Annotated in this window: 53 protein-coding genes (2 of these 53 running past the window's edge); 30 read left to right on the forward strand and 23 right to left on the reverse strand. The window is 67.2% G+C overall.

The window, feature by feature from the left end; translation table 11 throughout:
* Together MHZ35_RS02630 and MHZ35_RS02635 are read left to right on the forward strand one after the other, a co-directional pair.
* Window positions 1–781, forward strand: the 3' portion of a protein-coding gene (locus MHZ35_RS02630) for a voltage-gated chloride channel family protein (RefSeq protein ID WP_239434239.1). It extends 578 nt beyond the left edge of the window; only the last 781 of its 1359 coding nucleotides appear in the window; its start codon lies off the left edge, out of view; its stop codon occupies window positions 779–781.
* Window positions 738–1190 (forward strand): DUF190 domain-containing protein, encoded by a 453-nt coding sequence (locus MHZ35_RS02635; RefSeq protein ID WP_204200589.1) that lies wholly within the window; start codon window positions 738–740, stop codon window positions 1188–1190. Before MHZ35_RS02630 ends, MHZ35_RS02635 begins: the two co-directional genes overlap by 44 nt.
* 383 nt (window positions 1191–1573) lie before the next feature.
* Here the strand turns inward: MHZ35_RS02635 and MHZ35_RS02640 are convergent, their stop codons facing one another.
* From MHZ35_RS02640 to MHZ35_RS02685, 11 genes are all read right to left on the reverse strand, one after another.
* Complete coding sequence (locus MHZ35_RS02640; protein WP_239434241.1) at window positions 1574–3085, reverse strand: M56 family metallopeptidase; 1512 nt, start codon at window positions 3083–3085, stop codon at window positions 1574–1576.
* A complete protein-coding gene (locus tag MHZ35_RS02645) occupies window positions 3082–3450 on the reverse strand; it encodes a BlaI/MecI/CopY family transcriptional regulator (RefSeq protein WP_125961135.1) in 369 nt (122 codons plus the stop codon). Before MHZ35_RS02645 ends, MHZ35_RS02640 begins: the two co-directional genes overlap by 4 nt.
* A gap of 571 nt (window positions 3451–4021) precedes the next feature.
* Complete coding sequence (gene grxD / locus MHZ35_RS02650) at window positions 4022–4351, reverse strand: Grx4 family monothiol glutaredoxin (RefSeq protein WP_132883636.1); 330 nt, start codon at window positions 4349–4351, stop codon at window positions 4022–4024.
* Between the two features lie 5 nt (window positions 4352–4356).
* A complete protein-coding gene (locus tag MHZ35_RS02655) occupies window positions 4357–4596 on the reverse strand; it encodes a BolA/IbaG family iron-sulfur metabolism protein (protein ID WP_239434242.1) in 240 nt (79 codons plus the stop codon).
* Window positions 4597–4599: 3 nt separating this feature from the next.
* Window positions 4600–4923: a DUF1476 domain-containing protein gene (locus MHZ35_RS02660; RefSeq protein ID WP_125961138.1), complete on the reverse strand. Its 324-nt coding sequence runs from the start codon at window positions 4921–4923 to the stop codon at window positions 4600–4602.
* A gap of 171 nt (window positions 4924–5094) precedes the next feature.
* Window positions 5095–5715 (reverse strand): 3-isopropylmalate dehydratase small subunit, encoded by a 621-nt coding sequence (gene leuD / locus MHZ35_RS02665; protein ID WP_239434244.1) that lies wholly within the window; start codon window positions 5713–5715, stop codon window positions 5095–5097.
* Between the two features lie 25 nt (window positions 5716–5740).
* Entirely contained in the window at window positions 5741–5869 is a 129-nt protein-coding gene (locus MHZ35_RS17970) for a hypothetical protein (protein WP_272695567.1), read from the reverse strand.
* A complete protein-coding gene (gene leuC / locus MHZ35_RS02670) occupies window positions 5866–7308 on the reverse strand; it encodes a 3-isopropylmalate dehydratase large subunit (RefSeq protein WP_239434246.1) in 1443 nt (480 codons plus the stop codon). The genes MHZ35_RS17970 and leuC overlap by 4 nt, the downstream gene beginning before the upstream one ends.
* A 159-nt stretch (window positions 7309–7467) precedes the next feature.
* The gene (locus MHZ35_RS02675) at window positions 7468–8103 is read right to left on the reverse strand and encodes a CoA transferase subunit B (protein WP_239434247.1); all 636 of its coding nucleotides are present in this window, start codon (window positions 8101–8103) and stop codon (window positions 7468–7470) included.
* A gap of 3 nt (window positions 8104–8106) precedes the next feature.
* Window positions 8107–9261, reverse strand: coding sequence for an HAD family acid phosphatase (locus tag MHZ35_RS02680; RefSeq protein ID WP_239434248.1), 1155 nt, complete (start codon window positions 9259–9261; stop codon window positions 8107–8109).
* Window positions 9258–9965, reverse strand: coding sequence for a CoA transferase subunit A (locus MHZ35_RS02685; RefSeq protein ID WP_125961142.1), 708 nt, complete (start codon window positions 9963–9965; stop codon window positions 9258–9260). The genes MHZ35_RS02680 and MHZ35_RS02685 overlap by 4 nt, the downstream gene beginning before the upstream one ends.
* Window positions 9966–10104: 139 nt before the next feature.
* On the opposite strand from MHZ35_RS02685, the gene MHZ35_RS02690 reads away from it, so the two are divergent.
* Window positions 10105–11916 (forward strand): sensor domain-containing diguanylate cyclase, encoded by a 1812-nt coding sequence (locus tag MHZ35_RS02690; protein WP_239434249.1) that lies wholly within the window; start codon window positions 10105–10107, stop codon window positions 11914–11916.
* Between the two features lie 73 nt (window positions 11917–11989).
* Here MHZ35_RS02690 and MHZ35_RS02695 read toward each other — a convergent pair whose 3' ends face one another.
* Window positions 11990–12160: a CsbD family protein gene (locus tag MHZ35_RS02695; RefSeq protein ID WP_125961144.1), complete on the reverse strand. Its 171-nt coding sequence runs from the start codon at window positions 12158–12160 to the stop codon at window positions 11990–11992.
* 111 nt (window positions 12161–12271) lie between these two features.
* A complete protein-coding gene (thiS, locus tag MHZ35_RS02700; protein WP_274615609.1) occupies window positions 12272–13276 on the reverse strand; it encodes a sulfur carrier protein ThiS in 1005 nt (334 codons plus the stop codon).
* A 116-nt stretch (window positions 13277–13392) separates the two neighbouring features.
* Here thiS and aroQ point away from each other — a divergent pair, with 116 nt between their 5' ends.
* From aroQ to MHZ35_RS02755, 10 genes are all read left to right on the forward strand, one after another.
* Window positions 13393–13839 (forward strand): type II 3-dehydroquinate dehydratase, encoded by a 447-nt coding sequence (gene aroQ, locus MHZ35_RS02710; protein ID WP_132883643.1) that lies wholly within the window; start codon window positions 13393–13395, stop codon window positions 13837–13839.
* Between the two features lie 30 nt (window positions 13840–13869).
* Entirely contained in the window at window positions 13870–14373 is a 504-nt protein-coding gene (accB, locus tag MHZ35_RS02715) for an acetyl-CoA carboxylase biotin carboxyl carrier protein (protein ID WP_132883644.1), read from the forward strand.
* A 4-nt stretch (window positions 14374–14377) separates the two neighbouring features.
* Window positions 14378–15733 (forward strand): acetyl-CoA carboxylase biotin carboxylase subunit, encoded by a 1356-nt coding sequence (gene accC / locus MHZ35_RS02720; protein ID WP_239434250.1) that lies wholly within the window; start codon window positions 14378–14380, stop codon window positions 15731–15733.
* Between the two features lie 86 nt (window positions 15734–15819).
* Window positions 15820–16164 carry an arsenate reductase (glutaredoxin) gene (gene arsC / locus MHZ35_RS02725; protein WP_239434251.1) on the forward strand — a complete coding sequence of 115 codons (345 nt, stop codon included), beginning with the start codon at window positions 15820–15822 and terminating at the stop codon, window positions 16162–16164.
* 3 nt (window positions 16165–16167) lie between these two features.
* Entirely contained in the window at window positions 16168–17736 is a 1569-nt protein-coding gene (locus MHZ35_RS02730; protein ID WP_239434252.1) for a phospholipase D-like domain-containing protein, read from the forward strand.
* A gap of 119 nt (window positions 17737–17855) precedes the next feature.
* Window positions 17856–18206 carry a CidA/LrgA family protein gene (locus MHZ35_RS02735; protein ID WP_239434253.1) on the forward strand — a complete coding sequence of 117 codons (351 nt, stop codon included), beginning with the start codon at window positions 17856–17858 and terminating at the stop codon, window positions 18204–18206.
* Window positions 18203–18901 carry an LrgB family protein gene (locus MHZ35_RS02740; protein ID WP_239434254.1) on the forward strand — a complete coding sequence of 233 codons (699 nt, stop codon included), beginning with the start codon at window positions 18203–18205 and terminating at the stop codon, window positions 18899–18901. The genes MHZ35_RS02735 and MHZ35_RS02740 overlap by 4 nt, the downstream gene beginning before the upstream one ends.
* Window positions 18902–18971: 70 nt before the next feature.
* Complete coding sequence (locus tag MHZ35_RS02745; RefSeq protein ID WP_342453499.1) at window positions 18972–19412, forward strand: YbaN family protein; 441 nt, start codon at window positions 18972–18974, stop codon at window positions 19410–19412.
* A 212-nt stretch (window positions 19413–19624) separates the two neighbouring features.
* Complete coding sequence (locus MHZ35_RS02750; RefSeq protein ID WP_239434255.1) at window positions 19625–23035, forward strand: glycosyl hydrolase 2 galactose-binding domain-containing protein; 3411 nt, start codon at window positions 19625–19627, stop codon at window positions 23033–23035.
* Entirely contained in the window at window positions 23032–24492 is a 1461-nt protein-coding gene (locus MHZ35_RS02755) for a carboxylesterase/lipase family protein (protein ID WP_239434256.1), read from the forward strand. The genes MHZ35_RS02750 and MHZ35_RS02755 overlap by 4 nt, the downstream gene beginning before the upstream one ends.
* Here MHZ35_RS02755 and MHZ35_RS02760 read toward each other — a convergent pair.
* From MHZ35_RS02760 to MHZ35_RS02775, 4 genes are all read right to left on the reverse strand, one after another.
* Complete coding sequence (locus MHZ35_RS02760) at window positions 24489–26018, reverse strand: tryptophan halogenase family protein (RefSeq protein ID WP_239434257.1); 1530 nt, start codon at window positions 26016–26018, stop codon at window positions 24489–24491. The two genes, MHZ35_RS02755 and MHZ35_RS02760, sit on opposite strands and share 4 nt — an antisense overlap.
* 87 nt (window positions 26019–26105) lie before the next feature.
* Window positions 26106–29279 carry a TonB-dependent receptor gene (locus tag MHZ35_RS02765; RefSeq protein ID WP_239434329.1) on the reverse strand — a complete coding sequence of 1058 codons (3174 nt, stop codon included), beginning with the start codon at window positions 29277–29279 and terminating at the stop codon, window positions 26106–26108.
* A 315-nt stretch (window positions 29280–29594) separates the two neighbouring features.
* Window positions 29595–30377, reverse strand: coding sequence for a 3-keto-disaccharide hydrolase (locus tag MHZ35_RS02770; protein WP_239434258.1), 783 nt, complete (start codon window positions 30375–30377; stop codon window positions 29595–29597).
* Window positions 30374–31789, reverse strand: a complete 1416-nt coding sequence (locus MHZ35_RS02775; RefSeq protein ID WP_239434259.1) for a Gfo/Idh/MocA family protein — start codon at window positions 31787–31789, stop codon at window positions 30374–30376. Before MHZ35_RS02775 ends, MHZ35_RS02770 begins: the two co-directional genes overlap by 4 nt.
* Window positions 31790–32042: 253 nt before the next feature.
* Between MHZ35_RS02775 and MHZ35_RS02780 the strand changes: the two genes are divergently transcribed.
* Together MHZ35_RS02780 and MHZ35_RS02785 are read left to right on the forward strand one after the other, a co-directional pair.
* On the forward strand, window positions 32043–32534 hold the full coding sequence (locus MHZ35_RS02780; protein ID WP_239434260.1) for a cupin domain-containing protein: 492 nt from the start codon (window positions 32043–32045) through the stop codon (window positions 32532–32534).
* Window positions 32535–32594: 60 nt separating this feature from the next.
* Entirely contained in the window at window positions 32595–34142 is a 1548-nt protein-coding gene (locus MHZ35_RS02785) for a cation:proton antiporter (RefSeq protein ID WP_239434262.1), read from the forward strand.
* A gap of 73 nt (window positions 34143–34215) precedes the next feature.
* Here the strand turns inward: MHZ35_RS02785 and rhaT are convergent, their stop codons facing one another.
* Genes rhaT through rhmD form a run of 5 tightly spaced genes read right to left on the reverse strand, consistent with a single transcriptional unit; the run spans window position 34216 to window position 39069 of the window.
* Window positions 34216–35274: an L-rhamnose/proton symporter RhaT gene (rhaT, locus tag MHZ35_RS02790; protein ID WP_239434264.1), complete on the reverse strand. Its 1059-nt coding sequence runs from the start codon at window positions 35272–35274 to the stop codon at window positions 34216–34218.
* A complete protein-coding gene (locus MHZ35_RS02795) occupies window positions 35274–36179 on the reverse strand; it encodes an amidohydrolase family protein (protein ID WP_239434265.1) in 906 nt (301 codons plus the stop codon). The genes rhaT and MHZ35_RS02795 overlap by 1 nt, the downstream gene beginning before the upstream one ends.
* A gap of 52 nt (window positions 36180–36231) precedes the next feature.
* A complete protein-coding gene (locus MHZ35_RS02800; protein ID WP_239434266.1) occupies window positions 36232–36981 on the reverse strand; it encodes an SDR family NAD(P)-dependent oxidoreductase in 750 nt (249 codons plus the stop codon).
* Window positions 36978–37835: a fumarylacetoacetate hydrolase family protein gene (locus tag MHZ35_RS02805; protein WP_239434268.1), complete on the reverse strand. Its 858-nt coding sequence runs from the start codon at window positions 37833–37835 to the stop codon at window positions 36978–36980. Before MHZ35_RS02805 ends, MHZ35_RS02800 begins: the two co-directional genes overlap by 4 nt.
* Window positions 37836–37875: 40 nt before the next feature.
* A complete protein-coding gene (gene rhmD / locus MHZ35_RS02810; protein WP_239434330.1) occupies window positions 37876–39069 on the reverse strand; it encodes an L-rhamnonate dehydratase in 1194 nt (397 codons plus the stop codon).
* A gap of 171 nt (window positions 39070–39240) precedes the next feature.
* On the opposite strand from rhmD, the gene MHZ35_RS02815 reads away from it, so the two are divergent.
* From MHZ35_RS02815 to cobA, 12 genes are all read left to right on the forward strand, one after another.
* Window positions 39241–40059 (forward strand): IclR family transcriptional regulator, encoded by an 819-nt coding sequence (locus MHZ35_RS02815; RefSeq protein ID WP_125961165.1) that lies wholly within the window; start codon window positions 39241–39243, stop codon window positions 40057–40059.
* Between the two features lie 18 nt (window positions 40060–40077).
* Window positions 40078–40842 (forward strand): SDR family NAD(P)-dependent oxidoreductase, encoded by a 765-nt coding sequence (locus tag MHZ35_RS02820; RefSeq protein WP_239434269.1) that lies wholly within the window; start codon window positions 40078–40080, stop codon window positions 40840–40842.
* 57 nt (window positions 40843–40899) lie between these two features.
* Complete coding sequence (locus MHZ35_RS02825) at window positions 40900–41664, forward strand: (Fe-S)-binding protein (RefSeq protein ID WP_239434271.1); 765 nt, start codon at window positions 40900–40902, stop codon at window positions 41662–41664.
* Window positions 41661–43055, forward strand: coding sequence for a lactate utilization protein B (locus MHZ35_RS02830; protein ID WP_239434272.1), 1395 nt, complete (start codon window positions 41661–41663; stop codon window positions 43053–43055). The genes MHZ35_RS02825 and MHZ35_RS02830 overlap by 4 nt, the downstream gene beginning before the upstream one ends.
* Window positions 43052–43678 (forward strand): LUD domain-containing protein, encoded by a 627-nt coding sequence (locus tag MHZ35_RS02835; RefSeq protein WP_239434273.1) that lies wholly within the window; start codon window positions 43052–43054, stop codon window positions 43676–43678. The genes MHZ35_RS02830 and MHZ35_RS02835 overlap by 4 nt, the downstream gene beginning before the upstream one ends.
* A 191-nt stretch (window positions 43679–43869) precedes the next feature.
* Window positions 43870–44451, forward strand: coding sequence for an ANTAR domain-containing response regulator (locus MHZ35_RS02840; RefSeq protein ID WP_239434274.1), 582 nt, complete (start codon window positions 43870–43872; stop codon window positions 44449–44451).
* Window positions 44448–45656 (forward strand): CmpA/NrtA family ABC transporter substrate-binding protein, encoded by a 1209-nt coding sequence (locus tag MHZ35_RS02845; RefSeq protein WP_239434275.1) that lies wholly within the window; start codon window positions 44448–44450, stop codon window positions 45654–45656. The genes MHZ35_RS02840 and MHZ35_RS02845 overlap by 4 nt, the downstream gene beginning before the upstream one ends.
* Before the next feature lie 201 nt (window positions 45657–45857).
* Window positions 45858–47141, forward strand: coding sequence for a nitrate/nitrite transporter (locus tag MHZ35_RS02850; protein WP_239434276.1), 1284 nt, complete (start codon window positions 45858–45860; stop codon window positions 47139–47141).
* A gap of 45 nt (window positions 47142–47186) precedes the next feature.
* Entirely contained in the window at window positions 47187–49652 is a 2466-nt protein-coding gene (gene nirB / locus MHZ35_RS02855; protein WP_239434277.1) for a nitrite reductase large subunit NirB, read from the forward strand.
* The gene (nirD, locus tag MHZ35_RS02860; protein WP_206432213.1) at window positions 49649–49987 is read left to right on the forward strand and encodes a nitrite reductase small subunit NirD; all 339 of its coding nucleotides are present in this window, start codon (window positions 49649–49651) and stop codon (window positions 49985–49987) included. Before nirB ends, nirD begins: the two co-directional genes overlap by 4 nt.
* Window positions 49987–52581 (forward strand): molybdopterin-dependent oxidoreductase, encoded by a 2595-nt coding sequence (locus MHZ35_RS02865; protein ID WP_239434278.1) that lies wholly within the window; start codon window positions 49987–49989, stop codon window positions 52579–52581. The genes nirD and MHZ35_RS02865 overlap by 1 nt, the downstream gene beginning before the upstream one ends.
* Complete coding sequence (cobA, locus tag MHZ35_RS02870; RefSeq protein WP_274615612.1) at window positions 52574–53431, forward strand: uroporphyrinogen-III C-methyltransferase; 858 nt, start codon at window positions 52574–52576, stop codon at window positions 53429–53431. Before MHZ35_RS02865 ends, cobA begins: the two co-directional genes overlap by 8 nt.
* On the opposite strand, the gene MHZ35_RS02875 is transcribed toward cobA, so the two are convergent.
* Window positions 53428–54339, reverse strand: coding sequence for a LysR family transcriptional regulator (locus tag MHZ35_RS02875; protein WP_239434280.1), 912 nt, complete (start codon window positions 54337–54339; stop codon window positions 53428–53430). The genes cobA and MHZ35_RS02875 overlap by 4 nt on opposite strands.
* 87 nt (window positions 54340–54426) lie before the next feature.
* Between MHZ35_RS02875 and MHZ35_RS02880 the strand changes: the two genes are divergently transcribed.
* The 3 genes from MHZ35_RS02880 to MHZ35_RS02890 form a co-directional block, all read left to right on the forward strand.
* The gene (locus MHZ35_RS02880; RefSeq protein ID WP_239434281.1) at window positions 54427–55461 is read left to right on the forward strand and encodes an aldo/keto reductase; all 1035 of its coding nucleotides are present in this window, start codon (window positions 54427–54429) and stop codon (window positions 55459–55461) included.
* Window positions 55462–55472: 11 nt separating this feature from the next.
* Window positions 55473–56651 (forward strand): MFS transporter, encoded by a 1179-nt coding sequence (locus tag MHZ35_RS02885; protein ID WP_239434282.1) that lies wholly within the window; start codon window positions 55473–55475, stop codon window positions 56649–56651.
* Between the two features lie 406 nt (window positions 56652–57057).
* Window positions 57058–57166: the 5' end (the start) of a TonB-dependent receptor gene (locus MHZ35_RS02890; protein WP_239434331.1), read on the forward strand. It continues 2576 nt past the right edge of the window; 109 of the gene's 2685 nt are visible here — the first part of the coding sequence; its start codon is at window positions 57058–57060; the stop codon falls past the right edge of the window.

A 57166-nucleotide genomic window follows, 5' to 3' on the forward strand; every position in this document is an offset into this window, starting at 1 on the left:
TCGCGCGCTGGTGCCATGCCTGGTCGCGGCGCTGGTCGGTGACTGGACCTGTCTTGCCTGGGGCATTCATCACGGCGTCTACCATGTCGATGCGCTGGTGCCGGTCGACGCGCTGCTCGTCGCCAAGGCCGGTGTCGCCGGCATTGCCTTCGGTCTGACCGGGCTGACCTTTGCCGAGGCCAATCACGCGCTGGGCGGATGGTTGAAGCGCGTGATCCCCTATGGCCCACTACGACCCGTTATCGGCGGGCTGGCCGTGATTGCGCTGGTCTGGCTGCTCGGAACCCGCGACTATCGTGGCCTGGGTACGCTCGCCGCGACACCGGACAGCCTGACCATCGCCAGCTTCTTTGGTCCCGATACGCACTCGTGGAGCTGGGCGCTGAAGCTGCTCTTTACCGTCGTGACCCTGAGCGCGGGCTTCAAGGGGGGCGAGGTCACGCCGCTGTTCTTTATCGGCGCGGCGCTCGGCAATGCGCTCGCGCCGATGTTCGGAGTACCGTCGGGGCTATTCGCAGCGATCGGCTTCGTCGCGCTGTTCGCGGGCGCGGCCAACACACCGCTGGCTTGCACGTTCATGGGGATCGAGTTGTTCGGCGCGGCCTATGCGGTGCCGATCGCAGTCGCGTGCTTCGTCGCCTACCTCTGCTCAGGCCACAACGGCATCTACCTGTCGCAGCGCGTCGCTGTGCCAAAGGTACCTGCCGCACACCTCACACCCGACGCGACCCTGCGCGATGCCCGCACGCACCGCGCTTCTCGCCGGCGCACGCGCGCCTGATCCTGTTTCCTGTCGAAAGCCCGTCATGCCCAATCGTTTCACCGTCCATCACCGCGAAGTCGGGATGCTGCGCATCTATCTGAAACCGTCCGACAAGATCGGCCCGCGTCGCTTCTGGGGGGCAAAGCCGCTCTATCGCGAGCTGATTCGCACCGCGAAGGCGGACGGCATCATCAACGCCGTCGCGCAAAATACCCATTACGGCTTCAGCAATCACGAACCGATCCGGGAGAACGGCTCGGAAATTGCCGATCCGCATCTGACGATCTGTGTCGAACTGGTCGGCGATCGCGATCAGCTCGACCTCTTCTGTCGCCGGCATGGAGATCTGATCGGCGACAAGGTGATCGTCTACAAACGACTGGAGCATTGGACTATCACGCGCAAAACTGAGCTAACCAGAGCCTGATCGGCGTTCCCGTAAAGGAACGGCCAGCGAGACAGCCGGGGAGTCTGCGCCGATCGCGCGCGTCGCGACTCCCCGGTTTCCCAAAATCTGTTCCCGAATGGGTTTTCCCAAAACGGCCCGTTGAAGATGGAGAAACGGGACGCTCCACAAACGTAGGTATGTGTGACGGAGCGCCTGTCCGCCTCGATCGGCATCGAACGTTGTCACCTAACCCGTCACACGATCTATGCACCCTAATCGGTCCCGGCTCGGGGCGGAATGACACGCTAAGGACCGATCCTTAGCGTACGATTTTGACCATTTTCTCACCGGACCCCTACCGGGTCCCTGTCGCCTCCCGGTCTGCGCGCCAGCTCCGCAGACCGGTTGCTGGACCGAAAGGGTCAGTCGGCGTCTGGGTGGGCGATCTGGTGCTCCAACTCCGCAATGCTCTCGTCGATATCGGCGAGCGCTTCTCTGCGGTCATCCCCTGAAAGGCTGGGGTTGCTGGCAAGGGTGGCGCGGGTGCCGCGCAGCCCCACCAGCGCGCTGGTGAGCGCCGTGCGCTGGATCGCGGCGACGTCGATGCTGGCCGCGGTTTGAGCCGAGGCGGCCGCGGCGCTGGCCTGTGCCGCGCTTGCAGTGGCGGCCTGTACCGTGGCGTTGATGCGGTCGCTGCACACCACCATCACCGTGTGATCGCCTTGGCGACGATTGATGACATAGGCGCCGGGCTGCCCCTCGCTGCCGCAATTCTCCTGCGTCACCGGCTCGTCCATGTGGACGCCCCGGAGGGCGGTTACGACGATGGGCGCTTGCGGGGCAACGGGCGCTGCGGGCGGGGCGGGAGGCATCGGCGCACCTGGGGCGCCGGCCGGTGCAGCCGGGGCTGGCGGCGCGGCCGGGACCACCGTCTGGAGGAGGTGCGGCGCGGGAAGCTCGATGCGGGTGATGTCGATGCCGGTCGTATGGCTCACGCGGGTGCGCAGCGTCTCTGCGGCGTGAGTCCCCGAGGCGGTGAGCCCCAGTGCGCCCATCGCGATGCCGGCGATGCCAACGGAGCCTGTCACGCGACGGAACGGCGAAACGCTGCGGTGCTTGGACAACATCTTCAGTCTCCCCTTGATCTCGTTGACGGTGTGGAGGTGGCAGGCAGCCGAGACGGCGCCGCCGTGCGCGGACTTCACGATCGCGCGGCCATAGGCATAGCGGACGCCCGGGCGGGCGCGGGCGAGGACCATCGCATCGCAGGCCATCTCCTGGTCGGCACGAAAGGCACGAAAGGCGCGCCAGGCGATCGGATTGAACCAGTGGCAGGCGAGCACCGCGAGCGCGATCCAGTTCGCCAGCAGGTCGCCGCGGGCGTGGTGGCCCAGCTCATGCGCGAGCGCGAGCGTGCGCTCCTGGTCGTCGTAGCGTTCGGCGAAGTCGCGGGGGAAGGCGACGTAGCGGCGCCACACCCCGAAGGCGAGCGGGCCCGAGGCAGCGTCCGTCTCGAATACCCGCACCTTTCCTTGTGCGACGTCATAGCCGCGCCCGGAGGCGAGCACGCGCCGGCAGAACTGGGCATGGCGCACCACGTGCCAGCAGAAGAAGAAGGCAGCCCCGACGAACCAGAACAGCACGGCCAGGCCCGGCACATCGGCCATGCCCCAGCCCTGCGGCACCGCGGGGATCGTCGCCACCGGCTGCATCAGCATCAGGGTTCCCGGCGGGATCGGGGCGCCGATCGGGCTGGTCTCCACCAGTCGCAATGGCGAGGGCAGCGGCGGCAGGGCCATGCGGAGCGCGGGCAACAGCCACAGCGCATAAGCGACACTCGGGCCAAAGGCGCGGCGGGTGGGCCCGCGCAGCACCAGCACCAGCAGCATCAGCAACGTCGACGCGATCAGCGTCTCTACCGCCCATCCAATCATTGCTTGAGCTCCTTGAGTAAGGACTCGATCTCCTCGATTTCGCGGCTGCTGAGCTGATCGCGACGCGCGAGGTGCGCCACCAGGGGTGTAAGGCTGCCGCCGAACAGACGGTCGATCAGCCGCTGCGACTCACCCACGACATAGTCCTCGCGGGCGACGAGCGGTCGGTAGCGATAGCGGCGACCGTCCTCTTCGTGCGCGACGGCTTCCTTCGCGAGCAGGCGGCCGAGGAGCGTCTTCACGGTGTTCGCGCTCCAGGCGCGATCTTCCGGCACGCGTTCGACCACCTCCTGGGCGGTGAGCGGGCTCTCGTCCCACAGCACCTCCATCACGACATGTTCGGCATCACTGATCCGTTCGGGCATTACGCGACTCCTGACTACGCATGTAGTCTGCCCATTTACACCTGTAGTCAATAGGGGCGGGATCGCTCCGGCGGGTCGTGCGTTGAGGCGCTGGTGAGAGAGACGAGCCGCCGACCGCGGCGTCGGTCTTCTTTACAGACGTGCTCGCGCAGCGAGTGCCATTAACCCTCGCCTTCCGCGGATTCGCGTGGGTTCAGCGCGTCTGGCACGCCGCCTGCATGTTCTTGATCGTACCGCGCGATCGCGCGCTTCAACGGGCGAGCCGGCGCACTCCACTGGCGTCGGTTCGCCCACCCGGTACCTCTCCTGCAGGATTGAAGGAACGACTCAAGGGAACCACGCCGAGACTCGCGTCGGTGTTCGCAGCAATGCGCGCGGGTTCGAGACCTCACAGGCCGGTAAGCGTGAATGCCCCCGCGTCGACATCGGTTATTGTGGAACGGTGGGCTTCACCACGGACGCCAGGGGCCGAAAGGTGCTGCTTCGGCGGCAAGTCCGCGGTTGCGCGGACGCGGCCAAGCGCATGTGGCCACGACGCCCGCTTCCCCCTGGAAGCGGACGTCGCATCCTATTAGGCAGCGGTCGGCTGTTCGCCGCCGAAGAGCTGGGCGAGTTCGCCGCTCTCGTACATTTCCATCATGATGTCGGAGCCGCCGACGAACTCACCACGCACGTAGAGCTGCGGGATCGTCGGCCAGTCGGAATAGGCCTTGATACCCTGGCGGATGCCCTGATCCTGCAACACGTCGACGCTCTCGAACTCGACGCCAAGGTGATTGAGGATCGCGACGGCGCGGCTGGAGAAGCCGCACTGCGGGAACAGCGGGCTGCCCTTCATGAACAGGACCACGTCATTGCCCTTCACGAGCTGGTCGATCCGGGCGTTGGTGTCTTCGCTCATTTCTCTTACTCCTGTACGGGCACGCCCGTGGTCAACTGCAGGGCGTGCAGCACGCCCCCCATGCGACCACCAAGCGCGGCATAGACGGCCTGATGCTGGCGCACGCGTGGCATTCCACGAAAGCTCTCGGAGACGACGCGCGCGGCATAGTGATCGCCGTCGCCGGCGAGATCGGTGATCTCGACCACCGCATCGGGAATACCGGCGCGGATCAGCGCCTCGATGTCAGCCGCAGCCATCGCCATGGATCAGCGCGCCTCGATCAATTGGCGGCGCGCTTCGACGGTCAGCTCGTCGAGCGCCTTGCGTACGGTCGCCTCGTCGGTCGCGACGCCGGCGGCCGTCAGATCGCCGACCAGCTTGCGGATCACGTCCCCGTCACCGGCTTCCTCGAAATCGGCCTGCACGACCGCCTTGGCATAAGCATCGGTCTCTTCGGGCGTCAGCTTCATCTTCGCGGCCGCCCACTGGCCGAGCAGGCGATTGCGACGCGCGGTCACGCGGAAGGTCATTTCCTCGTCGCGTGCGAATTTGGATTCGAACGCGCGCTCGCGGTCGTCGAAGGTCGTCATGCTGGTCCCCTAATCTATTGCTCCGCAGATAGGATGCGGGCCGCGGCAAGGCAACGGGCGGGTTCACCCGCACCCCGCAGGGCCGGAATCCGGGTTCGGCGAAGCCAGGGCCGCTCTATTCGGAACCCGTGCTCCTACTTTCGCAGGAGCACCGGTTGCCAGGGTCGGAAGCTAAGCCGCAGCAGCGCGCCCTGGTGCGTTGCTCGCCGTGGCGCTCAGCCAGGGACGCGCCTGCGCCACATTGCCTTCATAGCCGGCGATCGCCTCGTCCCGCGCCAAGGTGATGCCGATCTCGTCCACGCCCTGCATCAGGCAGTCGCGGCGGAATGCGTCCATGTCGAAGGGGAAACGATCCTGGAAGGGGGTGGTGACGGTCATCGTTTCCAGGTCGACGGTGACAGGATTGTCACGCGCAACCTCGACGAGGCGGTCGATCGCCTGCTGCGGCAGCACGACGGCGACGATGCCGTTCTTGAACGCATTGCCCGAGAATATGTCGGAGAAGCTCGGCGCGATCACCGCCTTCACGCCCATGTCGCCGAGTGCCCAGGCAGCGTGTTCGCGACTGGAGCCGCAGCCGAAGTTCTCGCCCGCAATCAACACCGGCGCGCCTGCATAGCGGGGATCATCGAAGACATTGCCGGGTTCGGCGCGCACGGATTCGAACGCGCCCTGCCCGAGCCCCTCCCGCGTGGTGGTCTTCAGCCAGCGCGCCGGGATGATGATGTCGGTGTCGATGTTTTTCGCGCCCCAGGGATAGGCGCGCCCTTCGACGCGGGTAACGGGTTCCATGGTGAGCCTTCGTCCGGGCCGCGGATCAGCGCGTCGCAGCGTTGCCCGAGGGGGCGGTGCGCTTCGAGGGCGAGCGCTCGGCGCTCGCGGCATAAGCAGCGGCGAGGCCGCTCAGGATCGCGCCAGCCACCAGCGCCAACAATGCTCGCTTCATCCGTTATTCCCCATCAAGCTTCGTACATCGGTCAGGCGTCCCGTCACCGCCGCCGCCGCCGCCATCACTGGCGATACCAGATGCGTACGCGCGCCGGGCCCCTGTCGTCCCACAAAATTGCGGTTGGACGTGGAGGCACAACGCTCGCCGGCCGGTACCCGATCCGGATTCATACCGAGGCACATCGAACAGCCGGGCTCGCGCCACTCGAATCCCGCCTCGGTGAAAACCCTGTCGAGCCCCTCGGCCTCGGCCTGGCGCTTGACCAGCCCCGATCCGGAAACGACCAGCGCCTGGCGCACACCGGCTGCGATCCGACGGCCGCGCAGCACTTCGGCCGCGGCGCGCAGATCTTCGATGCGGCTGTTGGTGCAACTGCCGATAAAGATGTTCTCGACCGGGATGTCCTCCATCCGCGTGCCGGGTTCGAGGCCCATATAGTCGAGCGACTTCCTCGCCGCCGTACGCTTGGCCGGATCTGCGAAGCTGTCGGGATCGGGCACGGCACCGGTGATCGAGACCACGTCCTCCGGGCTCGTTCCCCAGGTGAGCGAGGGCGAGATGTCGGCCGCGTCGATGACGACCGTGGCGTCGTACCGGGCACCGGGATCGGTGGCGAGGCTGCGCCAATAGGCGACGGCCTGGTCCCAATCGGCACCCGCGGGGGCCATCGGCCTCCCCTGAAGATAGGCGAAGGTCTTGTCGTCCGGCGCGATCAGGCCGGAGCGTGCGCCCGCCTCGATCGACATGTTGGCGACGGTCAGGCGACCTTCGATGGACATGTCGCGGATGACGCTGCCGGTATATTCAAGAACGTAGCCGGTGCCGCCCGCGGCCCCCAAGCGGCCGACGATCGCGAGCGCCACGTCCTTGGGTCCGACGCCGAAGCCGAGCGTTCCCTCGACGCGCACTTCCATCGTCTTCGACTGTTTCAGCAGCAGCGTCTGGGTCGCGAGCACGTGCTCCACCTCGCTGGTGCCGATGCCGAAGGCGAGCGCACCGAGCGCCCCGTGCGCGGAGGTGTGGCTGTCACCGCACACCAGCGTCGTACCCGGCAGCGTGAAACCCTGTTCCGGGCCTACGACATGGACGATGCCCTGTTCGGCGGCGACCGCGTCGATGTAGCGAATGCCGAACTCGGGAGCGTTGCGTTCAAGGGCGGCAAGCTGGCTCGCACCGGCGGGGTCGGCGATCGGCAGGCGGTTGCCATCCGCGTCCACGCGCGCGGTGGTGGGCAGGTTGTGATCCGGCACCGCGAGGGTGAGATCGGGGCGGCGCACCGGGCGCCCCGCGGCCCGAAGCCCCGCGAACGCCTGCGGGCTCGTCACTTCATGGACGAGGTGGCGGTCGATGTAGATCAGGCAGGTGCCGTCGTCGCGGCGCTCCACGACGTGATCGGCCCAGATCTTTTCGTACAGGGTGAGAGGACGACTAGCCATGCGGCGCGAGTAGCGCTTTCTTGCGCGAACGCAAGGGTTTCAGCAAGGATCGTGCCGTGACGCGGTTTGTGCCTGACGGGACGGGCCAGTACCGGTAGCGCATCCTAACCAGGCCGCGAGCTTCACCGGCGACGGGTACCGCTAGGCCAGGATCCGGCGCTACCCCTCGTAGGCAGCGGTGGTCTTCGTCCGCACTTCCTCCGCGGTCACGCCAGGAGCACATTCGATCAGGCGGAACGAGCTCTGGTGGTCGGGGCGCTGGAAGACGGCCAGGTCGGTGATGATCATGTCGACCACGTTCTTGCCGGTGAGCGGCAGGGTGCAGGCCGGGATGAACTTGGGATCGCCGTTCTTGGACGTGTGCTCCATCACGACGATGATCTTCTTCACGCCGGCCACGAGGTCCATGGCACCACCCATGCCCTTGATCATCTTGCCCGGGATCATCCAGTTGGCGATGTCGCCGTCCTGGCTGACCTCCATCGCGCCCAGCACCGTCAGGTCGATGTGGCCGCCGCGGATCATCGCGAAGCTCTGGTCCGAGCCGAAATAAACCGACTGCGGCAGTTCGGAGATGGTCTGCTTGCCGGCGTTGATGAGGTCGGGATCCTCCTCCCCCGCATAGGGAAACGGACCGATGCCGAGCATGCCGTTTTCGGACTGGAGGGTGACCTCCACGCCTTCGGGGATGTGGTTGGCCACCAGCGTCGGAATGCCGATGCCGAGGTTCACGTAGAAGCCGTCTTGCAGCTCGCGGGCGGCGCGGGCGGCCATCTCGTCGCGGGTCCAGGGCATGGGCTACTCCTTGGGGGTGGCGGCGGAGACGCCGGCGGCTGCAGCGGCACCGGGATCGGTCCAGCGGCGATTGGCGGGAAACACGTCGGCGATCCCGCCCTTCAGCCCCGTGCCGTAGACGGGATTGGGGAGCATGAACCAGCCTGCACCCCAAAGTGGCTCGATCTGCACACCGTCGGCAGCCGCACGTCGGGCCGCCGGCGTCATGCCGGGCGCGGAGAAAAGGTCGCTGAAGTCGCCGAGTTGGTCGCCGACCAGCGCCACGACGCAGTGCGTCTCCGCCACCTGAGCCCGGCGCGCATCCTTGCCGCTGCCCGCGCCCTCTTCCTTGAGGAGCAGGGTTTCGCCCGGAATCGCCTTGCCGAGCCCTGCCCCTTCCAGCGCGCGCGTGGTTGCGGGTGCATTGGCGGCGGTGCGGTTGGAGATGTAGACGACTGCGACGCCCGCCCTACGCGCAGCGCTGATCGCCTCGACCGCGCCGGGCACCGGATCGACCTTGCCGGCGCCGGTCGCTTCCCAGCGGCGCCAGCGCGCGTCATCGTACGAAAGGCCCCGCGCCGCCTCATCGGCTTCGTAGCCGAGGTTGAGGAGCACGGTCTCGTCAATGTCGAGCACGATTGCCAATGGCTTGGCACCGCATTCGACAAAATGGGGGCTGGCGAGCGAGGATCCCGGGGCGAGCACCACCGACGCGACCTCGATGCCGGCCTGGCGATAGTCGGCGCTTGCGCGGACGTGCTGGGCAAGGGCGCGATAGGCCTGGGATGAAAGCGCCGCCGCCTCGCCCGAGCCATAGAGGTACTGCATGCCCGCCGGGACGGTGCCTGCGGCTGCCATGGCGGGCCGGGTGGGCGCTGTCGTCGCCTGAAGCGCGGGGGGACTACCTTCCTCCTCCGCTTGTTCGCGGCGCTTGGCTTCGCGCTTCGCCTGACGGCGCTGTTCGCGCTCCAGCTCGCGCGCCTGTTTGCGGGCAGCCTTTTCGGCGTCCTCCGCTTTCTCGTTCTCGTTCTCGTCCTCGCCGCCGCCGGGAAAGACGACGTTCTTGCCGATCACGGCGGCAGCACCGACCGGCACGGCCGCCACGCAGCCTGGCAGCAGCAGCGCGGTCGCCGAAATGCCCGCAAAGGCGAGCCGCTGCCCAGTCCGCAACATCATCATGCCGCGGGACGCTCCCGCACCGTGCGGAACTCGATCTTCTTGTCGTAGGGGGCCCCCACGATCATGCGCTTCACATAGATGCCCGGAAGATGAATGCCGTCGGGATCGAGGCTGCCGACCGGCACCACTTCCTCGACCTCGGCGACGCAGATGCGACCCGCGGTCGCCATCGGCTGGTTGAAGTTGCGCGCCGTCTTGCGAAACACGAGGTTGCCGGCCTCGTCGGCCTTCCACCCCTTGATGATCGACAGGTCGGCGCGGATGCCGCGCTCGAGGATATACTCCTCCCCGTCGAAGACCTTCACTTCCTTGCCCTCTGCCACCTGCGTGCCGACGCCGGTCTTGGTGTAGAAGCCGGGAATGCCCGCCCCGCCCGCGCGGCAGCGCTCGGCAAGCGTACCCTGGGGGCAGAACTCGACTTCGAGTTCGCCCGACAGATACTGGCGCTCGAACTCCTTGTTCTCGCCCACATAGGAGGAAATCATCTTCTTCACCTGGCGCGAGCGCAACAGCTTGCCCAGCCCCACGCCATCGATGCCGGCATTGTTGCTGGCGATCGTCAGGCCGGAGACGCCCGAAGCTTCGATCGCGTCGATCAGCCGTTCCGGAATCCCGCACAGGCCGAAGCCGCCCGCACAGATCAGCATGTCGTCGCGCAGCAGTCCGTCGAGCGCCGAGGCAGCATCGGGGTAGAGCTTGTTCATCGGCACCTCTCTTCCGTGCGGTCGATAGGTCGAGCCGGGCGGCACGGTCAAGCGCACCCGCGGAGGTGCACCAGTGGCATCGCGCCTGAACAACACGCGACGGCTTGCGCGAACCGCTTTGCCGCGCGAACCTAAGGCGTTGTTAACCTTCGGACGCCATCCCAACGCCGTGATCGCTGCTCTTCCCGCCCCCAGCATGATCGGCAGCGTCGCCCGCCTCGGGCTGGCGTCGCTGGTGCTTTCGGCGGCAAGCCTGTTGCTGACCCGATTCGACGGGAACATTGCCTTCATCTGGGGGAACACGGGGCTGGTGATCGCCGCCTTATCGCTGCGGCCGCGGGACCAGTGGCGATGGCTGCTGCCGGCGTTCGGCGTCGCCATGTTCGCCGCCACCGCCTGCTTCGGCATGGGCCTGGCTGCGGCCGCCCCGCTCCTGGCGGCGACCATGACCGAAGCGACGCTTCCGGCCTGGCTGCTGCGTCGCTGGGAGGGCCGGTTTTTCGACCGGGTTACCGGGGTTGTCATGTTCCTGCTGATCGCGGGGATCATCGGGCCTCTCATCGGCGCGGTGATCGCCGCGAGCGCGATTTCCCTGCTCACCGACGCGAGCTGGCAGCGAACGGCCATCCGGTGGTTCACGAGCCACGGCCTGGGCACCATCACCTTCACGCCGCTGATCATGCTGCTCTTGCGGGGCGACGTCGGGCGCTGGTTCCAGGCGCCACTGCGTGCGCAGATGGGTCCGTTCGCCGTGCTGGGACTGGTGGCGGCAGTGGTAACCGGGGTATTTCTCCAGGACAGCGTCCCGCTGCTGTTCCTCCCCATGCTGCCGATGCTGGCAGCCACGATGCTGTACGTGCGCATCGGTGCCGCGGGCTCGATCCTCCTGCTGGTGGGAATCGGCGGGCTGCTTTCGCTGAGCGGCCACGGGCCGGTTCACGCATTGCCGACCCCGCCGCTGAACCGCATCCTCTTCTTCCAATTCTACGTCGGGTGCGCAGCGCTGCTGGTGCTGCCCGTGGCGGCATTGATCAAGCAGCACCGCCAGGCGATCCGCGACCTCTCCCAGAGCGAAGCGCGATTCCGCCTGCTGTCGGACCGCTCGGCGGATGTCATCTTGGAGGTGGCGCCCGACGGCACGATCCTGCACGCCTCCCCATCCGTCGCGCAGGTCGCGGGACAGCCGCCGGCCTATTATCTGGGGCAGCACGGCTTCACCCTGGTACATCCCGAGGACCAGCACGTTCTGTGGCGCGCCCACCGCCAGGCGCTCGCCAACCCCGACATTGCGCACATCGCCCAGTTCCGCAGCCCACGCGAAACCGCGGAACCGACCTGGTTCGAGGCCGCGCTACGCGGCCTCGGGGGCACCGCCGGGCAGGGGCTGATCGTGATCCTGCGCGACATTTCCGCGCGCAAGGCGACCGAACTGGCACTCGAGATCGCGGCGAGTACAGATCCGCTGACCGGTCTCGTCAATCGGCGGAGTTTCCTCCAGCGGTTGCGCAATCAGATCGAGCATTGCCGGGTCGGCAGCAGCCAAGGCAGCGTCGCGCTTGTCGATCTCGATCACTTCAAGTCGGTCAACGACCGGTTCGGCCATGCGGTGGGCGATCTCGCGCTGCAGGCGTTCGCGCGCATCGCCGCCGCGACGATCGACCGGAGGCACTGTCTCGCGCGCATCGGCGGAGAGGAATTCGCCATCCTGCTCGTGGGAATCAATCCGAAGGAGGCGGAGGCGACATGCGAGCGGCTGCGCGAGGCGGTCGAGCAGTTGAAGGTGGAACTACCCAGCGGGATGCTCGAGATCGAGAGCCCGAGGATCACCGCCAGCATCGGCCTGGCCGCGGTGGATCCGGCGAGCGATCCGGCCACCATTCTCAACCGTGCCGACGAAGCGCTGTACCGCGCCAAGGCGTCAGGCCGGAACTGCGTCCAGGTCGCAGACTAGCAGGGCATGCAAAAGGCCGCCCCGGTCTCCCGGAGCGGCCCCATGCCTCCGCTCTCGCGGAACTCGTGTCGGCTCAGATGTCGTCGCCGAGGGCGCCCTTCACCTTGCCGGCGAACTGCTGCACCTTGCCCTTGCCTTCTTGCACCGCGCCTTCGTCGCGGGTGGCGGGGTTGTTGCTCTGCTGCTTCGCCTTGCCGAGCGCTTCGTTGACGTTGCCTTTGATCTTGTCGGTGAGTTCACCCATGATCGTCTCCTCTCGGTGGCCGCGGCAGCAGCGGGAAGCGCGCCGTTCAGCCATCGTAAGAAGAACGGGTGGCACGGATCGCGGTTCCACGATCCGGTATCCCGACTTGCTTTAGATCAGTCCGGCGAGCGGGCTCGACGGGTCCGCATAGCGGCGCTTGCCCATGCGACCGGCGCGATAGGCGAGCCGCCCCGCCTCCACCGCCGAGCGCATCGCCTGCGCCATCAGGATCGGGTCCTTGGCCTCTGCAATGGCGGTGTTCATGAGCACGCCGTCGCAGCCAAGCTCCATCGCGGCGGCCGCGTCCGAGGCGGTGCCGACGCCCGCGTCGACCAGCACCGGCACCTTCGCGCCCTCCACGATCAGGCGGATCGTCACCTTGTTCTGGATGCCAAGGCCGGAGCCGATCGGCGCCCCCAGCGGCATGATCGCGACGGCGCCGACATCCTCCAGCCGCTTGGCGGCGATGGGATCGTCCACGCAATAGACCATCGGCTTGAAACCTTCCTTGGCCAGGATCTCGGTCGCGCGCAGCGTCTCGACCATGTCGGGATAGAGGGTGCGCGCCTCGCCCAGCACCTCCAGCTTCACCAGCTCCCAGCCGCCGGCCTCGCGCGCAAGCCGGAGCGTGCGGATCGCGTCTTCTGCCGTGAAGCAGCCGGCGGTGTTGGGAAGATAGGTGATCTTCTTGGGGTCGATGAAGTCCGTGAGCATCGGCGCGTTGGGATCGGTGACGTTCACCCGGCGCACGGCGACCGTGACGATCTCCGCGCCCGAGGCTTCGACCGCAGCGGCATTCTGCGCCATGTCCTTGTACTTGCCGGTGCCGACGATCAGGCGCGAACGAAAGCGCTTGCCGGCGACCTCCCAGCGATCCTCGTCCACCGCCACCGCATGGTCGCCGCCGCCGACGAAGTGCACGATCTCCAGCTCGTCGCCGTCGTGGAGCTTGGCTTCGTGCAGCGTCGAGCGGGGCACCACCTCCAGGTTGCGCTCGACCGCGACCTTCTCCGGCACTAGCCCGATCTCCGCCGCGAGTTCGGCGATGGTCTGGCCGGCGCGGACGCGCTTGTGCTCGCCGTTGACGATGATCGTGATGGTGCCGTCGTTGTGCATTCGGGTTCGCCTTGCCTGTCGTCGTCCGCGGCGCGTCTCGACTTCGTCCGACGCTCGGGGCTATGGCCGGCGCATATAGGGTGCCGGCGACCCGGCCCGCAACCGAAAGGCAGCGCATGGCGGACACCGTCCCAGCAACCGTCTACGTCCTCAACGGCCCCAACCTGAACCTGCTGGGACTGCGTGAGCCCGAGATCTACGGCTCCGACACGCTGGACGACATCGCCGGCATGCTGGAGGACCGGGCCCGCGAGCTCGACCTGGAGATCGACCTGCGCCAATCGAACCACGAAGGCCATCTGATCGACTGGCTGCACGAGGCGCAGGCGCAGCGCGCGCGCGCTGTGCTGCTGAACGCAGGCGGCTTCACCCATACGTCGGTGGCGCTGCACGATGCGATCAAATCGGTGAAGACGCCGGTGATCGAGGTGCATCTGTCCAACCCGCACCGGCGCGAGGCTTTCCGCCATACCAGCCTGATCGGACAGGCGGCCAAGGGAACCATCGCCGGATTCGGCGCGCTTTCCTATCTGCTGGCGCTTGAAGCCGCCGCGCGCATCTGACAGGAGCGCGGTTTTTCCCCTGGGGGTCTCATGGCAGAAGATACGCAACCCGCCACCATGGCGATCGACATCGAGCTGGTACGCCAGCTGGCGGAAGTCCTGGACCAGACGCAGCTGACCGAGATCGAGGTCGAGGACGGCAGCCGCAAGGTTCGCGTGGCGCGCAAGGCAGCGCCGGTCGCGCAGGTGCCGATGGCGATGCCGCAGGCCTATGCGCCGCAGCCGGCCCCGATGGCCGGTGCACCGGCCTCGCCGGCCGCAGCCCCAGCCGAAGCCGGCGGTTCGGCACCGACGGCAACCGCGGACGCAGTCAAGTCGCCGATGGTCGGCACCGTCTATCTGGCCGCAGAGCCGGGCGCCAAGCCGTTCGTCTCGGTCGGCCAGAAGGTCGCCGCCGGCGACACGCTGGTCATCATCGAGGCGATGAAGGTGATGAACCCGATCCAGGCGACTGCGGCCGGCACCGTCACCGCAGTGCTCGTCTCCAACGGCCAGCCGGTCGAGTTCGACCAGCCGCTCGTCGTCGTCGAGTAAGCCCGTGCCCGAAATCAAGAAGCTGCTGATCGCGAACCGCGGCGAAATCGCGCTCCGCATCCATCGCGCCTGCCATGAGATGGGCATCAAAACGGTGGCGGTCCATTCGACCGCCGACGCTGATGCGATGCACGTGCGGCTGGCGGACGAGGCGGTGTGCATCGGGCCGCCGTCGGCGACCGAGAGCTACCTCAACATCCCCAACATCATCTCGGCCGCCGAGGTGACGGGCGCGGACGCGATCCATCCGGGCTATGGCTTCCTGTCGGAAAACGCCAAGTTCGCCGAGATCGTCGAATCGCATAACCTAATCTTCGTCGGGCCCAAGCCCGAGCACATCCGCACGATGGGCGACAAGGTCGAGGCGAAGCGCACCGCCGGCGCGCTGGGGCTGCCGCTGGTACCGGGCTCCGACGGCGCGATCAGCGACCTGGCCGAAGCCAAGGCGCTGGCCGAACGGATCGGCTATCCCGTCATCATCAAGGCGGCATCGGGTGGCGGCGGCCGCGGCATGAAGGTCTGCACCAGCCCCGACCAGCTCGAGACGCTGATGCAGCAGGCGGGTACCGAGGCGAAGGCCGCGTTCGGTGACGCGACCGTCTATATGGAAAAGTACCTGGGCAACCCCAGGCACATCGAATTCCAGGTGTTCGGCGACGGCAACGGCAACGCCATCCACCTGGGCGAGCGCGACTGTTCGCTCCAGCGCCGCCACCAGAAGGTGCTGGAGGAAGCCCCCTCCCCGATCCTGTCGGCCGCCGAGCGCGACCGCATGGGCGGCATCGTCGCCAAGGCGATGGCCGACATGGGCTATCGCGGTGCGGGCACGATCGAGTTCCTGTGGGAAGACGGCGAGTTCTACTTCATCGAGATGAACACCCGCCTGCAGGTGGAGCATCCGGTCACCGAGATGATCACCGGCGTCGACCTGGTGCGCGAGCAGATCCGCGTCGCCGAAGGCCATCCGCTGTCGGTCCAGCAGGACGAGATCGAGTTCCGCGGCCACGCGATCGAGTGCCGCATCAATGCCGAGGATCCGCGCACCTTCACGCCCTCGCCGGGCAAGGTCGCGGCCTATCACGTGCCGGGCGGCATGCACGTCCGCGTCGATAGCGGCCTCTATGCCGGCTACAAGGTGCCGCCCTATTACGACAGCATGATCGCCAAGCTGATCGTCTATGGCCGCACGCGCGAGGGCTGCCTCCTTCGCCTGCAGCGCGCGCTCGACGAGTTCGTGATCGAGGGGATGAAGACCACCATCCCGCTTCACCAGGCGCTGCTCGACGACCCCGAGTTCCGCGAGGGAGCGTACACGATCAAGTGGCTGGAGGAGTGGCTGGCAAAGCAGCCGGCGGCCTGAGTGCAGGCGGGATCGGCGCATGCGACACTTCGCGCGCCGCTCTCGCTTCCCTCCACTTCCTCCACCAAACAGCAGGGAAGAACGCGTTGAAGGCGACCATCTGGCACAATCCCCGCTGTTCGAAGTCCCGTGAAGCGCTGGCCATCCTGGAGGCGACACCCGGCGTGGAGGTGACGGTTCGCGACTATCAGAAGCTGCCGCCTTCCCGCGCGGAGTTGGCGGCGCTCTACGCGCGTGTCGGCATGACACCTGCCCAGGGCCTTCGTCGGAGCGAGACGATCGCCAAGGAGCAGGGGCTGGGGGCTGCCTCCGACGACGCGATCCTCGACGCCATGGCCGCGCACCCGATCCTGATCGAGCGACCGCTGGTCGAGACCGACAAAGGCGTACGCCTCTGTCGTCCGCCCGAGACGATCCGCGAGATCCTCTGAACCATGGCCAGGACCACGCCCCCGCTAGAGCCCGGTCGCAACTGCTGGCGGATCGAGCCGGCGAGTCGCGCCGCCGTCATCATCGATGCCGACGCCTATTTCCGGCTCGCCCGCGCCGCGATGCGGAGGGCGGAGCAGCAGCTGCTGCTGATCGGCTGGGACTTCGACGGCCGCATCAAGCTGGTGCAGAACGACGAGGATGACGCTCCCGCCCGCGTCGGCGCGTTTCTTGAATGGCTGGTGGGCGCGCGCAAGCGGCTGCACGTCCACATCCTGCGCTGGGACACCGGCGCGGTGAAGTCGATGTTTCGCGGCACCACCATCCTGACGCTGCTGCGCTGGAAGGCGCACCCGCGCATCACCGCGAAGCTCGACGCCTTCCACCCCCCCGCCGCGTCACACCACCAGAAGGTCGTGGTGATCGACGACTGCCTCGCCTTTTGCGGCGGTATCGACATGACCGCCGACCGTTGGGACACGCGCGAGCACCGCACCGACGAGCCAGCGCGCGTGGAGCCGAACGGCACCCCTTATGGTCCCTGGCACGACGCCACCACCGCACTCGCCGGACCGGTCGCAAAGACACTGGGCGAACTCTGCCGGACGCGCTGGAAATTGGCGGGCGGGCAGCCTCTGCCGGTGCCGAGCGAGGATGCGACCCCGCCCTGGCCGGAGGGACTGGACGCGACCTTCACCGACGTCGAGGTCGCGATCTCGCGCTCCTCGCCCGAGATGCCGGACCAGCCGCCGGTTCGCGAGATCGAAGCGCTGTACCTGGACCTGATCGCGCGCGCCGAACGCTGGATCTATGCCGAGAGCCAGTATTTCGCGTCGCGCAAGATCGCCGAAGCCATCGCCCGCCGGCTCGACGAGCCGGACGGGCCAGAGATCGTGATCGTCAACCCGGTGAGCGCGCAAGGCTGGCTGGAGCCGATTGCGATGGACACGGCGCGCGCGCGGCTCGTCGAGGCGCTGCGCCGGCGCGACCGCCACGGGCGCTTCCGCGTCTATCATGCCGAAAACGACGCGGGCGAGCCGATCTACATCCACGCCAAGGTGACGGTGATCGACGGCGAGATCCTGCGGGTGGGATCGTCCAACTTCAACAACCGGTCGATGCGGCTCGACACCGAATGCGACGTGACGATCGACGCGACCCGGCCGGCGAACGCCCATGCGGCACCGGCGATCGCCAATGTCGCCCATGCGCTGATCGCCGAGCATTGCGGCACGGAGCCTGGAACCGTCGCACGCCACATGGCCGACACCGGCTCGCTGATCGCGGCTATCGACGCGCTGAGCCCGACCAGCGGGCGGCGCCTGCGCGCCTATGAGGAGCCCGATCTCTCCAGCGTCGAAAAGTGGCTCGCCGACAATGAGGTGCTCGATCCGGAGGGGCCGGAGGAGATGTTCGAGGCGCTGTCGAACCGTGCCGGTCTGCTGCGCCGCCTGCGGCCCGGACATGCGGCGCCCGTACCCAAGTCGCTCTATGCAGCGGGCGCGGTGACACTTGCTGCAGTCGGCGGTACGATCGGTGCGGCGATGTGGCGACGCCGGAGGAACGGCGGGTAAGTTCTTCGCGGCGGCCGCTTCCTACGGCGAGCGGTTCCGAGCAGGCGGGAGCCGAGGGCGCAAGGCCCCCCTGCACGCTGCTTCATTTCGGGCCGGTCCCGCTCTAACCTGGACGCACGATGATCGCCGCTATCGCCCAACTGCTGTTCTGCCAACTGATCGGCGAAGCCCTGAACCGCGGCGCAGGCATCCCGCTCCCCGGTCCCGTGCTCGGCATGTTCCTCCTGTTCGTCTGGCTGAAGCTCCGCCCCGCCGAGCGGGTCGAGCTGAAGGCGGTGGCGACCTGGCTGATCGGCCACTTCGCCGTGCTGTTCGTGCCGGCAACCATGGGCCTGATCGACGAAGGACCGGCGCTGGCGCGCGACGGCATCGCCATCCTCGTCGCCTGTGTGGGCGCCACGCTGCTGACGATCGCGGTAACGGCGCTCGTGTTCCGCTGGGTCTCCGATCGCGACGGAACCGCGGCATGACCGCGCTCGCCGCGCTCCTCCACACGCCGCTGCTGTGGATCGCCGTCACCCTGCTGGTGTTCGAGGGTGCCGACACCATCTCCCGCCGGAGCAACCGCCATCCGCTCGCGCATCCGGTGCTGATGTCCGTCCCGGTGCTGGCGGCGATCCTGTTCGCAACCGGCACGCCCTATAGGACCTATGCGCAAGGTACGGCGACGCTGACCTTCCTGCTGGGGCCGGCGACGGTGGCACTGGCCGTGCCGCTGTGGCGCAACTGGCCGCTGGTGCGCCGGTCGGGCAAGGCGGTGCTCGCAGCCCTGCTCGCCGGATCGCTGACGGCGATCCTGAGCGCGGTCGCGATCGGCTGGGCGCTGGGCGCCTCGCCCGAGGTGCTGGCGACGCTGGCGACGCATTCGGCGACAACGCCGGTCGGCATGGCGATCGCCGAGAGCATCGGCGGCATAGCTGCGCTGGCCGCGGTAACGATCCTGACGACCGGCATCCTGGGCGCGATGGTGGCGACGCCGCTGCTCAACCGGCTGGGGATCACCGATCCTCGCGCGCGCGGCTTTGCGATCGGCGTCACCGCCCATGGCCTCGGCACCGCCCGCGCGTTCCAGGTGAGCGAGACCGCCGGCACCTTCGCGGGCATGGCCATGGCACTGAACGCGGCGATGACTGCCCTGCTGCTGTCCGTCGTGGCGCTGCTTTGAAGGCACCACGCTTCCCCGGCCAATCGGTACCGGTTAGCATCGGCACGACGCGCCGCTGGAGGGCAGCCGCATGAAACAAGCCCGCGGCGAGCCGGCAGGATCGATGGCTGAACAAGCGCCGACCCCTGAAGCGGCACTCCTGCGGCGGGGGCGGAGCGCCCGGCTGGCATGGCTGTGCCTCGGTCTGCTGCTGGTGGCGATCGGCTTCGTGGGCGTGTTCGTGCCGCTGCTGCCGACGACCGATTTCCTCATCCTGGCGCTGCCCTGTTTTGCGCGCTCGTCACCGCGGCTGGAGCTATGGCTGCTGCGGCACCCGCGGTTTGGCCCGGCCCTGCTCGCCTGGCGTGAACGAGGCGCGGTGCCCCGGCATGCCAAACTCGCCTCCTGCCTGGGCATGGTCATCGGCTTCGGCCTGTTCTGCTGGGCCGTGCAGCCGGGCTGGATCGTCACGCTGATGGTCGCGGCGGTGCTGGTCGCTTGCGGCACATGGGTGCTGCGGCGTCCCTCCTAGCGTCGGCGCGACGCTGCGTGTCGGGAGGGCGTGCGACGCCGGTGGTCACGCGCCGCGTAGCGCCAAAGTTGTCTCGACTTCGTAAAGCATGCGAATTGTTCGGCGCGTGCTTGCTGGAGCTATCGCGAAACAGAAATTGATGTAACAAATCGCACACGCCAACTGACGACAGCGGCACAGCAGGAGCCGCGTCTATCCGGGGGGAGATCTGAATGCGTGCGCTGTCCTTTGCCGCCATGCTGTTGCTTGCGAGCACGGCCACCTCGACCATGGCGCAGGCTCCCGGCAACACAGGCCCCTACAATGCGGCATTCCTGAAGGGCGGGATCGGCATTGAGCGCCCGCTGCAAAGTAGCGAGGCGGCAGTGGTGGCGGGCGCACCCTGGTCTATCTCGACCTGGGTACGGCCGGACGAAGCCCGGGCAGACGCCACCCTGGTCGCGGTCGGCGATCTGGCAGGCGCAAGCCGAAGGCTGCAATTGCGCGAGGGCAGGCCAGAAGCAGTCGATGGCGGGCAGACGGTCTCCGGCCGCGTTGTTCTTGCACCAGGCAAGTGGACGCATCTGGCGGCGGTGTCGGACGGACGCACCCTCACCCTCTATGTCGACGGCCGGCGCGTCGGGCGCGGGGCCGCGCCTTCCACTGTCGTCGCCCCGCGGCTGGGGATCGCTCCGATCGTCGACGGGCGCCATTTCGGTGGCACGCTGGTACACGCCGCCTTCACCGGCGCGGCAGTGACCCCGGAGAGGATCGCGACTGCCGTCCGCGACCGCCCCGACTTCGACCTGGTGCAGATCTGGCGCGTAGGCGTTGGCTGGGAGTGGCAGAAGCAGGCGAACACCGGGCTTTGGCGCCAGCAGGACCCGTGGACCCTGCCCCAGGCACGCGGCAAGGCGATCACCGCACCCAAGGCACGGCCCGCGGAAGGGACTGCGCCGCTCACCCGCAATGCCGACGGGCGATGGACGATCCACGGTTGGCAGCTGGCAGCCGCCCCCGACGTAACGGAGGATGGGGGCGCCCTGTCGCGATCGGCGCGGGCAAGCGGCACCTGGCATGCGGCGACAGTACCCGGCACCGTGCTGACCACGCTGGTCGATCGCGGCGTCTACCCGCACCCCTATTACGGGCTCAACAACCTCGCGATTCCCGAGAAGCTGGCGCGCCAGGATTACTGGTACCGCACCAGCTTCACCGTGCCGCCCGAGGCGGCGGGCAAGCGGCTGACGCTGATCTTCGGCGGCATCAACTATGCGTCGGAGATCTGGGCCAACGGTCAACGGCTCGGAACCACCAAAGGCGCGTTCATCCGCGGCCAGTTCGATTTCGTGCCGGTCGCGGGCGAGAACCGCTTGGCGATCCGCGTGTCTCCCCCGCCGCACCCAGGGATTCCGCACGAACAGTCTATCACGGCGGGCGTCGGCGAGAATGGCGGCCAGCTTGCGATCGACGGCCCGACCTTCATCGCGACCGAAGGGTGGGACTGGATCCCCGGCATCCGCGATCGCAACACGGGCCTGTGGCGTCCGGTCGAACTGTTGGCGCACGGCGACGTCCGCATCCTAGACCCGCAGGTGATCACCGACCTGCCACTGCCGCGCACCGACGTCGCCGATGTCCATGTGACCGTGCCGGTCGAGAACGGCGGCACGGCCGCGCGGCAGGTAACCGTGCGCGCGGCCTTCGGTGACGTACGGGTGGAAAAGACTGTGTCGGCGCCGCCGGGGGAGAGCCGGGTCGTCTTCACGCCGGCCGAGTTCCCGGCGTTGCGCGTGCGCAACCCGCGGCTGTGGTGGCCCAACGGCTATGGCGAGGCGGCGCTCTATCAGCTTTCGTTGGAGGCGCTCGCCAACGGGCAGCTTTCGGACACCAGGACCCAGCGCTTCGGCATCCGCGAGGTGAGTTACGACCTGTCGCTGTTCGATCATGCGGGGGCGCTGCGCCGCGTCAACGTGCAGACCACCGACGGCAAGCTCGCCGGCACCAAGCTGATCGACGTGACCCATGAGGGGATCAAGCAGAGCCCGCGTGGCTGGGCGGAGTCGCTGACAGCGGCCGGCGAGCGATCGCCCGCCGTCACGCCCGTGCCGCAGCTGATGCCGGAGCCCCACCTCACGATCCGCGTGAATGGCGTGCCGATCGCCGCGCGCGGCGGCAATTGGGGCATGGACGATGCGATGAAGCAGGTCAGCCGCGAGCGCCTCGCCCCCTATTTCCGCCTCCAGAAGGAGGCACACATGAACGTCATCCGCAACTGGATGGGCAACAACAACGAGGAGGAGTTCTTCGAGCTTGCCGACGAGAACGGGATGATGATCCTCAACGACTTCTGGCAGTCGACCCAGAATTTCCAGGTCGAACCGCAGGATCCGCAGCTGTTCCTCGCCAACGCCGTGGACACGGTGAAGCGCTATCGCAATCACCCGTCGATCATCCTCTGGTTCGGCCGCAACGAGGGCGTCCCCTACCCTGCGCTCAACGAGGGGCTGGACGACGTGATCGCCGAACATGACGGCACGCGCTGGTTCACCGGCAGCTCCAACGTGGTGAACCTGCAGGGGTCGGGCCCGTACAACTATCGCCCGCCAGTCGGCTATTTCACCGATCTCGCCACCGGCTTCTCCGTCGAGACGGGCACGCCGTCGCTCTCCACGCTGGAGTCGGTGAAGGCGTCGGTGCCGGAGAGCGAGCTGTGGCCGCTCAGCGACACGCTAGCCTATCATGACTGGCACTTCGCGGGGAACGGCGACACCAAGACGTTCATGCAGACGCTGGGCACGATGTTCGGCGGGGCCAGCAGCTTCCCCGACTTCGAGCGCAAGGCGCAGATGATGAACCTCGAAACCCACAAGGCGATGTACGAGGGGTTCCTGGGGCATCTGTGGACCAAGAATTCCGGCCGCTTGCTGTGGATGACGCACCCGGCGTGGCCGTCCAACGCGTGGCAGATCTACAGCTGGGACTATGACACCCACGCTGCTTATTATGGGGCGAAGAAGGCCGCCGAGCCGCTGCACGTGCAGCTGAACCTGCCGGGCAACGAGCTGGTCGTGCTCAACACCACGCAAGCGGCGGTACCCGGTCTCACCGCGCGGACGCGCGTGGTGAGCCTCGACAATCGCGAGCTGTTCACGAGGACCGATCGGGTGGATGCCGCCGCGAACCAGGCAACGAAGCTGGAGCCAGTCCCGCTCGACCGCATCTTTGCGCAGGATTCGATGGTGCTGGTGAGCCTCCAGCTGCTGGACGGGCAGAACCGGGTGGTCGCCGAGAACTTCTACTGGCGTGGCCGTGACCCCGCTTCCTACCGGGCGCTGAACGACCTGGCACAGGTAGCTCTCGATGCCACCGCTGCAGCACCCGTCGCAGATGGCGACGACCGGATGATCGCGGTGACGTTAACCAATCCAGGCCAGGTGCCGGTGCTCAACGCCAAGCTGACGCTGGTGGACGCGCACGGCGAGCGCATCCTGCCGGCCTATTACAGCGACAACTACGTCGCGCTGCTGCCCGGCGAACGCAAGCGCATTGAGGTGCGCTATCCGGCGAGCATCTCCGCGACGCCGTCGCTCACCTTGCGCGGGTGGAACGTCGCCCAGCAGCCGGTGGCGGTCGCGAAATGAGCGCGCGCCTCCTCGCGCCGGTCGCAGCGCTGCTGCTCCTGGGTGCAGCTCCGGCTCCGCCACGCGTCACGCTTCCCGGCGGGACGGTGGAGGGCGCCAGTGCGGAGGATGGCGCCCTGGTCTTCCAAGGAATCCCCTATGCCGCGCCACCGCTCGCCGAGTTGCGCTGGGCCGCGCCCCAGCCGGTGCGCGCCTGGCAGGGCGTCCGCCCAGCCAAGGTCCGGGCGCCTGCCTGCCCGCAGAACGACGATGGCTGGAACCGCACCGACGCCGCGCACTACAGCGAAGATTGCCTGACGCTCGACATTCGCACGCCCGGACTCAGGGGCAAGCGGCCGGTGATGGTGTGGATCCACGGCGGCAGCAATCGCGCGGGATCGGCTGGCGGCATGGTGGAGTCCCGCATCACCCGAAAGGGCGTCGTGCTGGTGGCCATCCAGTATCGCCTGGGTGTGCTCGGCTTCCTCGCCCCCCGGCAGGCAGCGGTCAACGGCACCGCGGGTAACTATGGGCTGATGGACCAGATCGCAGCGCTCCGCTGGGTGCGCGCGAACATCGCCCGCTTCGGCGGCGACCCGGATCAGGTGACGCTGTTCGGCGAGTCGGCGGGCTCGCAGGACGTGTCGCTGATGCTGGCTGCACCCGACGCACGGGACCTGTTCAAGCGCGCCATTCTGCAGAGCGGCACGCCGGGCTTCGGCCAGCCGTTCCGGCCCCTGCGGGACGCCTTCGCGATCGCCGACCAGGCGGAACGGCTGGCCGGGGGAGCAGGCCTTGCCGGGCTCCGTGCGGCGCCGGTGAAGCAGCTGCTCGAGATCGACACCAAGCTGTCGGACCCGTCGCTGCACACCAACGGCTTCCTGTGGCTCAAGACGACCATCGATGGTCGCGTGCTGCCGGAGTCTCCGCGGCGCCTGCTCGCTAAGGCGCCTCGTAAACCCGTGATCATCGGGACCAACCGCGTCGAGTTCGGGCCCAAGGAAGGCGCGACGGATATCAAGGAGACGCTGCAACGCGTCTACGGTCCACGCGCGGGAGAGGCGCAGCGGCTGTATGCTTTCGGCACGCCCGGGCGCGATCCGCGGCTCGGCCACCCGGCGCTGGAAATCGAGACCGACTGGGTGTTTCGCTGCCCCGCCATCACGCTCGCCACCCAGTTCGTCCGCCAGGGCTGGCCCGTGTGGAGCTACGAGTTCGACCTTGCACCCGATGGCGGCCTCACCAGCCATGCGATCGAAATTCCCTATGTGATGGACGCGCGGCCGATCGGCGGCGGAGCATCGCTTCAGGACTATTGGGTGAATTTCGCGCTACGCGGCGATCCGAACGGCGGCGCTCTCCCGCGCTGGCCGGCCTTTTCCGCGGACGCGCGTCGCTATCTCGCGATCACGCCGAAGGGCGTGGAGGCTGCGGAGAAGCTGCGGACGGAAATCTGCGCACTGAGGAACGAGATCTAGCGGGCGGCGGCGCGGCGCCCGCCGTCACCACCATCGACGGTCCGGGCCAGAAAGGCGGCGTGCGGTTCGGCCTGTGCAACCGTCGCGGCAATCGCCGCGCGCATCCGCGCGAAGGTGTCGGTGAGCTCGGCGATGCTGAACCGGTCGGCCAGCGGCGACGGATGCTCGGGCAGATCCTCGAACCCGGCATAGAGGCTCAGCCAGCTGGGGTCTTGAAAGGTTTCCCATTCGCGTCGGGCGAACTCGCCACTCGCGCGCCAGGTATCGAGCTTGAGCTGCAGCCCCTCAGTCGGCGGCATCGCCCGCATATGGTCCCAGAACGGCTCGCCGTGGCGGCGATTCGCCCAGTAGTGCAGCAGCAGGAAGTCGCGGAGCCGTTCGAACTCCAGCACGGATTGATGGTTGTAGATCGCAGCCAGGCGTGGATCACAGGCGCGGTCCGGAAAAAAGCGCACCAGCCGCTCCAATCCCGTCTGGATGAGCGAAATGCTGGTCGATTCCAGCGGCTCCAGGAAGCCCGAGGCGAGCCCCAGCCCAACGACGTTGCGCTCCCAGAAACGCGCACGATGGCCGGTGGTGAAGCGCAGATGGTTCGGCTGGCCGAGCGGCTCGCCTTCCAGCTGCTCCAGCAGCATGGTTTCCGCCGACGCGTCGTCGAGGAACTCGGAGCAATAGACATGCCCGTTGCCGATGCGGTGGCGTAGCGGGATGCGCCACTGCCAGCCGGCGCGGCGCGCAGTGGCGACGGTGAATGGCTCTTGCGCGGCATCCCGCGGGCGGCAGGGAATGGCGATCGCGCGGTTGACCGGCAACCAGCGGCGCCAGTCGACATAGGGGACCTCCAGCGCCTCCCCCAGCAACAGGCTGCGAAAGCCCGAGCAATCGATCCAGAGATCCCCTTCGATCCGTCGCCCATCCTCCAGCAGGACCGCGGCCACATGGCCGGTCTCGCCATCCCGCTCGACGCGGTCGATCCGTCCATCGACGTGAACGACACCGGCCGCGACCGCACGGTCGCGCAGCAAGGTGGCGAACTTGCTCGCATCGAAGTGCACCGCGAAGTCGAAGACGCCGAGGTCGTTCGTAGGCTTTTGCGCAGGTGCCAGGAAGCGGCCCTGCTCGGCCAGCTGGCTCGCGAGCGAATAGGCGCCAAGCGGGGTCGGGTCACCCGCCTGCCGCAGCTTCAGCCAGTAATGGTGGAAGGCGACGCCGCGCGCAGGCGTGCCGTAGAGGCCGAAGGGATGAAAGAAGCGGTGGCCGGGCGCCTTCCATCCATCGAAGCGGATGCCGTATTTGATCGTGCCTTCGGTCTCGCGCAGCACCTCGGCATCGCTGAGGCCCACAGCCGCGAAGAAGTCGCGGATCGCGGGCACCGTCGCCTCGCCGACGCCCACCGTACCGATCGCAGAGCTTTCAACCACCGTGATCGAGAGCCGCAGGTGATCGAGCTGGCGCGCGAGAAAGGCAGCCGCCATCCAGCCGGCCGTGCCGCCGCCCACGATCACGATGCTGCGGATCGGGTCCATCCTGTTCCTCCCGCGCGAAGGGTACGCCCGCAAACGAAGGCCGCCGCACTTGATGGTGCGGCGACAAGGTGAACCATCCGCGCGCCGTTAGAAGCGCGCGCGCACCCCGGCGATGAAGCGCCGTTCGTAGATGTTCTCGAACAGCACCTGGTCGCTGAAGGTCAGGTAGTAACGCTCCGTCTCTGCAGTGAGGTTGGCCGCTTGACCGTAGAGCGTGAGGTACGGCAGCACGTCGTAGGAGATCGACGCGTCCAGATAGTTGGTCGGCCGCTGGTACTGCGCGAGTCCCGGGATGCCGCCATAGTCGGACGAGACCAGCCGCTTGGAGCGATAGTTATACGCGATGCGCGCCTGGAAACCGTATTTCTCGTACCAGAGGGCAGCATTGATCTGATGCTTGGAGTTGTCCTGGAACGGCTGGTCGTGGCCCGCCAGGTCCACGCGCCCCGTGTCGCCGAGCGAAAGGGTGTAGTTTGCATCCACGCCGAAGCCGCTGAGGAATCCGTCCACGCCATAGTCGGCAAGCGCCTGGCGCGCGGACGCTTCGATGCCCTTCAGCGTGCCGCCCTCGCCCTGCTGGGTGGTGCTGACGGGGACCGGCCGGCGGATCACGCCGTCGTTGTCCGGGATGTCGTTCCGGATGACCGTCGTATTCTCGATGAAGCTGTCGACGTTGATGTAGAAGGCGCCGAGAGCGACCAGGCTCGACTGCCCGGTGTAATATTCCAGGCTCGCCTCGGCATTGTCGGCGCGCCACGGCTCCAGCTGCGGGTTGCCGCGTGCGTTGGCGCCGCGGGCCTCGAACAGCCCCGTGGCGGTGTTGATGGCATAGTTGACGTTGAGGCCGCCGCCCCATTGCAGGAAGTCGAGCAGCGTCATCGTCTTGGCGAAGGCGGCACGCAGCCGCAGTCCCTGAGTCAAGTCGACCGCGACGTTGAAGGCCGGCAGGAAATCGGTGAACTCACGCTTCGTGAGCAGATCTCCAGCGTCGACGCCGGAAACGCCATAGGGCTGGGGCACGCCGACGATGTTCTGGCGCACGGTGAAGCGGGTGTTGACGATGCGGACGCCGCCGTTCGCCTTGAACGGCAGGCCGAATACCTCGCCCTCGCCCGCGACCTCGGCATAGCCGGAGATCTGGCTGAGCTTAATTCCGAAGGAATCCGCCGGATTCACGTTGTTGACGCTGCCGGGATAGAAGCTGTTCTGGAAAGCCTCGGAGTCGTCCATCGCCTTCGGGTCCAGCACCCACAGTGTCGGCGCGCCGGCGGCCGGCAGTTGATACTGCTTCATCAGGCCGGCGAAGACCGGGTCGTCGCCCTGCCGGGTGAAGCCGGCGGTATAGGGAGTGCCTGCCGCATCGCGGACCGCACAGGCATTGTCGCCCAGGTTGACGTCGAATGCCTTCCACTTGACGTAGCAGCCACCCGCCGGGTTCGCGGGGTTGTCGGTGTTGCCCGCATAGAAGGGCGAGATGCGCTCGAAGGTGAACTGGTCGACGCTACGCTCGCCGTAGCGCGCACCGAATTTCAGGCTGAAGGTGTCGCTCGCCTTCCACTCGGCATCACCGCGCAGGGCCCACAGGTCGCCATCCTGGTAGACGTTGTTTTCCGAGGAGATGGTCTTGAGCCCGTAGCGCGAGACATCCCCCACCTGTTCGAGGAACGCCGGTGAGAAGCCGAACACCGGCTTGGCGCTGGTATAGTTGACGGTCGCATCCTGGCTGTAGGCTCGATAGCCGGTGGGGTTGAATCGGATGTCCCCGCCCGGATAGTTGCCGACGCCGTCATATGCCCATTGATACCCGTCCGTCAGGTTGAACTGGGCGTAGGACTGGTCGAGCTTGCGGCTGGCCTTGCCGTAGATGCCGCGGACGGTGGCGCTGAACTGCTCGCTCGGCTTCCAGTCGAGCTGGACATTGTAGTTCTGCGACTCCGAACGGATACGGAACGTCTCCGCATAGCTGTCGAAGTTCGGCAGGTCATAGGCATAGCTCTGAACGGTGTTCAGGTTATACCCACCGACCACCGCGCCCGTGTCACGAGACGCCGTGGGGAGGAAGGGCGACGACTGCCAGTCGACCATCTGGAACTGGAAGCCGGCGGTACGGTCGTACTGCGTCTGCTTCGTGTAGAAGCCGTCGGCGGTCAGCCGCAACGCGTCCGAGAATTCGAACTGCAGCGAGGCATTCGCGCCGAAGCGCTCGCGGCTGGTGATGCGGTTCCAGGCGGTGTGCGCCTGCGGCGTGATGAACGCGTCGTTCGCGTCGCCATCGCCGTTCACGTCGAAGCCGACGATCTCACCCGCGCCGTTGCGCACCGGCGTCCCGCGACTGACCAGCAACGGTGAACAGCGCGTGCCGCCGACGGCGGGTGGCGTGCCGACGGGGTCTGGCACGACGCAGGAGGTCGCAGGGTCCGTGTCCATGTTCGGAGTGGTGTTGTAGAGGATCCGCCCCGCCGCATCGCGCCGATAGTTGCCGACTGCGAAGTCGCCCGGGTTGGTTGCACTGCCGCCTTCGTTGCGCAGCGTGACACCATAGTCCTGGATACCGCGGAAGCTATTGGCGAGGTCCAGGTCGCTATAAGCGGCCGATACCAGGATGCCGAAGCGGCCGGAGTTATAGGAGATCAGGCCGTTCGCGGACGGGTTCCACTTCTCCGTCTTGTCGCCGTACTGCGCCTCCGCCGCGCCGGCGATGGTCAGGCCGCTCTTGAGGTCGAACGGACGCCGGGTGAGGAGGTCCACCGTGCCCGAAAGGCCCGCCTGCTGGAGCGAGGCGGTCGGCGACTTGAAAACGGTCGCGCCCGAGAAGAGCTGCGAGGGAATGTCGGTGAAGTTCGGCTGCACCGTGGTGACCGAGTTGGCACCCAGGAACTGCTCGCCGTTCATCAGGGTCGTCACCTGCGGCAGGCCGCGGATGTTGATGGCGCCGCCCTCACCCGCCTCACGCCGAATCTGGACGCCGGGGATTCGCTGCAGCGAGTCCGCGATGGTGACGTCGGGAAGCTTGCCGATGTCCTGGGCACTGATCGCGTCGACGACGCTATCCGCCTCGCGCTTCACCTCGATCGCGCGCGCCTGGGCAGCGCGAATGCCGGTGACGACAATCTCCGAACCGTCATCGCTCGACTGGGTGGGTGCCGCGACCGAGTCCTGCGGGCGCTCGATCGCCTCCGGATCGGTCTGGGCGACATCCTGCGCCTGGGCGGTCGCGGCACCAAACGTGCCGAACGCAAGTGCGGACGTAGCCAACAACACGAAACGACGTGCGGAAACGCTTCCTGCAACCATGCCACCCTCCCTAGTCGACCGATGTGTTCCTCGGCTTCGAATAAGTAAATTACTTGTTCAATCTAGTAGAGAGGGTGTCAAGAACTTGCCGTTACCTGGAAAGTATACGGCCGGAGTGCGTCTCCGCGGCAACACTTCTCCCCCGGACGAAAGGCGGGAAGCACCAAGCGGCTGCCGCCACCGCACGGGGAGTGAACGCGCGAAGAGGGCGCCCTCCAGCCACCGCAGGAGCAGGCCCGAGCAAGAGAAGTCGGCGGCCGCTTCGACGCCGCCAGCGGGCCGTCACTTCAATTCGCGGATCCAGATCGAACGAAAGCTGATCGGCGGGCTCGGATCGCCATGATCCTGCAGCTTGATGGGCGCGGGTCCATGCGCCTTGTACGCCGGTGCGCCGATATAGGCCGTCTCCCCCTTCAGCGCGACATGGTCCTGGACCAGAACCCCGTTTAGGAAGGCGGTCACATAAGCCGGGCTCGACACCGACCCGTCCGCAGCGAACACCGGGGCGGTCCAGATCACGTCGTAACTTTGCCATTCGCCCGGGGCGCGCACCGGGTTCGCGAGCGGCGCGAACTGCTTGTAGATGCTGCCGGCCTGACCGTTGACATAGGTCTTGTTGCGGAAGCTATCCATGATCTGAAGCTCGTATCCGGCATCGCCGTCGCCGGTCGACGCCAGGAACAGGCCACTGTTGCCCCGCGCCTGCCCCTCTCCCGCGATGTTGGCCGGGATGCGCCATTCGAGGTGGAGCTGGTAATTGCGGAAACGCTGCTTCGTCTCGATGTTGCCGGTTCCCTTGCGCACCGTCAGCACGCCATCGGCCACCGTCCACCGCGCGGGGGACTTGTCCTTGGTGGAGACCCACTGGCTGAGGTTCTTCCCGTCGAACAGCACCAATGCGTCGGAGGGAGCCGGCGTCTGCGTCGCGGGCGCGGGCGTGACGACCGGAGGGATGGGTTGCCAGACCTCGGTATCCTCCGGGCGTGGCCCAGTCTGGCCCGTCACGGCGGCCGTGCCCATCGCGGCCCCCAGCAGGGTTACACTGGCGGCGATTGCTGCGATCATAGTGCCCATCCCTTGCGATACTCCCGATCCAGAAATTGATTGGCCTCGGCGACGTTGGTGATGCGGTCGCCATCATATTCGATCGGCTGGTCGGCGCGCAGCGCCACCATGCCGAGCAGCATCGTTTCCGTGAGCGGCACGGCCACCGAGAAGGGCGAGGAGATCGCCTCTTCGCCCCGGATCGCGCGGATCCAGTTCATCTCGTGTCCGTCGCGCCCACCCAGGATCCGGGGCAGCGACATCGGCACCGCGGCCGCGCGCTCGGCCACGCCATCGCCGATCAGCACGGGCTTCTCCCCGTAGGTCTCGTGCATCAGCATGCCGCGGTCCCCGACATAGAGCACGCCGCCGTCCGGGTTCATCCGGGCAGTAAGCGGCATGGCCGTGGGCGTCGGCGGCATCAGCCCGCCGTCGTACCACGTCATCGTGAGCGGCCCATCCTTCGCCCGTCCGAACTGATAGGTCGTGATGTTGGCGAGCGGATAGCTGCCGAGATCGGCGGGCGGCTTGCCGTCCCAGATGTCCGTGTCGCCTCCCCACCGGCTGTGGCGCGTCTCGATACGGGTAGGAAGTCCCGGCTCCAGCGCCCAGACCGGAAAGTCGACGAGGTGCGCGCCCATGTCGCCGAGCGAGCCGACGCCGAACGGTACCCAGCCGCGCCAGTTGAAATGCGCGTAATCGGGGTGATAGCCCCAATCCACCGGCGCCGGCCCGAGCCAGAGGTTCCAATCCAGGCCGGAGGGCGCGGTAACGGCGGCGGGACGGGCCTCCCCCTGCGGCCACAGCGGGCGATTGGTCCAGACATGCACTTCGCGCACTCGGCCGATCACACCGCCGCGGATCCACTCGACCACACGACGGCCGTCGTCGCCGGAATGGCCCTGGTTGCCCATCTGGGTCACGAGCTTGGGGTTGCGCCGGGCGACCTCCAGCAGCGCGCGCCCCTCTCGCACCGTATAGGTCAGCGGCTTTTGCACATAGACGTGAAGGCCGCGCTCCATCGCCTGCTTTGCGGCGATGGCATGGTGGTGGTCCGGCGTCGCGATCACCACCGCGTCGATGTCCTTGCGGGCGTCGAACATGCGCCGGTAGTCGGCGAACCTGGCGGCGCGATCATAGGCCGCCTTCAGCGGCTGCATCTCGGGCCGGGCGACGCCCTTGTTGTCGACGAAGCTCTTGGCAACGTGATCGAAGTCGACGTCGGCCAGCGCCACGATGTTCTGGCTGGTGAGCTTGGCCATGTTCTGCGCGCCCATGCCGCCGGCGCCGATCACCGCGACATTCACCCGGTCGCTCGGCCGGAGGCGACGCGCGGCCGCCTGTCCCGGTATTGCAAGCAAGCCCGCGGCCGCGGCAGCGCCGCCGAGCCAGTCCCGCCGCGTCAGGCCGTTTCCCTGTTCCGCCACGATCATCCTCTCCCCCTTTTTTCTTTCCCGGCCGTTGGGCCGGTGGGCACGAGGGGCAGGCTAACAAGGGAAACACGTCCCTGCCACCTCCGGAAAGCAAAGCCGTCCAGAATTTCGCTGGATCGCCGATGTCAGAGTAGTTTCTCTCGCCGCTTCCTATCCTTGCGGCAGCAGCTTAGGCTTCGACGAAAGAAGTCGAATAGGAGGGGCCGTAATGCAGCTTTTCGAAACACCGTTGTCGCAAGCGCGCCACGCGTCCGTGCGCTCTCTTCTGCGGCGGACCGCCTGCGCAGCACTGCTGCTCATCACAGCGACACCGGCCGCGGCGCAGAGCAGCGATCCCACCAGCTTTGCGAGCGCCGCGGACGTAGCCGCGCAGGTCGAGGAGATGGGCCGCGCGATGAAGCCGGGGCAAGGCTTCTCCAGCCGACCGCTGGTGCGTGACGACAAGACGATAGCGGCGCTTGAATATTGGAAGGCGCCCGGCCGTCCCGCCGTGCATCCGGAGGAAGCCGAATACGCGCTGGTTGTGGCCGGCGCCGGCACGATGATCTCCGGGGGAACGCTCGAGGAGGCAAAGGTCACCCAACCCGGGCTGACCGAAGGAAGCCGCATCACCGGCGGCACGACACGCAAGCTGGTGCCGGGCGACGTCATCCTGATCCCGGCCGGCGTTCCGCACTGGTTCGGGATCACCGGCGATCGGCTGGTGCTGCTGGGCACAAAGCTGCCGCGGCCGGAGGCACGCTGACGCCAGCGATCCCCGTGCAGCAAGGTGGGGAGCCAATCGCCGCACGCACCGTTGATCCGGGTGCATTTATTCGAAGGCCTGGACGCGATCCTCCTGGCGGCACTTCTGCTGCTGGTAGTCGCACGCAAGCTCAACGTCCCCTATCCGACGTTGCTGGCGGCAGCCGGCATCGGCTTCGCGCTGCTTCCCTTTGCCCCCGACATCGACCTCGATCCGGCTCTCGCGATGGCGCTGTTCATCGCGCCCGCACTGCTTCACGCCGCCTATCACACCAGCTTGAGAGGCCTGCGCCGCTTCTGGTTCCCGCTTTTGTCGCTGGCGGTCTTCGCCGTGCTGGTGACCACGGCCGCCGTCACGTTCGTTGGCGTCGCCGTGGCCGGACTTCCGCTTGCCGCAGCATTCGCGCTCGGCGCGATCGTCGCGCCGCCCGATGCCGCGGCGGCAGAGGCCGTGCTGTCCGAAGTGGGAATCCCGCGCCGCGGCCTGCTGCTGCTGCAAGGAGAAAGTCTGCTCAACGACGCGACAGCCCTCCTCTTGTTCGGGCTGGCGGTCGCACTGGCCACGAACACCGACACGGCCGCCACCCCGCTCGTTCTCGCCGCAGCAGCGCCCGGCGGCATCCTGTTCGGTTTGGCGGCGGCCTGGCTGTACCTGCGCATCGTCCCGCTCTTCTCCGGAACGCTGGGCTCGAGCCTCGCCGATTTCGCCGTGACCTTCGCGATCTGGCTGCTCGCGGAGCGGCTCCATCTTTCCGCCGTGCTGGCGGTGGTCGCATTCGGCCTGCTGGTGGCGCAGCGGCGTCCCCTAGGCCAGCCTGCCCGCGACCGCATCCAGAGCCGGGCGGTCTGGTCTGCAGGCGTGCTGGTCCTCAACGTGGTCGCCTTCATGATCATGGGGCTGCAGTCCCGCGACGTGCTCCTGCGGCTGGACAGCGCCGAGCGCCTTCCGGCGATCGTGTTTTCCCTGATCGTGCTGGCGACCGTGCTGGGTGCGCGACTCGCCTGGGTGTTGCTGGTGCGCGCGTTCGAAGGCTTGATTTCGCGCCATCATGCACCCGCCTGGCTTCCCAAGCCGCCGCCCTGGCGTGCCACGCTGATCCTCGGCTGGTCAGGAATGCGCGGGCTGGTGACCCTTGCCACCGCCTTTGCGCTCCCGGCAGCCATGCCGGGACGCGACCTGATCGTGCTCGCGGCGTTCACCGTCGTCATCGGCACCCTCGTCGTCCAGGGGCTGACGCTGGGGCCGCTGATCCGATGGCTCGACATCGGCGAGGACGCCGGATTGGCGACGAAGCTCGGTACGGCACGACGGCGGATCATCGACGCTGGCGTCGCGGTGCTCGCTGGCGACGAGAGCGATGCTGCCAGGGCGCTTCGCGTCCGCTACGGCGCCGCGGGGGCAGTCGCCGCGCATGCCGAGGATCCGCAAGCGCCCTCCGACTTCGACACGCTGCACCTCAAGGTCGTCGAGCATCAGCGCACCGCGCTCAACGAGATGCGGCAGAACGGGGACGTCGCAGAGGATATCTACCGTCGCCTGCTGGAGGAACTCGACTGGTCTGAGGTCGAAGCGCGCTCCTTTTCCGACAATGTGCTGCGCTCCGCCTGACCCGGCGCCGGGGGATCAACCTCGATAGTCTTCCACCGAACGTGCGGGTGTACCCGGCACCCTCAGCCTCACTTCATGCGCCCAGGAGGTTGCCGTAGCCGATCACCACGGTCGCCAGTACCAGCAGGGCGACGCCACCCCACACCATCGCGCGAACGCGCGGGTGTGCGTCCTTCCACTCGCGGAACGCAAAGCCCCACAGAGTCCCGAAGATGATGATGCTCGCCATGTGCAGCGTCCAGGACGAGAAGCCGAAGCGCCCCATCTGGCTTTCGCCCATGGTGTAGAAGAAGAACTGGAAGTACCAGGCAGTGCCCGCGACCGCGCACAGGAGATAGTTGCGCAGCAACGGCGCCCCGGCGCCCTTCCCGCCCCCGCGCCACTCGCCTGCGCTGCGGTTGCGCAGGATCAGGAACGCGCACCAGAGAGCGTTGGTGACGAGCCCGCCGAACATGACGAGGCACAGCACCGGCAGGCCGGTCCACAGCGGGCCCGTTCCGGCCGCCGCGGACAGCGGCTTGATCGGTTCGCCGGCGGCAAGACCGAAGGCGAAGCAGGCCGACATGATCCCCGCGAAGATCGCGACGACGATACCCTTGCGGAAATCGAATTCGGCGACGGCGGCTGCTTTTTGCTCTGGCGAGAGCGCGGCGTCCTTGCGCGCACCCGCCATCGCCACGACGCCGATCCCGGCAAGCGTCATCACCAGACCCAACAGGATGATGTTGCCCGATGGCGTATCGAGCAGCTTCTCCTGGAAGTCGCCCTGGAAGATCGGCGGGATCAGCGTGCCGAATACGGTGCACAACCCCAGCACCACCGCCATGCCGAGCGACAGCCCTAGGTAGCGCATCACCAAGCCGTAGCCGAGGCCGCCGAAGCCCCACAGCAGGCCAAAGAACACCGGCCACAACAATGTGGCGGTGGGCGTGCGGGAGAGGACGCCGAGCAGGTCCTCGGTCTGCATCGCGGCGAAGAACCACGGTGCGAGCAGCCAGGAGAAGACGCCGCCGGTCAGCCAATAGATCTCCCAGCTCCAGCGCTTCACGCCCTTGTAGGGGACGTAGAAACTGGCGGAGGCGAGGCCGCCGATCCAGTGGAACAGCACGCCCAGCAGCGGATTTGGGCCCATCACAGATCGAGCTCCAGACGATAGACGCGGTTGGCATTGCGCCCGAACAGGTCGCGCCGCTCGTCTTCCGAGAAGTCGGCGACGATCGCGTGATAGGCTTCAAGATGCTGGTCGAAGGGAGCGAACAGCTTGTCGGTGGGACTGTCGCTCGCGAACAGGCAGCGGTCTGCCCCGAACAGGTCGATCGCCTCCAGCAGGAACGGCCGGATGCTTTCGACCGTCCATTTACGGTCGATGAAGCCGACGCCCGACAGCTTGATCGCCACGTGCGGGGATCGCGCGAGCGCACGCAGGCCGTGGCGCCAGCGGGTAAGCCCCTCCCGCTCGGTTGGGATCGGCATGCCAACATGGTTGATGATGACCGGGATGTCCGGATGGCGCTCGATTAACGGCGCCAAGCCTGCCATCTGCCCGGCATAGCATTGGAGGTCGAACGACAGCCCATAGCGCGCGAGCAGCCCGAACCCCGCCCACCATTGGTCGTCCTGGGTGACGTCGTGCGGCGTGTAGGTGCGTAGGGGATTGGTGTGCCAGTTGACGATCTGGCGGATGCCGCGGACATGGAGGTTCGCGGCCTGCGCCTCCAGCAGCGGCTCGACGCCGGGATCATGGAGCGGCGCAAAGGCGACGATGGCATTGGGCATGCCGCGCTCGGCGGCGATCGCCTCCAGCCATTCGGTTTCGTCGAGTGCCTGCGCAGGGTCGGCACCGGCATCGATGTGGACGATGCCCTTGACGTTCCAGCGCCTGGCATCGGCGCAATAGTCGTTGATCCGATAATCGCGCGCGATCGGCTCGGTGACACCTGCGGGTCCCTCGGTGAAGGGCGGGGTCAGCCAGGGATAGCGGATGTGGCCGAGGTCCCAGAGATGGACATGGGCGTCGACGAACGGAATGGCTTCCATGAGTCTCCTCTCGTGTGACGCGCCGCCTCTTTTCGGGGGTCGCGCAGCGGGATCAGAAGGTTGTGCGCCCCCCGGAGGTGTCGAAGGTGGCGGCGGTGGTGAAACTGCATTCCGCGCTCGCCATGAAGCACACCATCGCGGCGCTTTCCTCGACCTCGCCCAGGCGCCCCATTGGGATCTTGGATCGCATGTAGTCCACCTGGCTCTGCGGCAATTGTGCCAGGATCGGGCTTTCGAACGTGGCGGGGGTCAGCGCGTTGGCGATGATGCCGCTACCGGCAAGCTCCTTGCCGAGCGACTTGGTGAAGCCGATGACCCCTGCCTTGGATGCCGAATAAGCAGAGGCATTGGGATTGCCTTCCTTGCCCGCGACCGAGGCCACGTTGACAATCCGGCCGTAGCCGTGGCGCAGCATGTACGGCACCACCGCGCGTACGCAGTAGAAGATGCCGTTCAGGTTGATGTCGATCACCCGAAGCCAGCTGTCGATCGGGAACTCGTGCGCCGGCTTGGTCGCGCCGGTGATGCCGGCGGAAGCGACGAGCACATCGATCCGCCCGAGCGCCTCGAAGGTAGCGGCCGCAGCCGCCTCAACCGCCTGCTGATCCGACACGTCGAGAGCGACGACATGCGCCGCCCCGATCCCGTCCTTCGCGGTCGCAAGGGCTTGCGGATTGACGTCCCAAAGCGCGACCTTCCCGCCCTCGGCGATGATCCGCTTGGCGGAAGCGAGCCCAAGACCCGAGGCGCCGCCGGTGACGACGGCGACCTGCCCGGCGAACCGGTCCGGGAAGACACTCACCCCAGCACCTCGTCACCCAGGTGGCGCCACGCGACGACGTTCTGCTGCTGCTCGCCGAGGCCGGCAATCCCCAGGCGCATCGTGTCTCCCGCCTTGAGGAAGATCTTGTCGGGCTTCTTGCCCTCGCCCACCCCCGGCGGGGTACCGGTGATCAGCAGGTCGCCGGGATAGAGAGTCATGTAGCGGCTGACGTAGCTGATGATCTGCTTGACGCCGAAGATCATGGTGCGCGTGTTGCCGGTCTGCATCCGCTCCCCGTTCACGTCGAGGAACATGTCGAGGTTCTGGCAGTCGGCGACCTCGTCCGGGGTCACGAGCCACGGTCCCACGGGACAGAAGGTGTCATGGCCCTTGCCCTTGGACCACTGGCTGCCGCGCTCCTTCTGGTTGAAGCGTTCGGACACGTCGTTGGCGACCGTGAAGCCCGCGACATGGGCGAGGGCGTCGTCCTCCTCGACGTAGCGGCAGGTCTTCCCGATCACCACGCCCAACTCGACCTCCCAATCGGTGTGGGTGGAATCCTTTGGGATCATCACTTCGTCATTGGGTCCGGTAAGGCTGGAGAGCGCCTTCATGAACATCACCGGCTCGGTCGGGATCGGCAGGTTGGATTCGATCGCATGGTCCTCATAGTTGAGGCCGATTGCGACGATCTTGCCGATGCCCGCGACCGGCACGCCATAGCGCGGGGTCCCCTCGACCACGGGCAGGCTCTCGACGTCGAAATCACCAAGCGAGGCGATTGCGGCGACGGTCAGCCGGTCGACCTTGCCTGACAGGTCGCGCAGCACGCCCTGGGCGTCGACCACGCCGGGCTTTTCGGATCCGCGGGCACCAAAGCGGCAGAATTTCATGGGAGGCTTCTTTCGTTGGAGCTTGGGAAAAGGGAGGAGATCAGCGCGCGTAGGGGCGATGCATCGGCAAGTCGCGGTTGAGCTCCACGCCGAACCCGGGCTTGTCGAGTGCACTCGCACGCAGGCGGCCGTTCACCGGCACGGGCTCGCCGATCAGTTGCGGGTGGAACATCGGCACCACTTCGCTCGGCCCCGGATGCATCATCAGGAACTCGGCGAAGGGCGAGTTATGGCGCGTGATGACGAAGTGGTAGCTATAGACCGACGAGCCGTGCGGCACGACCAGCTTGCCATGCGCGTCGGCGAGCGCCGAGATCTTGAGCAATTCGGTCACGCCGCCGCACCAGCCCACATCGGGCTGGAGAATGTCGCAGCAGTCCATCTCCAGCAGCATGCGAAAGCCCCAGCGGGTCGCCTCATGCTCGCCGGTGGTGACCAGCATGCCCCGGGGCACGTTGCGCTTCAGTTCCGCATAGCCCCAATAGTCGTCGGGGCTGATCGCCTCCTCGATCCACTTGAGGCCATGCTCGTGCGCTGCAAGGGCGAGGCGCGTCGCATAGTCGACGTCGAGCGCCATCCAGCAATCGAGCATCAGCCAGAAGTCGGGTCCGACCCGCTCGCGCATCGTCGCCAACTCCGCGATGTTCTTGCGAAGTCCCTCAATCCCCTCGGCAGGACCATGGTGGAGCGGCATCTTGCCGCCGATGAAGCCCATGTCCTTGGCGAGCTCCGGCCGAGAGCCGGTCGCGTAGAATTGCAGTTCGTCGCGCACCGCCCCGCCGAGCAGCGCATGCACCGGCTCCCCCCGCAGCTTCCCGAGCAGGTCCCACAGCCCGAGGTCGACACCGGAGATGGCATTCACCACCAATCCCTTGCGACCGTAATATTGGGTGGAGAAGTACATCTGCTCCCAGATCTTCTCGTACTCGGCCGGGTTGCGGCCTTCGAGGAAGCGGGCGAGGTGCCGCTCGACGATGAAGCAGGCGGGCTCGCCGCCGGTCGTCACCGCAAAGCCGATCGTGCCGTCCTCGGCCTCGATCTCCACCACCAGCGTGCCCAGCACGTTGATGCCGAAGCTCTGCCGGGACTGGCGGTACTCGGGGTAGCGCGCCATCGGCGTCGCGATATGATCGTCGATCCAGTGGCCTGCCCCCTGGTCGTGATAGTCGGCCCCGCCGCCACGAACGGTGAATGCTCGAACGTGCTTGATCCTGGGAAGCCCGGTGTATGCCATTCGCACCATCCCCTTGTTCGACGCCGCCTTGCCGGCGATCGTGCTCACTGCCTGTTACCGATACCATCTGGTGATACGGATTTCGATGATATGAGGGGATCGTCTGCCCTCGCGTCGCATCCCCGGCGATGCCCATTTACAATCTCAATTTGTGGGATAGGATGTTACGAGATGGAAAATACCGCGTCAAACGAAGAATTGCCGGAGGCCAAGCCCGCTTCGAAGGTGCAGGGCAGTCAGACGCTGCTGCGCGGGCTCGACCTGCTGGACCAGGTGGTGGACGGGCCGGTGCGGCTCGCCGAGCTTTCCGCGCGCATGGGGCTGACGCGCTCGACCACCCATCGCCTTGCCAATGCGCTGATCGACCGCGGCTTCGTCACCTATCTCCCGCGTGAGGGCTATCAGCTGGGACCCAAGCTGCTGCAGCTAGGGTTCCTGGCGCAGAGCCAGGCCGATGTGGTGCAGATCGCCCGCCCCCGTATCGAGGCGCTGGCGGCGCAGAGCGAGGACACGGTGCATTTCGGCCGGCTGGACGGCGAGCTCGCGCTCTATCTGGACAAGATCCCGGGGCGGCGGCGGGTCGACATCTCCAGCCGCGTGGGGGACCGCCAGCCCCTCACCTCCACCGGCCTGGGCAAGGCGCTGCTGCTCGATGCGCCGGAGGCCGAGTGGCAGCGCGCGTTCGAGCGCGAACAGGCGGGCGGTGCACCCTCGATCGACTACGCCACCTGGCTGCAACGGATGCGGGGCTATGTGGCCGCAGGCCATGCGTTCGACCTGGAGGAGAACGAGGATCTGATCCGCTGCGTGGCGGCGCCCGTGCGCGATGCGTCTGGCAAGATCGTCGCCGCCATCAGCCTGTCGAGCGCTGCGCAATATATGGACGACGACCGGATGGCGGCCTTGAGCCACGAAGTCCGTGGTACCGCCGAACAGATCAGCCGCGATCTTGGCTGGACCCCCACCGCCCGTCCGCCGAAACGTCGATAACGAGAGGATTGCCGACCCGTGAAGCTGCTCGAAGGAAAGACCGTCCTTGTCACCGGCGCCTCGACGGGCATTGGCCGTGCGGCCGCGATCGGCGCCGCACAACATGGTGCCGATGTAGTCATCAACTATCACAGCCGCGACGAGGACGCGGAAAGCTGCATCGCCGCGATCGAGGCGACCGGTCGGCGTGGGCTGGCAGTCAAGGGCGACGTGGCCGACGCAGCGACGGCGACCGACTTCGTGGCACGCGCGGTCGACAGCTTCGGCGGGGTCGACGTGATGGTGAGCAACGCGGGCATCTGCCCCTTTCACGCGTTTCTCGACATGCCGGCGGAGACGGTGGAGCGCACCTTCCGCGTCAACCTGCACGGCGCCTATTACATGGTGCAGGCAGCCGCGCGGCAGATGGTGGCGCAGGGCCGCGGCGGCGCGATCGTGGCAGTGTCCTCGATCTCGGCACTCGTCGGCGGCGAGTTCCAGACCCACTACACCCCCACCAAGGCCGGGGTGCATTCGCTGATGCAGTCGACCGCGATCGCGCTCGGCAAACACGGCATCCGCTGCAACTCGGTGCTTCCGGGCACCATCCTCACCGAAATCAACAAGGACGATCTCGCGGACGAGGAGAAGCGCCGGTACATGGAGGCACGCACGCCCTTGGGGCGCCTGGGACAGCCGGAGGACATGGTCGGCCCGATCGTGTTCCTGGCCTCCGACATGGCAGCCTATGTCACCGGCGCCGCGCTGCTGGTGGACGGCGGCATGTACGTGAACCTGCAATGAGGACGGGCATCCCCTTCCCCGCCCGGTCCGCGACGCCGGTTGCCACCGCGGCCTGACATGCCCCCTTCCCCCCGCCCCCGCGTCGCGCTCTTCGTCACCTGCCTGGTGGATGCCATGCGACCGCGCATCGGCTTTGCGGCGCTCGCCGCGCTGGAGGAGGCGGGATGTGAGGTGGTGGTGCCGGCGGAACAGACCTGTTGCGGGCAGCCGGCGCTGAACTCGGGGGATGCTGCAGCGGCCGCCGCCATCGCGCGGCAAACGATCGCGCTGCTCGAGCCGTATGAAGCGGTGGTGGTGCCGAGCGGGTCCTGCGCGGCGACGATCGCCTGCCACTATCCCGAGTTGCTCGCGAACGACCCGGCCTGGCTACCCCGCGCGCAGGCACTGGCGTCGCGGACGCACGAGATCCTCACCTATCTCGACCAGGTCTGCGGGTGGCGGCCAAGTGCTGCGCTGGAGGCGAGCGTCGCCTATCACGACAGTTGCTCGGGTTTGCGCGAACTGGGGATCAAGCAGCAGCCACGGCGGCTGCTCTCCCATGTGGAGGGGCTGCGGCAGGTGCCGCTTGCCGGCGCGGAGACCTGCTGCGGCTTCGGCGGCACCTTTTGTGTCAAATACCCCAGCATCTCCAACGCGATCGTCGAGGAGAAAGCTGCGGCGATCGAGGCCAGCGGCGCGGACCTGCTGCTGTCGGGCGACCTCGGCTGCCTGATGAACATGGCGGGAAAGCTTCACCGACGCGGCGCGCCTACCCGCGCGTTTCACACCGTCGAGGTGCTGGCAGGCATGGCCGACGGCCCTGCCATCGGCGAGGCGCCGTGAGCGGCTTCACCCGGCGGGTCGAGCACGCACTCGCCGACCCCGTCCTGAAGATCGCGGTCGAGCGTACCGCTGGTACCGCCGAGGCCAAGCGGGCGACTGCCGTCACCGCCTTTCCCGATTTCGAGGCAGCACGAGCCCGGGCAGCGGCGATCAAGGACCATGTCGTCGCGAACCTCGGCCACTATCTTCAGGAATTCGAGGCGAATGCGCAGGCGGCCGGTGCCACCGTCCACTGGGCGCGCACTGCCGAGGAAGCCTGCGAGATCGTCGTCGGCATCTGCAAGCGTGCCGGCGCGCGCTCCGTCGCGCGGTCGAAGTCGATGCTGGGGGAAGAGATCGGCCTCCCCCATGCACTCGCGGAAGCCGGGATTGAGCGAGTCGAAACGGATCTTGCTGAGCACATCATCCAGCTGGCCGGCGAGCGCCCCTCGCACATCGTCTGGCCGGCGATGCACAAGACGCGCGAGCAGGTATCTGCGCTCTTTCGTGCCCGGCACCGCGAGCCGCATCTGGAAGAGACGATTGCGGCGATGGCCGAAAGCGCCCGCCGTCACCTTCGCTCGGCGATGCTGGACGCCGACGTGGGCATCTCCGGCGCCAACTTCCTGATCGCAGACACCGGCAGCGTCTGCACCGTGACGAACGAGGGCAATGCGGAGCTCTCGATCGTGCCGCCGCGTGTCCACATCGTAACCGCCGGCATCGAGAAGGTCGTGCCGTCCCTGCCGCATGCCATCCACATGCTGCGGATGCTCGCCCGGTCGGCCACCGGCGCGGCGCTCACCCAATACACCACCTTCTACTCCGGCCCGAAACGTGCCGAAGATCGCGACGGTCCGGAAGAAATGCACATCGTGCTGGTCGACAACGGCCGCACGGACATGCGCGCGAGCGGCCTCGCGGAGATGCTGCGCTGCATTCGGTGCGGCGCCTGCATGAACCATTGCGTGGTGTTTCGGCAGATCGGCGGCCATGCCTATGGCGGCACCTATCCCGGGCCCATGGGTGCGGTGCTGACGCCCGCCCTCGACGGGCTGTCGGCAAACCGGGACCTGGTTCACGCCTGCACGATGAACGGCAAGTGCCAGGAGGTCTGCCCGGTCAACATCCCCCTCCCCACCCTGTTGCGCGGTTGGCGCGAGAAGAGTTGGCGCGAGGGGCTGGAGCCGCAGACGGTGCGTCGGGCGCTGGGACTCTGGGCGTGGGGCGTGCGCCACCCGCGGCTCTACCGCCTCGGCAGCGCACTCGCGGTACGTGCCATGCACGTGGCGGCGCGGGCGGGCTGGATCTCGCGGCTTCCGCTCGCTGGAGGCTGGACCCGGCATCGTGATCTTCCCGCACCCGAGGGCAGGACCTTCATGGAACAATATGCACGAGGGAGGCGCCGGTGAGCGCACGAGACGCCATCCTCGGGCGCTTGGGAGGCTCTCGGCCGAGCGGTGCGATCGCTCGGGAGGCGGCGATCCTGACAAACGACCCGGAACGCCCGTTGGTGGCCCCTGAGGCACTCATCCCGCAGTTCCTGGCGCAACTGGGGCTTGCGAGCGTGGCGGCAACCTTCGAACGGGTGCGCGACTGGTCAGCGGTTCCTGCCGCCGCAGCGGCCTATTTGGACGCAAGCGCCCTCCCCCGCTCGCTCTACCTGCCCCCAGACCCGCGCCTGCGCACCTGCGACTGGAACGGCTTTTCGCTCAGGGAGACATGCGCCCCGGACGAACCGGCGGCGATCGCGCGTGCAGTCTCCGCGGTAGCCGAGACGGGCTCGCTGATCTTCGAGACCGGGCGTACGGCGCCCATGCTGCCGAACTTCCTGACGCTCCATCACCTGGTGGCGGTCGAGGCCCGAACGATCGTGGCCCAGCTCGAAGACGTCCCCGCGCATCTGCGGGATGTGCGCGCCCACTATTGGGTGACCGGTGTGTCCGGCACCACCGATATCGAAGGACAATATGTGCGCGGCGCGCATGGCCCGCGCTTCCTCCACGTGCTGCTCGTTGAGGATACTCCTGACTAAAGCGCGGTGCTCCCCGGCTGCCGAAGCATTGGGTTCGGGCCGACAGAATCACTCCGAGCGGGAAACGGGCGGGCATGCTGGAGAAGCATCCGGATCAGTCGTACCGGTTTCGCAATCACCGGCAATGCACGGCGGCGTTGACGTTGAACGTGCGGCGGCTAGCTTCGCGTGCGTAAGGCTGGGGGCCAAGGTTGCGTATCGCCATCATTGACGACAGCGGCTTGCGCGCCACGATCCTTGAGGAAGGGCTGCGCGACGCGGGCTTTGACGAGATCGAGGTCGTGCCTCCGCAGGGTGCTTTCGTCGCCCGGCTGGAACGCATGGCGCCGGACGTCGTGCTGATGAACCTCGGCAACGCCAGCCGTGATTCGCTCGAGGAGATGCTCGCGGTCAGCCGGGCACTGGCGCGTCCGATCGCAATGTTCGTGGACCAGTCGGACGACTCGATGATCGGGGCCGCGATAGACGCCGGAATTTCCGCCTATGTCGTGGACGGGCTCCGCAAGGAGCGCATCAAGCCCGTGCTCGAACTCGCGATCCGGCGGTTCAATGCCTTTTCCAAGCTGCAGGCAGAACTTGATGCCGCTCGTACCGAACTTGCCGACCGCAAGACGGTCGACCGCGCGAAGGCCATTCTGATGAAGAGCCGCGGCCTCGACGAGCCCGGCGCCTATGCGCTGCTGCGCACCACCGCGATGAAGCAGGGACGGCGCATCGTCGAGATGGCCGAAGCCCTGATCACCGCCGCCGACTTGCTGGGAGATGGGCGATGACGCCGCTCGCGATCGCTTTCCTCCCGCTTACCGACAGCGCGCCGTTGGTCGCGGCACGCGAGCGCGGTTTTGCGGAGGCGGAAGGGATTTCGCTTCGGCTGGTGCGGGACACCAGCTGGGCGGCCGTGCGCGATCGGCTAGTCTACGGTCAGGTACAGTGCGCGCACCTGCTGGCGCCGCTCGCAGTCGCCGTGACTCTGGGGCTCAGCCAAGCCCCGTGCCCGATTGCCGCCCCGTTCAAGCTCAACGACAACGGGAACGCTCTGACGCTCTCGTCGGAATTAGCCGCGGCTCTCGACCCCGATCCACGAAACCGGGTCGCCGATCCGATCGCAACGGCGCACGATTTTGCCGCTGCGATCGGGCTGCATCGCCGCAAGCCGACCATCGGCATCGTCCACCGCTTTTCAAGCCACGCGATGATGTTGCGCTATTGGCTGGGCTATGCCGGGATCAACCCCGATCGCGACGTGACGCTGCGGGTGCTGCCTCCGTCACTCATGACCCAGGCGCTGCGGTTGGGCGAGATCGACGGCTTCATCGCGGGTGAGCCCTGGAGCAGCGTCTCCGTGGCCGAAGGCATCGGCGAGATCGCCGCGGCAGGCGTGAACATCTGGCAGCGCGGCGTCGAAAAGGTGCTGGCGACCCGGGCGGATTGGGCCGAAGCCCATGGCGATGACCTCGACCGGCTCCTCCGCGCGCTCGATCGCGCCGCCGCGTGGTGTGACGATCCGGCCAACCATGAGGAACTGGCGGCGCTGCTCGCCAGACCGGAATATGTCGCCCAGGCGCCAAGCTTGATTGGCCAAGCGCTGAGCGGTCGCATGCCGCTCCGGCGAGGCGACGAGCCGGTAAGCCTGCCCGACTTCCTGGTGTTTCACCGCGGCGCGGCTAACTTCCCGTGGCGCAGTCAGGCGCTGTGGATCTATTCGCAGCTCGTGCGCTGGCAGATGGTGGCTCCCAGCCCGGAGGCTGAGCGCGCAGCGGCCGGCGTGTTCCGCTCCGACCTCTATCGCCGCGCGCTCGCCGGAAGCGGAGTCGCGATGCCCGGAGCAAGCATGAAAGTGGAGGGCGCGCTCGCACAGCCGATGCCGGCCGCTTCGCACCAAGGCACTCTGACACTGGCGCCAGACCGGTTCTTCGATGGGCTCGCCTTCGATCCGGAGGATGTCGCCGGCTATCTGGAAGCCCTGCGACAGTCGTGAAGTTTTTGCACTTGCGAAGTGGCGCCAAACGCGTCAGCTTCTCCGATGACGCCTGAACGAACAGGCGCCAGCATCGGATGATTGCGCCAACGTTGGTGCGGTTCTCCACTGTCAGACAGCAAAGCCGCTGTCCGATCACCGCTCGAGGCGGGAGGTCGGAGGCGGCTTTTTTCGTGTCTGCGGCACATGGGAGCAGTGCGGATGAAGGTCGCGGAACTGTTGCACGAAGGCTTCGACTGGATCGGAGGCGGTGCGGACATCGATTTCCCTCCGAAGCGCAAGAAGTCGGACTTCTGGAGTAGCGGCCACACGCCGACGCTGATCGCCGCCTTTTTATACTTCGACCTCGCGTTCATGGTGTGGGTGTTGCTGGGGCCGCTCGCCCCCCAGATCGCGGCCGACCTGGGACTCAGCCCGGCGCAGAAGGGACTGATGGTTGCGACGCCGACGCTTGCCGGCGCGATGCTGCGGCTGGTTGTCGGTCTGCTCGCCGACCGGATCGGGCCCAAGCGGACCGGCGTCATTGGCCAGCTGATCGTGATCGCAGGGTTGTTCGCCGGCTGGTCGCTCGGCGTTCACAGCTTCGCCGGGACCCTCGCATTGGGGATCATCCTCGGTTTTGCGGGGGCAAGCTTCGCCGTCGCACTCCCGCTCTCCAGCCGCTGGTACCCGCCCGAGCATCAGGGCAAGGCGATGGGCATCGCCGGGATGGGCAATTCGGGCACCGTTCTCGCCGCCTTGTTCGCGCCTGCACTAGCCATCACGTTCGGCTGGAACGCTGTGCTCGGTCTCGCCTGCATCCCGCTGACGCTCGTGCTCGTCGTCTTCATCGTGCTGGCGAAAGACGCGCCCGACCAGCCAGCGCCCCGGCCGCTCAGCGCGTATCTGGAGCCGCTGCGCACGGCCGATGCCTGGTGGTTCATGCTCTTCTATGGCGTGACCTTTGGCGGCTTCTCGGGGCTCGCCTCCTCGCTCACCATCTATTTCTCGGACGCGTTCGCGCTGAGCCCCGTCACCGCGGGCCATTGCACGGCGGCTTGCGTGTTTGCGGGATCGCTCGTCCGGCCGCTCGGCGGTGCACTCGCGGATCGGATCGGGGGCGTAGCAACGTTGACGGGGGTCTATGCGGTCGCGGCATTCGCGCTGCTGGGCGTCAGCACGTCTCCTGCCAGTCTTGGTGCCGCACTGGGACTGTTCGTGGTCGCGATGCTGGCGCTCGGAACCGGCAACGGCGCCGTGTTCCAGCTCGTGCCGCAGCGGTTCGGCAAGGAGATCGGCATCCTCACCGGACTGGTGGGCATGGCAGGCGGCGTTGGTGGTTTCTACCTCGCCTCCTCGCTTGGGTTCGCCCGGCAGGTGACCGGCGGGTTTGGCCCTGGGTTCCTGATCTTTGCCCTGCTGACGCTTGTGGCGCTTGCCGGGCTGACCTTCGTCAAGGCCCGGTGGCGCATCCGCTGGGCCGCCGCTGCGGGCGTGCGGATCTGATGCCCGCCCTCCCCCACATTCGATCCAAGCTGTGAGGCTGCACTCATGACGCACCACATCAAGCGCCCGCACCTCGTCGTGATCGGCAACGGCATGGCCGGCTGCCGTGCGATCGAGGAACTGCTCGCCCGCGATCCCGACCGCTACCGCGTCACCATCTTCGGCGCCGAGCCGCATGTGAACTATAATCGCATCATGCTCTCGCCCCTGCTGGCGGGCGAGAAGACGTTCGACGACATCGTGATCAACGGACCCGACTGGTACCGCGACAACGGCATCGAGCTGGTGGCGGGCGATCCGGTGACGGCGATCGATCGCGCGGCAAAGACCGTGACCTCGCGCAGCGGCCGCACCGTGCAGTACGACAAGCTGCTGATCGCAACCGGCTCCGACCCCTTTATCATCCCCGTTCCCGGCAAGGACCTGCCCGGGGTGGTCAGCTTCCGCGACATGAACGACGTGGACACGATGCTCGCGGCGGCCCAGCGCGGCGGCGAGGCGGTGGTGATCGGCGGCGGCCTGCTCGGTCTGGAAGCAGCGCACGGGCTCTCCCTGCGTGGCATGAAGGTGACCGTACTCCACCTGATGCCCACGCTGATGGAGCGGCAGCTTGACGAAGCGGCAAGCTGGCTCCTCCGGTCGGCGCTCGAAGCGCGCGGACAGACCATCCTGACCGGCGCGGACACTGCCGAGATCGTCGGCCGAGACACCGTCGAGGGCGTGCGGCTCAAGGACGGGCGCGTGATCCCGGCGAGCTTGGTGGTGATGGCGGTCGGCATCCGCCCGAGCACCACGCTCGCGCGGGCCGCCGGGCTTGAGGTCGCGCGTGGCATCAAGGTCGATGACCATCTGGTGACCAGCGATCCCGACATCCTGGCGGTCGGGGAGTGCGTCGAACACGACGGGCAGGTCTATGGCCTCGTCGCGCCGCTGTGGGACATGTGTCGCGCCCTCGCCGATGGGCTGACCGAGCGACCCACAGGCTACAAGGGTTCGGTCACGTCGACCAAGCTTAAGGTATCGGGCATCGACGTGTTCTCTGCGGGCGACTTCTCCGGCGGTGATGGTGCCGAGGACATCGTGCTGCGCGACGCCAGCCGCGGTGTCTACAAGCGCGTGGTGGTCCGGAACGACCGCATCATAGGCGCGGTGCTGTATGGCGATACCGCGGATGGCAGCTGGTATTTCGACCTGCTCAAGAAGCAGGACGACATCTCCGAACTGCGCGACCTCCTGATCTTCGGCCAGATCTATGCCCAAGGAGGGGGGCAAGCGGACCCTAAGGCGGCCGTTGCGGCGCTCTCGGACGATGCCGAGATCTGCGGCTGCAACGGCGTCAGCAAGGGCCAGGTGGTGGCATGTATCGCCGGCGGTGCCGCGAGCATCGACGCGGTGCGCGCCGGGTGCAAGGCCTCGGCGAGTTGCGGGTCGTGCACGGGCATTGTCGAGAACCTGCTCGCGTTGACGCTTGGCGACGAAGTGCAGGCCGGCGCCAAGACGATGTGCAAGTGCACCAGCTTCGGCCATGACGATGTCCGCCGCGAGATCGTCGCGCAGGGAGTGCGCTCGATCCCGGAGGTGATGCAGAAGCTGCATTGGAGCACCCCCGACGGCTGTTCCTCCTGCCGGCCTGCGCTGAACTATTATCTGCTCTGCGCGTGGCCGGGCGAATATCGGGATGACCAACAGAGCCGCTTCGTCAACGAGCGGATGCACGCCAACATCCAGAAGGACGGCACCTACTCGGTGGTGCCGCGCATGTGGGGCGGGCTAACCAACCCACGCGAACTCCGCGCGATCGCGGATGTGGTCGAGAAATATGACGCACCCATGGTTAAGGTGACGGGAGGGCAGCGGCTCGACATCTTTGGGATCAAGAAAGAGGATCTGCCCGCCGTCTGGGCCGATCTCAACGCCGCCGGCATGGTTTCGGGCCATGCCTATGGCAAGTCGCTGCGCACGGTGAAGACCTGTGTCGGCTCCGAATGGTGCCGCTTCGGCACGCAGGATTCGACCGGGCTCGGCGTGAAGCTCGAGCGGATGAGCTGGGGCTCATGGATGCCGCACAAGTTCAAGATCGCGGTCTCGGGATGCCCGCGCAATTGCGCCGAGGCGACGATCAAGGACTTTGGCGTGGTGTGCGTCGATAGCGGCTATGAGCTGCATGTCGGCGGCAATGGCGGGATCAAGGTTCGCGCCACCGACCTGCTGTGCAAGGTCGCGACCGAGGCGGATGCGATGGCGTATTGCGCCGCCTTTATTCAGCTGTACCGCGAAGAGGCACGGTATCTGGAACGCACCGCCCCGTGGCTGGAACGCGTCGGGCTCGATTACCTCAAGGCACGCATCGTGGAAGATGCGCAGGGCCGCGAAGCGCTGACCGCGCGCTTCCTGGATTCGCAGCGCTTCAGCCAGGAGGATCCTTGGGCAGAGCGGGTCGCCGGGCAGGAGCGCGCGCAGCATGCGCACATGGCGGCGTTCACCCCCGTTCGTGAGGAGGAAATCGCATGATCGGCGAATGGCTCGACATCGGCTGGCTCGACGAGATCCCGCCGCGAGGCGCGCGCACCGTGCCGGTGGAGGGCGGCGAGGAGATCGCCGTGTTCCGCACCGGCGACAACCGCGTGTTCGCGCTGGTCAATCGCTGTCCGCACAAGGGGGGACCGCTCGCACAGGGCATTGTCCACGGCCACAGCGTCGCCTGCCCGCTGCACAACTGGAACATCGCGCTGGCAAGCGGCGAGGCCGAGGGACCGGACAAGGGTTGCACGCCGACGATCCCGGTGAAGGTGGATGCCGGGCGCGTGCTGATCTGCCGTGCCGGCGTGATGCAGGCCGCCGCCTGATGCCGGAGCCGGTCCGTACCACCTGCGCCTATTGCGGCGTCGGCTGCGGGATCGTGGCGACGCGCACCGGCGAGCGCTCGGTGTCGATCCAGGGCGACCCGGACCACCCGGCCAACCACGGCAAGCTCTGTTCGAAGGGCACGCATCTCGGTGAGACGGTGGGTCTCGAAGGCCGGCTTCTCCACCCGATGATCGGCAGGGGCCGCGCCAGCTGGGACAAGGCGCTGGACCTGGTGGCACATCGCTTCGCCAAGACGATCGCGGAGCACGGGCCCGACAGCGTCGCCTTCTACGTTTCCGGACAATTGCTGACCGAGGACTATTACGTCGCCAACAAGCTGATGAAGGGCTTCATCGGTTCGGCGAACATCGACACCAACTCCCGACTCTGCATGTCGAGCGCGGTCACCGGGCACCTCCGGGCCTTCGGCGAGGACGTGGTGCCCGCCAGCTACGACGACATCGATGTCGCCGACCTGATCGTCCTGATCGGCTCCAACACCGCATGGTGCCATCCAATCCTCTATCGACGAATCCGTGCGCGCTGCGACGCGGGTGCGAAGCTCGTCGTCATCGATCCCCGCCGTACCGAAACGGCAGAAGGCGCCGACCTGCATCTTGCCATCCGCCCCGGCAGCGACGTCGCGCTGATGAACGCCCTGCTGATGCACTGCCGCGAAGCAGGGCTGATCGACCGCGCCTATCTCGCGCGAAGCGTCTCGGAGCCGGAAGGCTTTTGGGAAACGATCGGCGCGGGAAGCGACCTCTGGTCGGTGGCCCGCACCTGCGACGTGCCCGCCGCCGACCTCTTGCGCTTCTATGAGATGTTCGCGGCCAACCCGCGCACCGTCACGCTCTTCAGCCAGGGGATCAATCAGTCGCTGCGCGGGACCGATCAGGTCAACGCGATCCTCAATCTCCACCTCGCCACCGGTCGCATCGGCAAGCCGGGCGCGGCGCCTTTCTCGATTACCGGCCAGCCAAACGCGATGGGCGGCCGCGAAGTGGGCGGGCTGGCCTCGACGCTGGCCGCGCACATGGATTTCGCGCCTGAGAACCGCGCCCGCGTCCAGCGCTTCTGGGGGGCACCCACCATTGCGGCCAAGCCGGGGTTGAAGGTCGTCGACCTTTTCCGCGCCGTCGGCGAGGGGCACATCAAGGCACTGTGGATCATGGCGACGAACCCGGCGGTGTCGATGCCCGACGCCGCAACGGTGCGCGAGGCGCTGGCGCGATGCCCGTTCGTCGTTATCAGCGACGTGATTGCCGAGACGGACAGCACGGCCTTCGCCCATGTCCGCCTGCCCGCCACCGGCTGGGGCGAGAAGGACGGCACCGTCACCAACTCGGAACGCCGCATCAGCCGGCAGCGCCCGATCTTCGAGGCTCCGGGCGAAGCGCGGCCGGATTGGTGGATCGTCAAGGAGGTTGGCCGCCGCATGGGCTGGGCCAGCGAGTTCGCCTATGCACGCCCCGCCGACATTTTCCGCGAGCATGCGCGGCTCTCGACCTATCAGAACCAGGGCACTCGGCTGTTCGACCTGGGGGAACACGTTGCCATCGGCAATGCCGACTATGACGCGATGGAGCCGTTCCGCTGGGGCGGCGAGGCCTTCGCGAACGGCCGCTTCCCCACGCCGAAAGGGCGGGCGCGGCTGATCCCGCTCGAGCAGATGTCCTTGCCGAAGCCGCTGGCGAGGTGGCCGCTCACCCTCAACACCGGGCGCTATCGCGACCAGTGGCACACGATGACTCGTACCGGGCTCAGCCCGCGCCTGGCGCGGCATCGGGAGGAGCCGATGGTCGAGGTGCACCCCGAGGACGCCGATGCGTACGGGCTAGCCGATGGCGGCCTCGCACGCGTATCCACGCCGCAGGGCGAAAGCCTGTTCCGCGTCGTGCTTTCCACGGGCCAACGTCGCGGCGAGATCTTCACCCCGATTCACTGGACCGACCGCAATTCCACGGGCGGCCGCACCGGGCTGTTGCCACGCCCCCTGGTCGATCCGCATTCGGGCCAGCCGGGCTTCAAGTCGACGCCCGCAGTGGTGGCGGCGGTACCCACCGCCTGGCGCGGCTTCCTGATCGCTGCCGAGCCGGTTGCTCGGCCGGAATGCCTCTGGGCTACCCGCATCACTGTGCCCGGCGGACTGTTGTACGAGTTGGCCGGCGGCGAGGACGCACAGGGCATCGAGCGCGTGCTGCCCCGCGGCGACCGGATCGAGAGCCTAGATCGCGCACGCGGCACTCGGCGAGTGGCAGTGCTACGGGAAGGACGGTTGGTGGCCGCGCTGTTCCTGACGGAGCGAGGGCTACTGCCCAGACGCGACTGGCTGATCCAGCAGCTGGGCGCCGTCGCCGCCGGACCATCGCTGCTGGCGGGCATCGCACCGGGTGTGCAGGAGGATCGGGGCCCCGTCGTCTGCCTCTGCTTCGATGTCGCGCTCAACACCATCGTCACAGCGATCGCCAGCCAGAACCTCACCACGGTCGAGGCTGTCGGCGCTGCGCTGTCGGCCGGGACCAATTGCGGATCGTGCCGACCGGCGCTTTGCCGGATCGTCGAGGAAAGCAGGAGTGCCGCCAATGGATGATACGATCCTTCCCGGCGAGGTCTGGCTGGTAGGCGCAGGCCCGGGCGACCCCGAACTGCTCACGCGCAAGGCGGAAAGGCTGCTGCGCTGGGCCAGCGTCGTCTACTACGATGCCCTGGTGGGGCCCGGCATACGGGACCTGATCCCCGGAGGCGTGCGGCAGGTTCCCGTCGGTAAGCGGTCCGGACGCCATTCAAAGGACCAAGGTGCAATCAACGCCCTGCTGGTCCAAGCCGCGCTCGCCGGCGAGCGGGTCGTGCGACTGAAAGGCGGCGACCCGTCGATGTTCGGCCGTTCGACCGAAGAAGTCGCCGCCCTCGCAGCGGTCGGCGTCCCCACACGCATCTGTCCCGGCATCACCGCCGCCAGCGCCGCCGCGGCTTCCGCCGGCGTGTCCCTCTCCGTCCGCGGCGTCGCACGTCGCGTCCAGTTCGTGACCGCGCACGTGCGGGCGGGCGAGCCGCTTGCCCTGGATTGGACCACGCTCGCCGATCCCGGTAGCACCACCGCCTTCTACATGGGGCGCGGTGCTGCCAGCGAGATCAGCCGGCGCCTGATCGCAGAGGGGCTTGCCGGTGCGACCCCGGTGCTGATCGCGTGCGACATCAGCCTCGCGAGTGAGCGCCTGCTCCACACGCGCCTCGATCTGCTGCCCATCGCGGCGGGTGCCATCACGGACGAGAAGCCCACGCTCATCCTGGTCGGGGAAGCCGTTTCGGCCGGGAACGCCGCAGCCGCGATACCGGCTTCAGTCCGGGACAGTGTGAATTGTTCGCAGAACCCTGCCGGCGCTGGCGCTGACGAGGACGTCCAGTTCCCCGCGACCAGGTCGATCGAGGGGACCACCTAGCTCCCGCCGCGCAGGTGGAGCGCGAGGAATTCGACGAACGCGCGAATCCGCGCCGGCGTGCTCGCGCCGCCGACGAAGACGGCATGAATCTGCTCGACGTCGCCAGGGTTGAACGCCTCCAGCAGCGGGACGAGCCGGCCCCTCGCGATCTCCTCGGCCACGCTGAACGATCCCACACGGGCAATGCCGACGCCAAGCGCCGCCAGTTGCCCCAGCGTCTCGCCGTTGTTTGCTTCGATCCTTCCCTTCACGGCGAGGGTGAAATCCTGGCCGGCACGACGGAATGGCCAAACCGGCTCGGCACGCCGGAAATTGAAGTTGAGGCAGTTGTGCCGGTGAAGATCCTCTGGCACCTCAGGTGTTCCGCACCTCTCCAGATACTCCGGCGATGCGACGATCACCCGCCCGGTTTCGCCAAGCTTGCGAGCCGTGAGCGTGCTGTCGGGCAAAGGTCCGAAGCGGACGGCGACATCCGCTTGACCGCCAGCGATGTCGACAAGCGTGTCCGTCAGCGCGATGTCGACAAGGATGTCGGGGTACCGGGCGCTGAACCTCCCGAGCAGCGGCACCACGCAGAGTCGCCCGTGCGAGAGCGCGGCGCTGACCCGCAGACGCCCACGCGGACTCCCCTGGTCGGCGATCTGCTGCTCGGCATCGTTTAGGTCGGCGAGGATGCGGCGGGCCGCCAGCAGATAGGCCTGCCCCTCTGCCGTCAGCGACAAGGCGCGGGTCGATCGCAGCAGCAGTCGCACGCCTAGCCGCTGCTCAATCCGGTCGACGGCTCGCGCCACGGCGGACGGGCTCATGTCCAGCGTCCGCGCGGCGGACGAGAAGCTCCCTGCCTCCACCACCGTCGCGAACAGCGCCAGCGCGCGTGCTCTGTCCGTCCCCGCCAGCTTTGCGTCCACTGCAAAGATCCTCCGCGTCCGGAGGCGCTACTCCAGCACCCCAGCCCCGTCCATCTATGCGTTCAACTAGCAATACAAGGATCGATGATGGAATATCGGCAACTCGGCACTTCCGGGCTTCGCGTGCCTGCGCTCAGCTTCGGCACCGGCACCTTCGGCGGCAAGGGCCCGCTCTTCAGCGCCTGGGGACAAAGCGACGCCGCCGAAGCGCGCCGGCTGATCGACCTGTGCCTGGATGCCGGTGTGACGCTGTTCGACACCGCCGACGTGTATTCGAGCGGCGCGTCCGAGGAGATACTGGGTCAGGCGATCCGAGGAAAACGCGACGCGGTGCTGATCTCTACCAAGACCGGCCTGCCGATGGGCGACGGACCGCAGGACTGGGGCGCATCGCGGACCCGGCTGGTGCGAGCGGTGGAGGAGTCGCTGCGGCGCCTCGGCACCGACCACATCGACCTCCTGCAACTTCACGCCTTCGACGCATCGACCCCCACCGAAGAAGTCATGGGTACCCTTGCCACCCTGATCGCTGCGGGCAAGGTACGCTATGCGGGCGTCTCCAACTATCCGGGCTGGCAGCTGATGAAGGCGCAGGCGCTGGCCGATCGCCACGGTTGGCCGCGCCTTGTTGCCCATCAGGTCTATTACTCGCTCATCGGCCGCGCGTATGAGGCGGACCTGATGCCGCTTGCGGCGGATCAAGGTGTGGGCGCACTGGTGTGGAGTCCCCTCGGCTGGGGCCGGCTGACCGGAAAGATCGGCCGCAACCGCCCGGCACCGGCGAGCAGCCGCCTCCACGAGACCGAGCAGTTCGCGCCGCCGGTCGAGACCGAGCATCTGTACCGGGTCATCGATGCCCTCGAGGCAATAGCTGCCGAAACCGGCAAGACCGTGCCGCAGATCGCGATCAACTGGCTGCTGCGACGTCCCACCGTCTCCTCCGTGATCATCGGCGCGCGCAACGAGGAGCAACTGCGCCAGAATCTCGGCGCGGTCGGCTGGACGTTGACGCCCGAGCAGGTCGCCGCCCTCGACGCCGCGAGCGACCTACTGCCGCCCTACCCCCATGCCCCCTATCGTCAGCAGGAGGGATTTGCCCGCCTTGCCCCGGCACTGGTCTGAGGGGGGCGACCATGAAGCTCAACCTCGGCCTCTTGTCGCTGGCGATCGGTGCGTTCGGCATCGGCGTGACCGAGTTCGCACCCATGGGGCTACTCCCGGTCATCGCCGAAGACCTCAACGCCTCCATTCCGGCCGCCGGGCTGCTCATCAGCGCCTATGCCCTGGGCGTGGTGCTCGGCGCACCGCTGATGACGCTGACAACAGGGCGCGTCCCCCGACGCGCCCTGTTGATCGGGCTGGCCGGCATCTTCACGGTCGGCAATCTGCTGGCCGCGGTATCCGACACCTATTGGATGCTGCTGGCGGCCCGCGTGCTCACCTCGTTCAATCACGGCGCGTTCTTTGGTGTCGGGTCGGTCGTGGCAGCAAGCCTCGTGGCACCCGAGCGCCGCGCGAGTGCGGTGGCGGCAATGTTCATGGGATTGACCATCGCGAACGTCGTGGGCGTACCGCTTGCGACCTGGGCGGGCGAGCACCTGGGCTGGCGCACCTCCTTCTGGGGCATTGCCGCGCTGGGTGTTGCGACCATGGTGGCGCTGCGGCTGACCCTGCCGCCCCTCCCCGCGCCGCATGCCGGCAGCGCGATGGCCGAACTGCGCGTGCTGACGCGAGGGCCGGTGCTGGGCGCGCTCGCGTTGACGGTGATCGGATCGAGCGCCATGTTCACCGTCTTCACCTATATCGCGCCGATCCTGCGCGAGGCGACGCAGGTGTCGGTCGGTTTCGTCACTGCGATGCTGGTGACCTATGGACTGGGCCTGACAGCCGGGAATTGGCTGGGCGGCCGCTTTGCGGACCGGTCGGTCGATCGGACGCTGGTCATCACCCTCGCCGCGCTGTCAGCGATACTCGTCGCCTTCGCCGCCTTGATGTCCCATGCCGGTCCGACCGCGGTGCTCATCTTCCTTTGGGGCGTGGCGAGCTTCGCGCTTGTGCCGCCGCTACAGGTGCGGGTGATGCGCGCCGCTGCCGACGCGCCGAACCTTGCCTCCGCGGTCAACATCGGCGCGTTCAACCTCGGCAACGCATTCGGGGCGGCGCTGGGTGGCGGCGTCATCGCGGCCGGGCTGGGCTACCCGCTGGTGTCGCTCGCAGGAGCGGCAACCTCCGCAATCGGGCTGATCGCGCTGCTGATCAACGGCCGCAGCCACGGAAGCGCACGCAAACTGCCGCAGGAAAGGACGGCGTAGCCCGGAGCTGCCGATCTGCCCCCCTGATCGGCCGATCAAGCACGTGCGTCATGGCACCGTAACAACTTCTCTCCAACGGGGCTCCCGAGACGGGTGGAGAAAGCTCTGCGACCGGCAGCGGCGGTTCATCGATCGCTGCCGACGCACTGGTACGAAGCAGAAGAAGACTGGTGCCGCATTTTGGGAGAGGCGGCGCATCGGCAGGTGAAACATCGCCGAATACCATGACGATCGACATGAATTGCCTGCGATTTCTCCGAACTTCGGGGAACGCAGACGTTTGCTGCGGACCAGCGGCAGCCCTCCACCCGGACAACTAGCAAAATGGGGGGCAAAGGTGCTTCAGAAATACGTTCGCTTTGAAAGGACTGCGCGTCTTCTGGTCGGGTCAGCGGCCGCTGCCTTGGTGTCCGTCCCAGCTTCTGCCCAGACCGCTCCGGGTGCCGGTGCGGATGCAGGCGACGAGGAAGCTGGTCAGGAAATCACCGTCACCGGCTACAGCCGCAGCCTTGAGG

The sequence above is a fragment of the Sphingomonas sp. ACRSK genome, from assembly GCF_022346685.1.
GTDB lineage: Bacteria > Pseudomonadota > Alphaproteobacteria > Sphingomonadales > Sphingomonadaceae > Sphingomonas > Sphingomonas molluscorum.

Excerpts from the sequence above, each read along its gene's own strand:
- MHZ35_RS02635 (WP_204200589.1), top strand. The coding sequence starts at position 738 with ATGCCCGCACGCACCGCGCTTCTCGCCGGCGCACGCGCGCCTGATCCT.
- MHZ35_RS02640 (WP_239434241.1), bottom strand. The coding sequence starts at position 3,085 with ATGATTGGATGGGCGGTAGAGACGCTGATCGCGTCGACGTTGCTGATG.
- MHZ35_RS02645 (WP_125961135.1), bottom strand. The coding sequence starts at position 3,450 with ATGCCCGAACGGATCAGTGATGCCGAACATGTCGTGATGGAGGTGCTG.
- grxD (WP_132883636.1), bottom strand. The coding sequence starts at position 4,351 with ATGAGCGAAGACACCAACGCCCGGATCGACCAGCTCGTGAAGGGCAAT.
- MHZ35_RS02655 (WP_239434242.1), bottom strand. The coding sequence starts at position 4,596 with ATGGCGATGGCTGCGGCTGACATCGAGGCGCTGATCCGCGCCGGTATT.
- MHZ35_RS02660 (WP_125961138.1), bottom strand. The coding sequence starts at position 4,923 with ATGACGACCTTCGACGACCGCGAGCGCGCGTTCGAATCCAAATTCGCA.
- leuD (WP_239434244.1), bottom strand. The coding sequence starts at position 5,715 with ATGGAACCCGTTACCCGCGTCGAAGGGCGCGCCTATCCCTGGGGCGCG.
- MHZ35_RS17970 (WP_272695567.1), bottom strand. The coding sequence starts at position 5,869 with ATGAAGCGAGCATTGTTGGCGCTGGTGGCTGGCGCGATCCTGAGCGGC.
- leuC (WP_239434246.1), bottom strand. The coding sequence starts at position 7,308 with ATGGCTAGTCGTCCTCTCACCCTGTACGAAAAGATCTGGGCCGATCAC.
- MHZ35_RS02675 (WP_239434247.1), bottom strand. The coding sequence starts at position 8,103 with ATGCCCTGGACCCGCGACGAGATGGCCGCCCGCGCCGCCCGCGAGCTG.
- MHZ35_RS02680 (WP_239434248.1), bottom strand. The coding sequence starts at position 9,261 with ATGATGATGTTGCGGACTGGGCAGCGGCTCGCCTTTGCGGGCATTTCG.
- MHZ35_RS02685 (WP_125961142.1), bottom strand. The coding sequence starts at position 9,965 with ATGAACAAGCTCTACCCCGATGCTGCCTCGGCGCTCGACGGACTGCTG.
- MHZ35_RS02695 (WP_125961144.1), bottom strand. The coding sequence starts at position 12,160 with ATGGGTGAACTCACCGACAAGATCAAAGGCAACGTCAACGAAGCGCTC.
- thiS (WP_274615609.1), bottom strand. The coding sequence starts at position 13,276 with ATGCACAACGACGGCACCATCACGATCATCGTCAACGGCGAGCACAAG.
- aroQ (WP_132883643.1), top strand. The coding sequence starts at position 13,393 with ATGGCGGACACCGTCCCAGCAACCGTCTACGTCCTCAACGGCCCCAAC.
- accB (WP_132883644.1), top strand. The coding sequence starts at position 13,870 with ATGGCAGAAGATACGCAACCCGCCACCATGGCGATCGACATCGAGCTG.
- MHZ35_RS02730 (WP_239434252.1), top strand. The coding sequence starts at position 16,168 with ATGGCCAGGACCACGCCCCCGCTAGAGCCCGGTCGCAACTGCTGGCGG.
- MHZ35_RS02735 (WP_239434253.1), top strand. The coding sequence starts at position 17,856 with ATGATCGCCGCTATCGCCCAACTGCTGTTCTGCCAACTGATCGGCGAA.
- MHZ35_RS02740 (WP_239434254.1), top strand. The coding sequence starts at position 18,203 with ATGACCGCGCTCGCCGCGCTCCTCCACACGCCGCTGCTGTGGATCGCC.
- MHZ35_RS02745 (WP_342453499.1), top strand. The coding sequence starts at position 18,972 with ATGAAACAAGCCCGCGGCGAGCCGGCAGGATCGATGGCTGAACAAGCG.
- MHZ35_RS02750 (WP_239434255.1), top strand. The coding sequence starts at position 19,625 with ATGCGTGCGCTGTCCTTTGCCGCCATGCTGTTGCTTGCGAGCACGGCC.
- MHZ35_RS02755 (WP_239434256.1), top strand. The coding sequence starts at position 23,032 with ATGAGCGCGCGCCTCCTCGCGCCGGTCGCAGCGCTGCTGCTCCTGGGT.
- MHZ35_RS02760 (WP_239434257.1), bottom strand. The coding sequence starts at position 26,018 with ATGGACCCGATCCGCAGCATCGTGATCGTGGGCGGCGGCACGGCCGGC.
- MHZ35_RS02770 (WP_239434258.1), bottom strand. The coding sequence starts at position 30,377 with ATGATCGCAGCAATCGCCGCCAGTGTAACCCTGCTGGGGGCCGCGATG.
- MHZ35_RS02775 (WP_239434259.1), bottom strand. The coding sequence starts at position 31,789 with ATGATCGTGGCGGAACAGGGAAACGGCCTGACGCGGCGGGACTGGCTC.
- rhaT (WP_239434264.1), bottom strand. The coding sequence starts at position 35,274 with ATGGGCCCAAATCCGCTGCTGGGCGTGCTGTTCCACTGGATCGGCGGC.
- MHZ35_RS02795 (WP_239434265.1), bottom strand. The coding sequence starts at position 36,179 with ATGGAAGCCATTCCGTTCGTCGACGCCCATGTCCATCTCTGGGACCTC.
- MHZ35_RS02805 (WP_239434268.1), bottom strand. The coding sequence starts at position 37,835 with ATGAAATTCTGCCGCTTTGGTGCCCGCGGATCCGAAAAGCCCGGCGTG.
- rhmD (WP_239434330.1), bottom strand. The coding sequence starts at position 39,069 with ATGGCATACACCGGGCTTCCCAGGATCAAGCACGTTCGAGCATTCACC.
- MHZ35_RS02815 (WP_125961165.1), top strand. The coding sequence starts at position 39,241 with ATGGAAAATACCGCGTCAAACGAAGAATTGCCGGAGGCCAAGCCCGCT.
- MHZ35_RS02825 (WP_239434271.1), top strand. The coding sequence starts at position 40,900 with ATGCCCCCTTCCCCCCGCCCCCGCGTCGCGCTCTTCGTCACCTGCCTG.
- MHZ35_RS02845 (WP_239434275.1), top strand. The coding sequence starts at position 44,448 with ATGACGCCGCTCGCGATCGCTTTCCTCCCGCTTACCGACAGCGCGCCG.
- MHZ35_RS02850 (WP_239434276.1), top strand. The coding sequence starts at position 45,858 with ATGAAGGTCGCGGAACTGTTGCACGAAGGCTTCGACTGGATCGGAGGC.
- nirB (WP_239434277.1), top strand. The coding sequence starts at position 47,187 with ATGACGCACCACATCAAGCGCCCGCACCTCGTCGTGATCGGCAACGGC.
- nirD (WP_206432213.1), top strand. The coding sequence starts at position 49,649 with ATGATCGGCGAATGGCTCGACATCGGCTGGCTCGACGAGATCCCGCCG.
- MHZ35_RS02865 (WP_239434278.1), top strand. The coding sequence starts at position 49,987 with ATGCCGGAGCCGGTCCGTACCACCTGCGCCTATTGCGGCGTCGGCTGC.
- cobA (WP_274615612.1), top strand. The coding sequence starts at position 52,574 with ATGGATGATACGATCCTTCCCGGCGAGGTCTGGCTGGTAGGCGCAGGC.
- MHZ35_RS02880 (WP_239434281.1), top strand. The coding sequence starts at position 54,427 with ATGGAATATCGGCAACTCGGCACTTCCGGGCTTCGCGTGCCTGCGCTC.
- MHZ35_RS02885 (WP_239434282.1), top strand. The coding sequence starts at position 55,473 with ATGAAGCTCAACCTCGGCCTCTTGTCGCTGGCGATCGGTGCGTTCGGC.